The following is a 54739-nucleotide window of genomic DNA, read 5'->3' on the forward strand; positions in this document are numbered from 1 at the left end:
CTCAACATAACCACCATTCCAGTATTCCCACTGATCATCCCATCCGGCACACGTTACAATGTCCCTGGAGGTATCCAGTATGCACGTGCCCCTTATGGAATTTGGGGACACAATCGATCCAGAAGTTTTGGAATTTCTTTCTCCTGGTGAAGGTACCTGAATCCCTTTTTTCTTGAGATTTTCTAAGTCTTTAGTAGCTTTGTTTTTAAGATATTCTGAAATATCCTTCAAAATTTTATTTCTTATTTTGCTGTTTTCGTCAATTTTTACAACATATTTGCCCGGACCGACTTTTTTGATGTACTCTTTCCCTGTTCCATTGTATTTCGATATCAGAGAGTCAAGATCCCCAGCACTGGTCATTTCTGCAGCCATCACTGGACTTATTATGCTTCCCACAATCACCAATACCAGCAATACTGCAAATGCCCTTTTCATCGCATCACCTCATACCTACATAGCAGTATTACATCATACTGACATATAACAATTCTGACCATATTTTCAGAATTATTTTTACAATTTTATTTTCTCAAAACATGGTCAGAAAGTTTATTTAGAATACCAGACAAGTAATGTAGACTTCATTTTCTAATAGATCCACCACCCCCGTAAATGATTGCGATCTCAGCTCATGCCCCAGCAACGTTCTAATTCCGGAAACAGGATTTATAAACTACAGAGCCAATATTATCAATATGAAACTCAGTGTAATTGTCTGGAGAGAAGAGGAGTGGTACATCATCACAGAAGTCTTCACAGGCGTTACGACGCAGGGCAAGACGATAGAGGAGGCAGTTGAAAACATAAAGGAGGCTGTGGAGCTATATCTGGAGGAAATGCCGGAAATCAGGGAGGAGCTTGAAAGAAGGGATGTCGTAGGTGTGCTGAATGTCGAAATTGCCGAGATTGTCGGGTGAAGATGTCATTAAAGTTCTCACCAGAAAATTTGGCTTCAGAGTCAGCAGGCAGAGAGGTAGCCATGTATCCTTAGTTAAGTACGCCGGTGGAAGGAAGATTACCACTGTTGTCCCACTGCATGATGAGCTCAGGCCCGGAACGCTCCTGGGAATCCTGAAGCTGGCAGAAATCGAGAAAGAGGAGTTCATCAGAAGTTTAAAGTAGAAATTTACATTCATCGCTCATTTAACATCTGCGTGCAGCCCACACTCATGCAGGAAATACACCCTATCGGCATACTCCTTTACACGCTCATCGTGTGTTGCCACCACCACCGCAGCGTCATTACTCTTTCTGAATTCGTCAAGCAATTCCAGAACTACTCTGCCATTTGAATCATCTAAATTTGCTGTCGGCTCGTCAATGATTGCAAGCTTGGGCTTTTTGCACAGAGCCATTGCTATGACTGCCCTCTTCCGCTCGCCAAAACTGAGCTGAAAGGGATACTTTCCAAGTCTGTTTGTCAGAGCAAGCCTCTCGGCAATTTCCTTCGCTATTCTGATACCCTCACTTTTAGGAGTACCTTTGATTGATAGGGGTAGCGTGAGATTGTCGGCCAGAGTTAGCGAGTTTACCATCTTGCAGGACTGATAGGCGTATCCTATGTAATCCCTCCTCAGGATATTCAGTTCGTTTTCTGATATTTTCAGGACACTTTTACCGTTTATCCTCACGTCTCCCTTATCCGGTTTGAGAACTGTTGCAAAGATGTTGAGGAGCGTTGTTTTACCCGATCCCGATGGAGCAAAAATTGCTGCAAATTCTCCGGGAGCAACTCTGAAGTCAATGCCTTTCAGGACTTCATGATTTCCAAAGCTTTTGCAGACTCCTGTGGTCACAAGCATCATCTCACCTCCGAAAGAGTTCTGGCAAGATCAAAATTTCTGAAAAGCCAGTAGGATGCAAGATAGGATACAATGACAGAGAATACCGCGAGCAGGGAAACCGAAATGATGAAGCTGGCATCCAGTGGCATGAAGAGTCCCACAAAGTTTTCGACGTATGCCTTAGCCACAACGTACGAAACCGGCAGCACAATCAGCAGCCATCTTAAAACGGTCAGCGCCGTAAAAAGAAGAGACACAAAATTCCTGGATGCGCCCATCATGATCAGAACTGCAAAGTCCCCGGACCTCAGGTTAAATGTGGACTGAACATCCCGCAAAAGAATGGCGAGAATTACCAGAAATCCACCATAACGCATGGTTCTCATAATCGTGGCATTTTCCAGATTGTCAAGTTCTGCTTTCTTTTTATCCAAAATTTCAGTCCTTTTTGCAACGAAATACGATTCGTCAGCGATGAGTGCCACATCACCCATATCACTTTTGTTAGACAGCTTAACCCATAAAGAGGAATATCCCCTGAACATATCTGCGATGTTCTTAACAGCCCTTTCATCCACCACTATTCTGTTTCGGGATGCAGAAGTTGGGTACAGTATACCGGTTATTTCTACATTTTCTGTCACATTTTTCACCTGTATGGTCACATAACTGCCCAGTTCGACATTCAGCTTTTTTGCAGTAGCCACATCTATGATGGCACCACCATTTCCGATACTTTCTTTGAGATATGCTGAATTTATTTCCGTCAATTCAAGCGCTTTCGTCAGATTGTCCACAATAAACAGGTCCAGCTTTCTACAGTTGCCCGATTGGCCACACACTTCAACTCCTCCAATTATCTTGCCTTTGACTACCAGATTCCCACTATTTTCCAGCTTTTTTGCAAATTCTTCACTTATGGGGCCGGTTACAAACAAGTCGAATTGGGCAACCTGATACGGGCCAACCTCACTAAACGCAGTTATGGAGGGTATGGAAACCACAAAAAACCAGAAGGACAAGACAATGATTGACAGAAACAAATACTTCAATTCCGATTTAATGTCTGTCTTGATGCTCTTTAAAAAAAATTTTAATAATAAAGACACTGTTTCACCTCCATCAAATGTCAATTCACATAGAGATATGTCGTATACGGGTATGCGTACGGAATGTATCCCGGACCACCACCCATTAACGCCCTGTATGTACCAGTGCTTCCAGCTTTTGTCTTAACATTCAGGTACATGTGGGTACTGTCAATAACCCAGAAACTACTGCGATAATGCCATGCTGGACCGCCCAAATCGTTATTGAATTGCTGATATTCTAAGGCCAGATTGGGAAGATTTACATGTGACCACGCATCAAATCCAGAATCGCCACTCGATACCATGTAGCCCTGTAACAGCCTTTTGCGTGAATTTTTAAGCTGAAAAGAATAATAGTCTCCGGCTGTTAAGTAGACAGAAACTGAAGCACTTTCATTATTTGGGCCTTGTGTTGGTGAATATCCTGTAAGACTGGTCACATCTTTTTCAGACGCAACATTCATAGACCTTTTCATTATATCGTCCCCTCTCATCTGCTTATCCAATATTACATAATTAATAAAAAATATTTTTAATTCTATATTTTAAACTCCACATATCCTTCATCAGTATATGTCCAGAAGAATACGTTGAATTTACCGTATTTTACACCATAATGCTCCCTCCACTCCATTGGATTACCATCTGGAACTCTGATAGTGGCTCCTGGTTCAATTTGATAGGTATTTGACCTTACGGCCTTTCCTTCATCAACGTTATGCCACCATTTTGCCAGTTCCTGAGAATAGTCGCTCTGGTCGTAAACCACAACATCAGGGATTGTGTAACTCCAAGACTGCGATGCTGACACCTGTGCACCATCGGTTCCAGCTGTGACACCAACTGAAACGGTAACCGTCGAGGCACCCGATGTCGTGGTTGGAGAGTAGTCTGAAAGGAAGTAACCGCTCCGATAGTAATTGGCATCAACCCATGTGTACATGTCCGCAGTTTTCCATCCGGAGTTCCACAGCAATTCACCTGGCACAGACTGTTGTCTGACATGTACATTATACCAGTCATAAGTCCCAGAACCATCATTGTACAGTTTGTAATACAGGGTTCTCACATTTAGTCTCCCGTAAGGTTGCCAGTCATTTCCTGTTGTGTAATTAAGCTGATATATTTGATTCCAGTAGGGTGACGTCTGAATCGTAAAATCGCCTGCATATGGGTGTATGTTCTCCTCAGCCCAAGAGTAAGCCTCCTTTACAATGGCGGAACTTGGATCAGTCGAAACAAATACTTTGCTAAACAAAGTCCTATTGATCTGATAGATTATAAATCCGTACACTTTCTCTTCTCCAATTTTTTTACCATCAGGCCTCCTGCCATCAACAATCTGGGGGCTGAACTGACCCTCAAACAGATTTTTTGCTATTTCGGTACTTCCATTCACGACGATTACAGGTATTCCTGACAGAATTTCTTCACGCAGAAAATCTCTTATTCCGGGCAAGTTTCTTGCTTTCCATCCATCAACAACAAGAATGTGCTTTCCTGCAATTTTTCTAAAGTCTTTCATCTCAGTTGATGAACTGAAGTATTTTCCGACATCTTTACCTATGTAGTATACTGGAAGGCGGTTATTCACTTTCTCAAGTTCATCAGATTTTGTCCCCTTTAAGGGTCCGCCGTTTGACGCTACCATTGCGGCACTTCCGACAAATACAACACTCAGGAGGCATAAAACCACCAGTTCTCTCAAACCCCTCATGCCGCACCACCTCTTGGTTTTGTCATCTAATATTATAACCCTATAGAAATAAAAACTTTCTGACCATATTTTGAGAATATATTTTTGTTTTTATTTTCTAAAAACATGCTATTCCATTGCAATATTTGTTAACCACTTTTCCTGTAATCGAACCTCAATATTTCGTTGAGATACATTCTGCTACTCCACCCTCCCACGACGTACACGTATCTGCCATCCCAAACCGCGACAGCTCCACCCCTGGGAGTGGGAAGTCTGGACTTCATCACGTTTGCATCTCCAGTTTCCGGATCAAATCTGATGATTTCGTCAGTAAAGTTTGTGAAGCCATTGCTTCCCCCAATAACGTAAATCCCATCATCCATAGCTACCGCTGCTCTTGTCCAAGCGTCAGGTTGCTTTGTTGGAAGCTTTGTTTCAAGCCACACAAACGAGCCCTCCGATGGATTGAAGCGGGCAATCCTGTCTTTGTAAAATAGAAATATGCTACCATCAAACCAGACTGCTGAATGAACTGTGAAGCCGGGATTGTCGAAACCTTCTGGATAATCAACATTAAGCTTCTCCATTAAGCTGTTATTCGGGTCGAACCTCCAGACTTCTGGAGTATCTGAGTTTTCGCTTTTCATGAAGAGATACGCGTATTCTCCAGTCCACACTGCCGAAATGTCTGCTGTCGGATATGGAAGTGTAACATTCAGCACCTTTAGCTCGTATGTCTCAGGATTAAAGCTCACAATCTGCTCTGTCGGAACATATCTGCCAGCGCTGTCTGTAACAATACCGCCAAAAATTAGAATCTCTTTCCCTGTCCAAACTGCAGCTTTGCGGTCACTCAGCCCATCAAGCTCCAAAATTTTTTCAGTGCTGTTCTGCTGTGGGTCAAACTTCAGAAACTTCATAGACATGTTTTCATTCCGGATTGTGAAAACATCTGTGAGGATTATATCTTTACCAGTCCAGATGGCGTTTCCCACTGTTACGTGTGCGGCATCTGCTATTTTACCTACGTATACAATGTCCTGATTCCCGCTTTTAGCTTTGATATCTCTTGTGGGCTCTAAAAAAATGAAGAACAAAATGGCTGAGAAAATTAGAGCAGTAAGTAGCAGTAACTTCTTCATGGAGATCCTCCATAGAACGTTAGCACCTTCTTTTCACCATTTCTGTAGTATACTGTTAGTGTACCATTATAAACATCCGCTCTAACAGGCAGTGCTTTAGAGATTACCTCTTTGCTCTCAGGACCCATACATCTCACCCGCTCACCCCATCACACAATCCAGAAAAGATATCCCATAATTACAGGCATAGGCAGGAAGACGAGAAAGGTTTTCGCCTTTCTGTAGAGGAGGCAGAAGGCCACAGGAATCAATACCGATTCGAGATATTTTATCAGACTGAGCAAAACGGGATTTTCCACATCCAGCTTTGGGTAATCCAACTCGTGACCAGTTGGTAAGTTGAAAAGAAGAGCTAACGCAATAGAGATGAGAACCCAGATGAAAAACGCTGCCCTTTCTGGCATGCTCGGCTTTGCAACTCTGACAAGAAATGACGTTGCAACAAAGGCGGAAATTAAAAATGATGCGACCATTAGTGTTGAATAAAATCGATATGGCACCAAAGCAGAAAATGCAGATATGCCAGAGCCAATCAGGAATGCAAGCAGAATTACGTATGTATTGGACGATTTTTCAGGAAACTTCAAAATAAAGACTAAAGGGGTCGCAAAGCTAGCCACAACCAGTAAAAATCTTAACGAACCTAAATCGGTCTTATACAATCTCAATCCGAAAAAGATGATGCCAACAGCAATAAAAAAGATTAACAGATTCGAATATTTCCTGACGTCCATTTTATCTCCTCACGTATTTTACTAAGCCAAGAGTGTACTTTGCTGTTTCGAGCAAGCTGTTTTTTGTGGTTCCTTCTATCCTAAATGCTTTGTTACAGGTTACGTAACCACAACACACAAACTTCACCACATCATACCCCCTGTAACATATGATAAAACAGAGTGGGTTAAAATCAGCGAAAAGGGTATGGAAAGAATTAGCAACGCTCTCAGAAACTGATTCTGGGTTTTTGAATGAATGTAGCAGAATAAGAGCGGAATGAATGTGGCGATGAGGTAGCTCAGCAAGTCTGAGAACACTAAAAAGCTGGCAGTTATGCTAATTTTTATCCACGGTTCTCTTGGGGGTTGGAAGGGGTGAGGCAAACGGAAGGCCATTGCCACAATCTCAGAAAGCATGATGAAGACGAAATAGTCTGTTATCGACACCCTTCTCCTGTCAAGAACCGAGATCGAGATCAGCGAGGGGATGACGATGTACGTGACGAGAATTCCAGTAATGCTAACATACCATATTCTCGGGTAAAAGAGGCTTCCGGAAGCTAATGGAGCGATCATAAGGCCCCCAAAGAAAAGAACTAGAACAGTCTTGGAATTTAGAATCGTATTTGCATTCTTGGATAGAATGAAAATAACAGAAATAGCGAGAGAGGTAGAAGTCAAGAGATCTACTAAAAAAATTGTCAATGACATAGATATTCATCCCGTCACGTACTTGACAAGTCCAAGGACGTATTTGGCTGTTTCAAGAAGACTGTCCTCAGTTATGCTCCTTACCAGTGTGCTACTCTGCCAAGTATCTGGATTATTGTAAATCGTAAGGTAGAGTGTGTCAAAGTAATAGTGAGAATAGCTTGCTAAATTCTCAGTTGCGTCCCATGGATCGTTGATTGCATAGTAGTACCGGTTGTCTTCAATTACCGATTTAAAATTGTAACCACTTTCCCAGTTATTTGAAACATAGTCTTCATATGCTGTATGTACCCATTTATGGAGGGCCTGATCTGCCTCTCTTCCAGTATGTAAAGGATTTCCTACATCAGTCAGAAAGTGACTTGCCCAACCTAAACCCTGAAAAGCATTGTACATATCTCCGTTTCTGTAATAAGATCTCGCACCATATGCATAATACCAGCAGTAATATGGTGCTGACCCCACTCCAGTGTCTGGATTGTAGTAATGGTCGGATGGTAAATGGGGCCAGTAGTCTGGATCATCAGCATGATCCATCGTGATGTTGCAGTAGTCTCTATAAATCCCCCACTTTATACATGAGATGTAGATTATGCTCTGATGAGTATCCACATTCCAGAGTATCCCCACATCTCCACCATACTTTGTACTGAAGTACTCGTTCACAGCCTGAGCAACCTTTTCCAGCATAGCCTTCTCCTCTTGTGTAAGGTTTAGCCCTGCTTTTGAGTTCAGAGTAATCAGAGTTACGTTACCATCTTTAATGCTCCTTACGCGGTACTTCCTCCAAAGTTCTTTCACGAACTTCTTCAGTTCGATTTTCTCTTCTTTCGTCAGATTTGTACTGCTATCGATGTACTTGAAGGTTGCTGCTCTGCCTTTTTCTATGATGCCAGCTGCGATGATTATCCAGTAAGGTGTTGCGTTTTCGAGAACTGGATCGACTTTTATGATGTTTATGTTCTTGTGTAATTCTGTCCTTTCTGTTGCCATTATTGGCTTCATTTCTGCAGTGTTTGCTGCCATTGTCGGACTCACTACACTGCTCAACATTACGAAAACCAACAGCACTGCCAATGCTCTTCTCATCGCACCACCTCTTGGTTTTGCCATCTAATATTATAACCTTACAGACATAAATATTTTCTGACCATATCTTGAGAATTATTTTTCTAATTTAATATTCTCAAAACATGGTCAGAAAGTTTATATTCCTTTAAAATCAACAACAATTATGAAATCAAATCTAATTGCAGCGATGGTGGCGGCGGTTCTTATTATCTCTTCCCCGGTCTACGCAAAATCCGGAGAAGCTGGGATAGATACTGTGTATGACTCTATCAAGCAGGGGGAAACCGACTGGTTCAGCAGGTACATCTCTTCACCCACATTCGACGTTTATCTTGTATGGATCAACCCGTCCAGCAGCCTCACTCTAACGCTATATTCTCCAAATGGAGATGTGTATGGCCCCTTTAGAGATTCGAGTGATGGTGCGGTTGATGGTAAAATAGCATTAACCGTCGAGAATGCCGAACAGGGAGTGTGGTACTTCAAGGTGTATGGCGAGAGGGTGAGCGGGTTTCAGCATTATTCTTTAGCAGTGTTATGAGGACTAAAATCCCAATTTTGCTCCTGTTAACGTTTTTACTGGTTTTTCAGACTTTATCTCCCACTTCCGAGGCTGCCACGGTAAAACCGGCAAACATAAGCGATGAAGAGTTAATGAAGAGGGTTAAAAACGACCCTGCAGATGAGGTCAAGGTTTCCTTCTGGGATCTGCCTCTGTGGATAAAGGTGCACCACATAGCCACTCTCGCTGTAAGTGCTCTTGCCATCTGGAAGCTCCTTCCGTTCTTCGCCGGGAAAATTAAGGTCAGGCTGGAGAACAGAAACAGAAAAAGGATTCTTGAGTTCGTCATCAAAAATCCGGGAGTCAGCCTGAGAGATCTCGAAAGGCACCTCAAAATGAACAGAAGCACGCTCAGGCACCACATCGAGGCTCTCGAAAGGGAAGGGACGGTAATAACCATAAAGGCGGGAAAGGAAAGGCTCGCATTTCCACTTGAGTACCTCATCTTCAACGGTAGAAATCTTGACAGGAAAATTGTTCTCAGATCTGATGCGAGAAAAAAGATTCTTGATGTGCTGAGCAGAAATGGAGGGATGAGGATGAGCGAGCTGGCAAATGCTCTCGAAATGAGCTACAAGACCCTGCACTACCATGTGGCTGTTCTGCAGAGAGCGGGCCTTGTCGAGTTTGATGGTCAGACCGTGAAAGTGAGAGTTTGAGGATTGTTTGATTTTCAGGTGACGGCAAGCATTATTTCGAACTCCTGTCCCCGGTAGCTGACGCACTTTCCGAAGTATTTCCCGAGCTCCTTCGAGTCTTCATTCGGGATTTCAACGATAGCGCTCCCTGAATTCATGGCCGACTCAATTGCCTTTTTCAGTGTTGGATACCGGTTCAGCTCCTCCTCAGAAACGGGGATGCAGGCGTTGTCAACCTCTACCTTCCTGACGTGCAGCCACATTCCCTGCTCGGATTTAAGTGCAAAACCAAGAACGAGGGTAAACGCTGCGAGAGATATCACAAGCACGGCAAATGCCGAGAAAAAGAGAAGTCTCCTGTCTCCAAGTTTTCCGATGGCAGCGAGGTACAACGCGGTGAGAGCGCAGCTAATGGCTATGGAGGTTGCTAAAAAAGCTTGAAACCCCCTGATTTTCTCGAAGGTACTCATAGCTCCAAACACAATCAGGCCAGAGACGATTCCCAAGACCACCACGGCGATCGAGTGCCTCAGATTCATGGCATCTCACCTCAAAAAAATGGGAAGAATATGGAGCCGCTCAATTATCCAAACCTGAACTCCGCAACCCTCTCCCAGGTGTTCTCGTCGTAAACTGCTATAGAGTCTCCGAGGACGTAGAGGTAGTCGTCTATGTAAATTGCCCTCACTGCAGGCACGTCTATCGCCTTCACAAGCTTCAGGCCATCCCCGTAGCTGAACACGTATCCGTGGTTTCCTGCAGGCAGGAAGAACACCCCGTGCTTGCTGTCCATCAGGAAGGCGTGGTGGTTGTAAAGCACCTCGCTCCACGACTCCTTGAGAGTGTACTTGCTTATCTCTTTCGGATTCTTCGCGTCGCTGACGTCGAACAGGGAAAGCTTCACGTAACTTCCCTCTCTCCCGACTCCGAGGATTAAGTGCCCGGAGACCGGGTGGAGGTATGAGGAGAAGCCGGGTATTTTCAGCTCGCCCTTTATCTCCGGCTTTCTCGGGTCGCTCAGATCAATGACGAAGAACGGGTCTGTCTCCCTGAACGTGACTATGTAGCCCCTGTCTCCGATGAACCTGACCGCGTAAATTCTCTCGTCCTCGCCAAAGCCGGCAATCTTTCCAGCAACCCTCAGCTTTTCGTCAAGCACGTAAAGGTCGTTCTCATCGCCAAGGGTGGTTGCAACCCTCAGGTAGCCCCCGTATTCGTCCATCGAGAACTGGTTGAGCAGCCTTCCCGGAATTTCTCCGTCCGCGAGAGACTCAAGGTTCAGGCCAACCTTGACGATGTACGTCCTCTGAATTTCTCTCTTGTGCTCCTTCCGGAAGTCCTGCATCCTGTTCCAGAAGTCGTTCTCGAACTTCAGCCTCTCCTCCTTGTCGAGGGTGAGCAGGTACTTTGAGATTGCACTCTGAATCTCGATGAACTTGGCCTGATTGCCTATGTCGTAGCTCATCACCTTCTCTATCCTGCTAAGCACATCATCTGGCAGCAGATCCCTGTTCTCCTGCAGGAATTTGAAGTAAATTTCGTCCTCCCCCATCCTCTTGCTGTAGGCTATGTAAAGCGCATTCTCGGACATGTAAACGGTGGAGCCGTAGCTTCCCATGAAGCTGAACGTCTTCTCAATTTCCCCGTTTTCGGGATTGACCTTCATCACGGTGTACAGCACTTCCGAGCTAATACCCCTCGGGAAGTAGATGTCCGTGCACCTGATCTCTAAAGCCTCTCCGTTAACCCTCACAGGCTCTACCGGGCAGGGGTCGTAGTAGTCGAGGTAGTTCCTTGTGATGACGAAGATGTAGTCTCCATAAAGCCTCGCCGTTACAATGCTGCCGTCGACATCAATCCTCCACACGTTTTTCCCGTTCTCCTTGTCGTAGCCGGATATTTCGTTGTACCTCAGCACAATCAGCCTGTCCTTGTGGAGGAGCAGGTTTCCGTCCTTCGGTATCTCGAAGCTGACGCTCATGTTGTCTGGAGGGAAGGCAATGACGGACAGAATCTTCCCGTAGTATTCCGGCATTATAATTTGCGGCATGTAGATTCTGGCCATGCCGATGGAGTAGTAGATGTTCTTCCCATCCGTCTTGACTATGTCCGGCTCGTCTATGCCCTTAACCTGAACGTTGGTCTCGGAGTACCTCTCCGCAGCCCTTTCCTCGATCATTGGAGTCGGGACGGGTGTTGCTGTGGGGACAGGCATGGGAGTTGGCGTGCCAGCTGGCATTTCCATTGGCATAGGCACACCCTTCTGCACGGCAACGCCGAACATCGGGTAGCCGTAGTAAACCTCTTTCAGAGCAAGGTACTCTTTAAGCTCATCTTCCGATTTGAAGCGGGCAAGATTGCCAAGTCCGGAAACATTCTCTCCCACAACTTCCGGAGTCTTTTCAGGATACGGTGTTGCTGATGGCGTGGGTGTTGGAGTTGGTTTCACCTGATTCTCGGTGCCTGTACATCCCGCCGCCACCATGACTGCTATCAAACTTAGAATCAGTACAATTTTTTTCATATTCTAACCTGTTTATTTATTTACTAATAGGTTTTTGTTTTGTTAGCTTTTATAAAATTTCTTATGATTTAAATGTAGGCGATTCTCAGGACGGATGGTTTCAGACCCATAGCGGTTCAATCAGTATGCAGAGCATCTTAAGGGGGATTTAAAAATAGGGATGTGGACCAGAAGTAGATGGTCCCGCCTCCCGGATTTGAACCGGGGACCACGGGATCACTGCCCCCCTGCAGGGGCAGGGCAGACTACAGTCCCGCGCTCTACCTCTGAGCTAAGGCGGGATTCAATAGCGCTGTGATGCGAGTCTGTTTAAAAATCTTGTGGACTCTTTCAAACAGCTTGGAGGGAAGGAATTTAAATTCTGACAGCAAAATTTCAGGAAATGACCGAGAGGAGGTGTTTCTCTGCCCCACGATGGAGATCACGTTGAAAGAGTAAAAAAACTCGCACTGTTCATAGCGGAGCGCGAGGGAGGGGACAGAGACGTTATACGGATTGCAGCAGAACTTCACGACATAGCGAGGAATGAGGAAAACCATGCGATCAGAGGGGCAGAAATTGCCCGGAACATTCTGGTGGAAAAGGGTTACAGCGAGGATTTCGTGGAGAGAGTTTGCCACTGCATTGAGGCTCACTCTTTTTCGGGAGGAATCAGACCAAAGACACTTGAGGCCAAAATTCTGAGTGATGCAGACAAACTCGACGCAATGGGGCTGATAGGAGTTGCGAGAGCGTTCATGTATTCCGGGGAGAGGGGCAGAGACATAAAAAGCACGCTGAAGCACTTCGAGGAAAAGCTGCTGAATCTCAGAGATCTGATGTACACGAACACTGCAAGAAAAATAGCCGAGATGAGGCACAAAAAGCTGGAAAGTTTTTACCTCGAAATCCTTTCCGAGCTTGACATGGGGGACGTCGATGACTCCTGATTTGGTTAATTATTTAAATACCTTCCATACATTCTGATGCTAAATGTCAGAAAACATTGATGAACTGCTGGGTGGGCTGGAGTTCAGAACTACTGAAGAAATAGAGGTCCCCAAGAGCCTTATTGATCAGGTCATCGGTCAGGATCATGCGGTGGAGGCAATAAGAAAGGCAGCAGTCCAGAAAAGACATGTGATGCTCATAGGTTCTCCCGGAACAGGGAAATCGATGCTTGCAAAGGCTATGGCGGAACTGCTGCCAAAAGAAGAGCTTGAGGACATTCTGGTATATCCCAATCCTGAGGATCCTAACCAGCCCAGAATAAGGACGGTACCTGCCGGAAAGGGTAAGGAGATCGTCGAGGCGTACAAACAGGAAGCGATGAAAAAGGAACAGGCAAAGAACATGTTCCTTTTCACACTCGTGTTCTTTGTCATAGCCTATTCTGCCCTCATCGGCGAATTTCTCTGGGGCATCATTGCGGCAGTTATGATATTCATGCTCGCGAGATACATGATGCCGAGGGAGGAAAAGAATGTTCCAAAACTCCTTGTCAACAACTCGGGCAGGGAAACTGCACCTTTTGAAGACGCAACCGGAGCGCATGCCGGAGCCCTTTTTGGAGATGTCAGACACGATCCGTTCCAGAGCGGCGGGCTCGAAACTCCTGCACATGAGAGAGTTGAGTCGGGAGCAATCCACAGGGCGCACAGGGGTGTGCTTTACATTGATGAAATCAACACGCTGACAATCGAATCTCAGCAGAAGCTGCTGACAGCCCTCCAGGAAAAGAAGTTTCCGATCACCGGCCAGAGTGAGAGGAGCAGCGGAGCCATGGTCAGGACTGAGCCAGTTCCGTGTGACTTTGTCCTTGTTGCCGCCGGAAACCTTGATGCACTTTACGGGATGCATCCTGCCCTGAGAAGCAGAATAAGGGGTTATGGGTATGAGATATACATGAACGATACAATGGAGGACACTGAGGAAAACAGAAGAAAGCTCGTCAGATTTGTTGCTCAGGAGATTGTGAGGGACGGAAAAATTCCTCATTTCACGAGAGAGGCTGTTGCTGAAATTATACGGGAGGCAAAGAGGAGAGCAGGGAGAAGAGGACACCTGACCCTGAGGTTGAGAGAGCTTGGAGGCATAGTAAGAACCGCTGGAGATATAGCGAGGTCTGAGGGAGCGGAATACGTAACCGTGGAGCATGTACTCAAGGCCAAGAGGATTTCCAAGAGCATAGAGGAACAGCTCGCGGACAAATACATTGAAAGAAGGAAGGACTACAGGCTTTTCATAACTGAAGGAGAGATGGTGGGCAGAGTTAACGGTCTGGCAGTCATCGGAGAATCAGCCGGAATTGTTCTGCCAATAATAGCGGAGGTAACACCTGCACTGAGCAAGGAAGAAGGAAAGATCATAGCAACCGGAAGGTTGCAGGAGATTGCGAGAGAAGCAGTGATGAACGTTTCGGCGATAATCAAGAAGATCATCGGTAAGGACATGTCAAACTACGACGTGCACATTCAGTTCGTCGGAACTTACGAGGGTGTGGAGGGAGATTCTGCAAGCATCAGCATAGCAACCGCTGTTGTCTCTGCTTTAGAGGGTGTTGAGGTGGATCAAAGCGTTGCCATGACCGGAAGCCTCTCTGTTAAGGGAGATGTTCTGCCCGTTGGGGGGGTTACGCAGAAAATCGAGGCAGCAATTCAGGCGGGCTTGAAGAAGGTAATAATTCCAAAGGACAACATTGATGATGTTTTGCTTGATGCGGAGCACGAGGGCAGAATTGAGATTGTTGCTGTCTCAAGAATTGACGAGGTGCTTGAACACAGCCTTGTGGATTCAGAAAGGAAAGAGAAGCTGCTGGAAAAGCTGAAATCATTCAACGCTTCTTAAAAATTCCATTACTATTTTGTTGAACTCTGACGGTTTTTCCACCATCGGCATGTGTCCTGATCCGTGAATCACTGCGAGCTTTGAAGTTCGTATGTGGTCTCTGAGAAATTCAGAAAAGGCCAGGGGTGTCATCACATCTGCGTTTCCGCAAACTATGAGAACCGGGATTTTGAGGTCAATATCTCCTGAAATATACCTGTCTTCGAGATTGAATGTGTTGCAGAGCATAAAATCCTCCAGGACGGCGTCTCTGTTCTGAAAGAGAATGCTTTTTATTTTCTGCTTTAACCTGAGTCCTTCAAAATCCTCAGCGAAAATCCATTTTCCAAGTTTCTCCACCATGTCTTCAAAGTTATTCTTCAAACCATCGATGAGTTTTGGATTTACGGGAAGTTTTGCCCCTGTTGAGATCAGAATGAGACCTCTGGCTTTTCCAGCCCTCAAAATGTATTCCTGAGCGATGGCACCACCCATTGAATGACCTGCAATCACTGGCTTCAACCCGAGTTCGGAAACAAGTTCGATCAGAAATTCAGCATAGTCTCCAAGGGATTTAACATCAAGCTTTCCACTTCTTCCGTGGTTTGGGAGATCGATGGCCACACCAATGTTTTTTTGCCGTTCAAAGACGTCTGAACTCATTCCTGCTCCATGAATGAAGAGAAGGTCTCCGCTACCATCAGCATAAATTTCGACACCATTCACATCAATAATCATAAACGGGACTGAGTTTGAAACTATTTTAATCTTCACCCAGGACTATGTGCTGTATGTGCTCAGGGATGTCCTCGTCACCCTCATAACCAAGTGCTCTGTTCACGGCATGCCTTACAGAGTAGCCTGCGATGTGCAGTATGGTTTCGTTGTACTCGTTGTCCCTCTCCATGCTGCCCGTGCACGGGAAGCTGTGGTGCGCCTCAGCAACAACATTCCATAGCTCCCTCATGTCCTCGAACTCAAGTTCCCTCAGCTTTATTGCAACATACCATGCCGCCCCACACGGTTCGCTTTTCAGAATTCTGACAGAAGTTATCTTCTTTTTCCCGTTAACCTCATCCACTTCGATCTCGAATTCCGGATATCCCATCCCCATTTCCCTGATGAAGCGATTTATCGTGGGGTGTTCGGGACTCTCTCTGAGAATGCAGAAGGGCTTGGGTGCCGCAAACTCTAAGCCAAGCTCGTCGCACTTCTCCTTTATCTGCTTTGCCAGCCCAGCGCTGCACCATCTTGAATCCTCAACAGGGACGATGTATGCCCTGTATCCCAGCTCTGCCAATTTTTCTGGCAGAGCAATCAGAATATCGGGGTGCAGGTTTATGGCGATGGCTATATCCGCCCTGGGGATCTCCTTTGGCAGAAATTCGTCTGCATCCTCAATAAAATCTGGCATGTTCATGGGATCAATCATGCCGAAAGTTGCCACTATGTTTTTGGAGAAGCTGTAAATGTTCTCCTTGCACTGGACACATCCGTCGATGCTGCATGCGCCGAATGAAGGACAGGAATTCCTGTAGTTCATGAGGTTGGCTATGAACCTCTCGCCAAACTCACCGTGATAGAATATTGTGAGCTTCAAATCAGATCTGAACTTTTTCTGCTCGGGTTCCATGAGATTATGTTTATTAAAAATATATAATTCTGTTTTCCCGAATTACTTAGGCTCGGCAATTCTTGATCTTCCGGGTGGGAGGAATTTTGCTATCTCGTCTGGAGATGCAATTGCCCTCACAACGTGCTTTTCATCGTCTTTTGCCATTTCAACGAGTTTTCTTGCAAGGAGAGTCTGCATCTCGTTAACGCTCAGATCTCCAATCTCAAGAACCACATAATAGTCGCAGTTTTGCATAACTCCGTCAACTGGGCCGCCAAAAAGCCTGAGATTGCTCAAATCCACTCCTACTGCCATTTTAAGTTCTACGGTCGTGTAATTCCGCTTACCCTCTATGAAAAAGCTACCTTTTGGTAAATACTCTCCGGGTCTTGCCGCCTTTTTAACCTGTTCCGGGCGAACATAGTATACCTCTCCGGCGTGCTTGCCCTCCTTCCAGAGAGCAGAGTAAATCGCTGCAAATTCTGCTGCCTCTTCTATGCTCTTTTCTCCAGCATCTTGGCCTTTCTTCAGTATCGTTGCAGCTCCTCCGGGCATTTCAGTGTGGAAGAAGAGGTCTCTGCTTTCAAGATGCTTAGAGACAATTTCCTCGTTCATATCGGCACTTCTTCCGCCTATGACCAGAAAACCCTCAGAGGTTATGTACCATCTGTACTTTTCGTACCATTCTCTTTTTCTTGCAATTCTTATTGACGAAAGGATTCTCTTCTCTTCAAGGTTTTCAGCCTTTTTCATTTCATCTTCGGTTTTTTTCAGAGCTTTGGTAACTCCTTCAAGTTTTTCCCTGAATTTCTTCGCTCTGCTGTAATACTCATCCGCAATCTCGTGGATCGACTTCCTCAACCACAGTCTTATGGTGTGCCCTTCCAGCTCAACGTCAACCGCATTTTCTTCAGGTATGAGGGCAACGATCTCTTTCAGCTTTCCATTCTTTTTCTGCTCTTCAACTATTTTCATAACTTCTTTCCAGCCCCTGCTCTCCACCGCTTTCCTGAATGAGGAATGTATGGCTTCCATTTTCTGATAATTCTCGTATATGAGGTCTCCAATTCTCCTGAACTTTTCCATCTCCCTTTCAAATCTTTCTTTTGCTTCTTTCTGCTCTCTATATCTCCTTTCGAGTTTTTCAAGAACTTCGTTTCTTTTTTCCTGCTGTTCAACACTTTCAACGGTCTTGGATGAAAAGAAGTCATCTATGGCCTTCCAGTACTCCTCGAAGTATTTTTTATCGTATTTATCGTAAGCGAGAAGCTCCACGGGCTGGTAATCCAGATATTTTCCCTCGTCAAGAACTATGTGCGGCTTTATTTTCCCGGGCATGTAAATCTCATGCATCGCCCTGATTATCCTTCTGATTTCGTCATCCTCAAGCTCGTCGCTCTTCTTGGTTTTATCAACCCCCGCTCTCCTCAGAATCTCTTCGGCGTACAGCCCCCCAGTCCCGAGCCTCCGAGCAATCGTCCTAACGACCTCCCTCCCATCTATTATTTTCCTGAAATCCTCGACCTCCCTCACCTCCCTTGGACTCGGCCTGGGCTCTGGAAACGAGTATGTCGAGCCAATCTTTATCTCATGCTTTAAGGGCATTATAACTCTGAAATTCTCGTCTGCGAGAATAACGTTCCCCTTGCTGAAAAGCTCTGCAATGATGTGCTTTCTTTCCTCTCTCTGAAATGTCAGAACGACGACCCTGTCAAAATCGTGCTGTTTTATGTCCACAACTCTCGCATTGTCGAGGTGCTTTCTTAGGAGCATGGCAAAGGATGAAGGAAAGCGGGGACTCTCCTTTGGGAAAAGGGTTGGATGCACTCTGATTCCTGCCTGAATCGTGAGGTCCACTCTCTGTTTTCCCCTCAGCTTTATTCTGATTTCGTCAGGGGGGTAATGGTATATCTTGTCCACTCTTGCCCCGATCAGCATTTCTCTGATCTCCTCAATCACGATTGAAATGTCAAGAGATGACATTGAGCGCATGGGTGATGTTTCTGGCAACAGGATTTTAACGTTTCCAACAGGTGTTGCATTGCAGAATGTGGGGTGTGTATGAAAAATGCTGGTGATGAAGATTCGACCTTAAGCCACACGGTATCCACTTCATGCTCAGAGGAAGAGTCAAAATCCGGTACTCTCCATTTGTAATGGGGTGATTACCACCCCTGGCCTTCGCTGCACCGTTTCATCCCGACCTGCTGACCTCAACAACCCGCATCGTCTTTCCCTTAGGACATTCAAACGCCTCCCCCACTCCAATAATCTCAAGACTCTCGTCTTTTCCGATATTTGACGGGTTGCAGATGTTGAAGAAACTGCACTCCACATTGCTGCAGTTGCCGTTGATTCTGATTACTGCCCCTTCAACAGCCATCTTGGAATCGACTGCCAAAAGCAGGGGAAGCTCCACAACCTCCACGGCAATCACACCATCATCGTGGAGCTGGCAGGGCTGAACCTCTCCGTTTCTCACACCCACGATTTTGTACTTCGAACCTATTCTCAGCTTTAAGCAGACTTTTTTCAGTCTGCACTGCTCACACTCCTGTGATCCTCCAACAAATGTGAATTCTATACCGGTAATCGCCCAATCTTTACCGCATAGAGTTACTATTTTATTAACCTCATTTTCCATGATTTTTCACCTTTCTTAATTTCTCTCGCAAACAATATTTAAGCTTTGACTAATTAGAGATGATGTTCGAGGAAATGGTTGTTAAAATTCTAAAAGAGAGAAAATTCGACGGTGCGCTGCAAACCGAGCTTGTTGAAATCACCGGAGCGTCAAAATCCAGAATTTCTGAAATTCTGACAAAACTGGAAAAAGAGGGCAGAATAGCTCGAAAAAAAGAAACGGGTAAAAACTACCGGGTGTGGTTGAGGGAATACTCGGAAAGCAGAATAAAGGTGGGCATTTTGAGGGCTACAGAATACGTGAAGCTGATCAGCGCGGGGGATTGCGAATTCATCGTGTACAGTAACGCTCTTGAGCTAACCAGAGACCTTGCCCTCGGAAGGATAGAATTTGCTGCCTCCCCTATTGTAACCCAGGTGATGCTAGGAATCACAATGAAGAGCTTTAAGATTACGGGAATTGTTGCCGAAAATGGAAGCGGAGTTGTTTTTGGAGATAAGACCAATGGTGTTTTTGCAACGACTGAGATGTCTGCGATGGAGATGAATTTAAGGGCTATAAGGAACAGGCTGGGCGTGAGGGAGTTCAAATACTGCGATTCTGCAGAATGTCTGATCTCGAGTCTTGAGAGTGTAAACGGCTCTGCAATATGGGAACCGTATTTCACGATTGCTGAGAGAGACAAGATTCCGTTCAGTGAGATGGCAGGAGATTTTCCATGCTGTTCTCTTGCCGTAAACCTGTCTTTTCTGAAGGAAAGCGAAGATGATGTGGAGAGGTTCATCAGGAATTCCCGGAAAGCAGTTTCGGATTATGAAAAGGCCTCAAAAGTACTTGGATTTGATGAAGATGTTGTAAAAAAGACAGTTAAAAGCTACAAGTTCAATCCGGATTATTCGGTCGAGGAAATAGGCAGAATTATCGGAAAATCCGGATTTGAAATCTCGAAAAAGAGTCTTGAAAGTGTTTTCATTGAAATTTAGATTGGGACAGGATGTCCGAGAGCCTCAGCAGAGATACCGGAGTTAGGTCGCTTTCCTCCCTGTCAACAACAGCAATGACCCTCACAACTTTACCACCAGCTTTTTCTACCCTCTCCACCACGCTTTTTGCCGATTTTCCTGTTGTTATGACGTCCTCAACAACGACGATCCTGTCCCCCCTATCAATGTCCCCGATGAATTCCTCCTGGGTTCCGTACTCCTTTTTCTTTTTTCTGAAAATAACAAGGGGTTTTTTTGTTTTGAGAGACAACGCCACTGCCAGAGGCACTCCTCCAAGTTCGATACAGGCAATTCTGTCAAAATCCACAGATTTGAGTTTTTCGGCCATCATTCCGGCGACGGTCTCAAGAATCTCCGGGTTGGTAACTGCCAGCTTTATGTCTATGTAAACGCTGCTCTTCTTTCCGGAAGAGAGAACGAATTCACCATATTTTATGGCTCCGGAATCCACGAGCATGTTCAGGAGGTCCGGCATCAGGTATATGAACTGAGCTTTGTTTTTAAGCCCTTCGTAGAAGTTCAGTCTCCTGCCCGGAAATCAGCGCGTTCTTAGTTGCACAAGAACAAAAATTAAAGAGGTTGTGCTGCTGATCAATCCGGAACGTTGAGGCCTATTGTTCTTCTGTACCGCATTCCCGGAAACCTGATTTTTTCCAGTTCTCCGTAAGCTTTCCTTCTTGCCTCTTCAACGCTGTCTCCCATGGCAGTGAGTGTTAAAACCCTCCCTCCTGTAGTCTCGAATCCTCCATCTGCTTTTGCTATTCCGTTTGCATATATGTGTGCCTGGCTGACTTCTTCGATGCCGGCAATCGGCTGATTGGTGTAGTGGTCTCCAGGATAACCGGGTTTAAACCCTTCTCTGCCCACCATGGCGCCTGAGACTGCACACACAGCAACTGCATGTTTTTCGCTGAATTTCACCTCAACCTCATTCAGTCCTCCTTCGATAACTGCCCAAGAGAGTTCGAGAATGTCGCTCTCAAGCCTTGGAAGCTTCGCTTCAGCCCCGGGATCACAATCTCTTACGTTTATTTCTAAAACTTTTGGAACAGACTCTCCATCCTTTTCCACGAGCATTATAACCGGGTAGAGGACGCCCCTGAACTCCTTGCCTTCAAGCTCTCTGAACTTCTTTATTATTGGCTCGACAACTGTATCCATAATTTTGGTTTCAATCTCTTCGTTTACAGCCGGGTGTGGTGAGACGGCCCCCATTCCTCCCGTGTTGGGGTTCAGCAGTTCTCCTCTCTCAGACAATGACCTTGCATCGTCTTCGGTGATGTACTTGCCGAAGTATCCCATGTAGAACTTCCTCATTCCCTGCAAGTCTTCGGGGTCGAACGCTCTCTTGTAATCCTTGGCATGACCGAAAGGAATTGCATGCCTGCCATCACTCAAGGCCGTGAACGCAACCTCTATCCCGTAAAGTCTCTCTTCAATCTCGATTCTGTCTCCGGCTTTGCCAAATCTCTTCTTGACCATTATCTCGTCCACTGCGGTTAGGGCTTCACTTAGAGAATCACAGACAAAAACGCCCTTTCCTGCGGCAAGCCCGTCTGCTTTCACGACGAGATTTTTCTCAGGATTGTTTGCGTAATAATCGCGAACAAAACTTTTTGCCTCATCTGGGTCATCAAAATTCCAGTATTCTGGTATGGAGACACCGATCTTTTTCATGAAGTCTTTCGCCCAGCACTTGCTTGCTTCAAGAACAGTGGCCTCCTTTCTCGGACCTACTGCAGGAATGCCCTCTTCCTCGAGCCTGTCAACAAGACCGAGGCTCAGCGGCTCTTCCGGACCGATGTATGCAATATCGATTTCATTTTTCTTTGCAAACCTTACAATATCCTCTATCGCTCTGATTGAAGGTATTCTTTTCCCATCAAGCTCTGCAATGGTGCATTTTTCGAATAACAGAGAACCTCCATTTCCGGGAGCCACAAAAACCCTGCTGACATTCTTGCTTCTCGAAAAAGCGTGAGCTATCGCGTTTCCCCTTCCTCCAGCATCAACCACAAGAACCTTCATCACTGGAAGTATGGAAACAGTAAATAAATTTTTCAGGATATCTTTTTAAGCCCACTACAGAACCTGTTGGCAATGCTTTACCGGAACTCTATGAAGCACAGAGTCCAGATTGCGCTGGCATTCGCATTAACGTTCCCGTGGCTCGTGTCATTCTTCTTGAAAATTCAATATCCTCCTCACATAGAGGCGTTTCTTTCAGGTCTTGCGGTTTTGGGTTCGGCTTTCCTGCTTTCGTGGGCTGCAGAAACTGCTGAAATGGATGTTCCGAGAAGTGTCAGCCTTGCTGCAGTGGCTCTCCTTGCGGTTTTGCCAGAGTATGCGGTTGACGGCTATTTTGCCTGGATGGCTGGAAAGGTTGGAGGCGATTACATTCATTACGCCACTGCCAACATGACCGGAGCCAACAGACTGCTCATAGGTGTTGGCTGGAGTGCTGTGATGCTGCTTGCAATGCTGAAAACAAAACGGAAGGAGATTGAGCTTGACAGGGGCCTCAATCTCGAGATCTTCTTCCTGTTTCTCGCATCAATCTATGCATTCATACTGCCCCTGAAGGGCAGTATTTCTGTATTTGACAGTGTGGTCTTTGTTTCGCTGTATGCTGCTTATGCTTACTTAACTACAAAATCAGAAAGGGAAGAATTTGAACCGGAAGGCGTTCCGGAGTACCTCTGCAATTTACCCACACACAGAAGAAGGGCCAATGTCCTTTTTTATATGTTTTATTCCGGATTCATGATTTTCATAAGTGTTGAGGCGTTCAGTGAGGGTTTGCTCGGCACCGCTGAGATGTTTGGTATTGATAGCTTCCTCATGGTCCAGTGGCTTGCACCGCTGGCGAGCGAGGCGCCCGAATTCATTGTGGCCCTGTATCTCGTGAGAAAACTCAGAACCTCTGCCGGATTCAACGCCCTGATTTCATCGAAAGTGAATCAGTGGACTCTGCTGATAGGAACCATAGCGGTGATATTCAGCATCTCCTCCATGCGCCTTGCAGCACTGCCTCTTGATGCCAGACAGTCTGAAGAGGTTCTGCTTACGGCTGCACAGTCCGTGTTTGCCCTTGCTGTAATAATGGATCGGAGGGTTAACGTTTATGAGGCTGTTGCTCTGCTTGCACTCTTTCTGATACAGTTTGCACTGCCCTCTGTGCATGCAAGAATAATTCTGAGCATCGCATACATGGCTCTGGCGGTCCCATTTCTGGTACTGCACAGAAAGAGTGTTGTTGAATCTGCCAGATATGTCAGAAGTTTAGCGAAGCGTTAGCGGCTATGAACTCATTTACGAACTTGGCTGCCAGGGTCTGGGTTACCTTGTTCAGGTCCGGCACCACCTCAACGACGTCAAAGGCGATAACCCTGTCAGCAATTTCATCCAGCACCTTCACGAGGTCATACGGGTGCAGTCCGAATGGCTCCGGAGTGGAAACTCCTGGAGCAAAAGCAGGGTCAAAAGCGTCCAGGTCAACTGAGAGATATATCCTGTCCTTTGACTCTATGGAATCGAGGAGGTCGTCGAATCCGTATTCGAGCAAATCCCATGAATAATACACCTCAATGCCTGAATTTTCAGCAAATTCTCTCTCTTCTTTGGTTCCACTCCTGACTCCTGCTATTATTACTTCATCTGCAACTTCCAGTATCCGTCTGGACGTGCATGCGTGGTTGTATGGATTGCTGTCAAAACCCTCTCTCAAGTCGAAGTGGGCATCGAAAACAAGGTATGTGAAATCCTCGAGATTTCTGGCGACCATGTAACTCACTGAGTGTTCTCCACCCAGTACGACGGGAATTCCAACAACATCCTCCATGAATTTTGAAACCCTCTCGGAGACCTCTTCAAAACTCCCGTCACAGTTGATGTTTCCCCCATCTGCTATCCTTGCAAAGTCGAGATTGTAGTCAAAATAAAGAGAGTAGCTCTCAAGGTTCCAGCTTGCCTCCCTTATGGCTGTGGGAGCAAATCTCGATCCTGGCTTGAATGATTGCGTAGCATCATAGGGAATTCCAAAAATAATATAGTCTGCATCGCTAACAGAAGAATTGGAAGTGGCAAAAAAACTGTCTATGTGCATAGAATTACTTCTCCGCTATCTTCCTCTTTCCGAGAGATTCTATGTACACGATTTCGTTACCTGGCTGAACCTTATCTGCCACCTCATCTCCAAACTCAAGCTCGAAAGTCTCATACGTCTCGAGGTCCATCAGCTGAGCAATATTGCCTGAGACGCTTATTACCTGAGCCCTTTTTCTCTCCACGATCGGGATGTATGTCTTCGCTGTAACCGGCTGAACGATGCTTCTCTTCTGCCTGTCAAAAATGCCGATGGCGTCAATTCTCGCCTTCGCAGCTCCATGCTTTCCCGGTTTGCTGACCGAGATGCTGAGAATTTCACATGGTTCATCGTCGATTACGACATAACCTCCCTCTCTAAGCTGTCTGACTTCTGCCTGCTGTTTCATGAGCATTACCTCCAGAGTTTTTGAAGGTATTGAATCTGATGCAATTTAAATTTTTTCCATCAGCACACGTGTGTGAATCAGTCTGGCAGAACCCTGCAATTGTCTCTGTCTCTAACATGGGAAAAATCGAGAAAAAGCTTCGCAGTATAAAATCTTATAAAAACAGGAAAATTTTAAATATTTTTGAATCGATTATTTTGTGGATGACAGATGGAAAGCAAAAGACTGAACTGACAAGACTAAGCTCGGTGATCCTTGCTGTCGGAGTTCTGCTCATAGGCATTGCCGCAATAGGGTTCTACTTAGAGATTAAGAAGAGCATGGAAAGGGGTGGTGGGATTCAGGAACCTCTCTGGGCGAGGTGTGTTGAAAACGCCATAATAATCACCGCAAGAGAGGATCTGAGCGACGTCGTGGTGAGCGCTAAGGGAGAGGAGCTGTGCAGGTTTGACAGAATTGTTAAGGGCAGCGAGGAGGTCTGTTACCTTGACGGAACCACTCTGAATGAAACGAGGGTTTTCGTGGTTAAGGCCGGAGACGTGAAGAAGGCCGTGGTGTGCTACCAGCCCGTTAAGCCCGTTCCTGCAGGAACCCCCGTGCCGGTGGGAGGTGGTTAGATGGTATCCTTCGGAGCTAACGAGATGATAATAGTCCTGTTCGTGGTATTCATAATTGTCCTGCTGCTGTCAGTGTTGAATCCAGCGAAGAGCCTTGAAGAGGGCAGAAGAAACAGGGTAAAGGACTTAATCGTCGTTGGGCTCATCCTGTGGTTTTCTCCATCTGCAAAAATCGCAGGCATGGTGATCTTCCTCTACGGCTTCGGAATACTGCTTTACGAGAAGTACCAGGAGGGGAAGAGGGAGGTCTTAAATTCGACATAATCTTAAAAATATTTTGAGGATATTGGATTATATCTATTGAAAATCAAACAGAAAGTTTAAAATAGTAACAATAATCTAAAAAGTAGAGTATATGAAATACAAACGACGTACGAAAGAAGATCCTGAAAATTTGATTTATGATTTATCAAAATGGTTTTTTGATCACAATTGGAAAAGAAAGAATGTCATCGATGACAAAGCGGATATGATTTGTCGAACTATACTTTTAATGATGGCTGCAGACTTGGCCACATTGCCGGTTGTTTTCAACTTCTTTAATACGTATTTCCCTATTTTCTTAATTGCGATAAGTGTAAGTTTGATTTTGTTGATTTTTGGAATGTACTTTTCAATTAAAGCACTAAGAGTAAGAACGCTTGCATACTTAATTCCTGATCCTGGGAAAATTATTAAAGAAGCACACGGTATTCAGGGAGATTATTCAGAACTACCTCGCGATTTTAGAGTAAGTATCAGATATAAAGAGTTGAGAAAACACTATATTAAAAAACTACTTGACTATAGTTATTCCAACCAAAGAATTATCGAAGAAAAAGCAAATTTCGTGAAAAAAGCCCAAGATTTTGTGATCTATAATGTTGGGTATACTTTGTTTCTGGTTGTTCTCTTATTGGGATATTTATTGATTAGTGTTTTTATATACTCTTGTAACTTTTAATGAATGAATATTAATTTTTCAATTTTTATAAAAACTAACATTTCCAAATCCTTTAAATTCTTTCTCACAAAGGCATTACGGTGAGGATCAGCCTTGATCGAGAAACACTTCTCCTTCTTTCGTCGGAAACCAGGATGGAGATTCTGAAAAGTATTGCAGATCGGAGAAAAACGTTAAGCGAGCTTTCAAAGGAGATCGGTATTTCGAAATCAAGCGTGAAGGAGCATCTGGAGAAGCTTGAGAAGGCAGGGCTGATAAGAAGGGTGGACGAGGGCAGGAAGTGGATATACTACGAGATCACACCCGAAGGCCTGAGGGTCGTGATGCCGGAAAAGGCAAGAAGGCCGGCGATAGAGCTTTTCGCCTCGGTAGCTGCGTTCATTTCGGGAATTGTCATGCTGGTGCTTTCGTTCCTGAGTGGCATGAGAGCGCAGAAAGAGGCTCCAGCCTACGGGGTCACGGGAACCCCCACTCCGGAGGTTGTGGAGAAGGCTGTTCCGCAACCGGCAGCCACTCCAGCCCCTGCAGCGACGCCTACACCCACACCAGTTCCAACAGCAACGCCCACTCCCACGCCTGTGCCCACTCCAGCAGCCACACCCAGTCCGACACCAGCTTTAACCCCCATCAAAACTCCTGCACTGGAAGCTGCCAGGGCTCTGAGTGGTGCAGAAGTGATGTTTTACATAGCCACAGCGCTGATAACAGTCTCCTTCGTCCTTCTCCTGATTCACATAAAAAGAAGGAGTTAGGTTACGGTCTCGCTCAGCCTTCCTGTCTCAACTGCTTTTTTCAGCTCGATCATCGTTAAATCGAGCGGATCCTCGATTTTGACTCCGTGCTTCAGGCTCAGGTTCCTCATTTCGGGAGAGGTTGGACCTATAGCCGGATCGCCCGGCACCCTCATTGAGACATCGAAAATCACGAACTCCAGCCTCGTCTCATCTTCAGGCGAGTATGCGATGGCCCCCTGCAGCCCGAACATGCCGATTATGCCCGGAGGGTATTCCCTCATGCACGCCTCTATGAATCTCTCTCCAGCTTCGTAAACCATCTCCTGCTTGCTCTCTCTCATCGTAACTCCAAAATGCCCGATCTCCTCGTTTTTAACGGGCACGTCTATCTTGAGCTGATCCTTTGCTGGGAGATTCAGGAAGCCCTGAAGGTTCACCTGTCTTCTGTCTGAAAAGCCCACAAAATCGAAGTTACCGAAAACGTCCTTCAGAGCGTAGCTGTGAAAGTTTGCGTTAAAACGAGCTCCAAGAACGTACTCCTCGATTCTGGCTTTTTCAAGCCCCTCCTCGTCTATAACTCCTTCCTTCAGAAGCTTTTCCGCCTGCCTGTAGTAGTCTTCGGGAGAGTTTGCGTAGAAAAACGCCCTCTCGAGAGGATTCTTCGCCTGCTGAACCTTGACCACCACAAGTCTGTCTATCTCCTCGGGGCTTCTGAACTCCTTAGGATACCTGAGGCCGGCTTTCTCCAGCAGGTAGTACTGTCCTCTCTCGTAGTTTCTCTCCTCTGCCCTCAGCAGGTACCTGTTCCCGTAGATTGGCACCCTGAACTCCCTTTCTATGGCGTCATAGCCAACGTAGACCGCGAAGCTCCTGTTGGGGATGAAGACCGTGTTCATTTCAATGAGCGTCTCCTGAACCTCCCTGTTGACAAGGTCTCTGAAACTGTCGAGCAGAATTACCTCGTCAAACAGGTGGCGGTTGTACTCCGTGTAAAGCTTATCCCTCCCCTTCTGAACCACAACTGCAGTCTTCAGCCCGAAGGCCTTTGCGGCCATCCCCGTCTCCTTGGCGGAGTGGGAGCCAAAGATGCCTACGGTGATGTCCTCATAGCTCTCTGCAATCTTTCTCGCCTCGTCTATCATTTCCTCATCCTCCTGAGGATGCTCTCGGCAGCAATCAGCCCGGTTACTGCCGCACCGACTATTCCCCTGCTTATCCCGGCTCCATCTCCTATCGCATAGATGCCGGGGATGTTTGTCTCCATCTCAGGACTTATCTCAAGCTTGAGGGAATAGAACTTGATTTCCGGGGCGTAGAGCAGGGTTGAGTCGTCTGCCACGCCTGGAATAACCTTGTCGAGCTGCTCAAGGGCATCAATGATGTCGTCCACGACTCTGCCGGGATAAGCCAGGCTTATGTCTCCCGGAACTGCTGTTTTGAGCGTGGGCTTGAGCAGCCTGTTGTTTTTGATTCTCAATTCAGTGCTTCTCCTTCCAAGCCTCAGGTCCTTGAGTCTCTGAACGAGCGGGTTGCCTCCACCAAGCTTCGTTGTTATCTTCGCAAGGTCCCTCCCCCACTCGTTTGGCATGTCGAAAGGTTCTGTGAACACGTAGTGGCCGAGCAGAGCGAAATTGCTGTTGTTCGTCTTCTCCTTCGCCTTGCTGTGGCCGTTGACGAGACTGAACTCTCCGTAGTCCTCCCTGATCACCCACCCCCTCGGGCAGGTGCAGAAGGTTCTCATGTAGTCGTCATGCTTCTTCGTCGTTATCCTGAGCTTGGGATCGTAGATTATCGATGTTATCTCGTCCATTATCGTTGCAGGCACCTCAACCCTGACGCCGACGTCTATTGCCTTGGCTTCCCTGCTTATTGCAAAATCATAATCTCTGACCCACTTTTCGAGCCATTCTGCACCTCCTCTTCCAACGCCGATTATGAGGTACTCGTAAAAATACTCCTTCCCATCCTGTGTAACCACTTTCTTCTCCTTTGGGTCAATGTTGACAACCGTCGTGTTGGTGTGTATCTCAATCCCGTTTCCGGAGAGGTAGTCCTCCATGCTTCCGATAACCTTTGGCAGCTCATCGCTGCCCACATGTCTCTGTCTGAGGGGTACAAATTCTATTCCTGCGGAATTTGCCCTTCTCATCAAACTGAGCAGCTCATCCACGTTATCGCCGTACAGTTCATCAGGCGCACCATGTTCGAGGAATATTCTGTCCACCTCGTCCATCTTTTCGATGAGGTAGTTTTCATCAACGAGTCCCAGAAAGTCTCCACCAACTGTAAAGCTCTCCGGGAAATTGGGATGCACGTAATTCAGTTTACCGTCTGAAAGTCCTCCTGCACCACCCACTCCGGCAGTAACATTGCACGGGTTGCATTTGAGGCAGAAGCTTTCAGAGAGGTCACTTGGACATTTTCTTCTTTCAATGCTCCGTCCCATTTCGAAAACAGCGACCCTGGCTTTCCCAGCTAACTTGTATGCTGAAAAAAGGCCGCCCGGACCGGCTCCGACAATTATGACATCATATCTGTTCATACATTTGAAGGCTCTATCGAGGGTTAGTATTTAAGAGTTTTCTTTTACTGCTTCTGATGACAATAACCTTAAGAAATATGCGGGATGTCTGAAATGACCATGGAAGAGATGGCAAAACCTTCAGCTTCACACACCGGCCATAAAAAACGGACAAGATATGTTGAAATTGACTTTTTCAGGGGTATCGCTCTGATTATGATGCTGGTATCCAATTTTGTGACCGATTTACAGTATTTCGCAGGATATGATCAGTATCAGACTTTTTGGAGAGTGTTTGCCCTGCTGACCGCCTCAATGTTTGTGTTCATTTCGGGGGTTTCCGCATGGATGTCTCACTTTCACGCCTCAGTGTCAAAATTTTTAAAGAGGTTCTTCAGGCTTTTCGGACTCGGGCTGGCAATAACAGTATTCACAAAAATTTTTCTTGAAGAGGGGACGATTTACTTCGGAGTTCTTCACTTTCTTGCTGTTGCGGGCCTTCTCGCCATTCCTTTCCTGAAATTTGGGTCTTACAACCTTTTTCTTGCAATTCCGTTTTTTGCAGGCAAGTTTCTGGTTGAGGGGCTGCACTCGGAGAACCTTCTGCTTCTACCTCTGGGCATAACTCCCGTGCCGTTTTTCACCTTTGACTACTTCCCGGTATTCCCCTGGTTTGGTGTTTTCCTGCTGGGGGTGGGAACAGGAGCGATTTTTTATCCAGATGGCATCAGAAGATTTGACTTCATATTCCCTGAAAATCCCGTTTCCGGGATGGTATCCGCTCTTGGAAGACATACTCTGAAGATATATCTCGTACATCAGCCCGTTTTCGCCTCTCTTCTGCTGCTGTATCTTGGAAACCTTCCAGGAGTGAAAATTCTCTAAAATTTTTTATTGCAGCTCTCTGAAGATATGGTCGTGAAGTTCAAAATTTCAAAAAAAGTCTGGGATTTTTTGAGGTCTGTGGTACAAAGCGATTTCGAACGGTGCGGGCTTCTTTTTGGCAGAGGAGACGTGGTTCTGCAGGCGATTGAAATAGAGAATATCAGAAAATCTCCTGTTGAGTTTGAGCTATCTCCTTTGGAGTCTCTGAAGGCATTTGAAGAAGCTGAAGAAAAAAACCTGGAAGTTGTAGGCGTCTGGCACACACACCTGCAGAACGCCACCCCCTCAGCAAAAGACATCCAGGGGATGAAGAACTTCCCCGGCCTCTGGATAATCTCATCCAGAAAAGAAATTCGGGGCTATGTGCTGGAACGGGAAGTTTTAGAAGTTGAACTTGAGATAATTTAACCATCTTCCTCGTTCTTCTTCCTCTCCATCTTCCTGAAAAGATCTTTGATAATAACGATATCTCCAACAGCTTTAACGAACCTGTACGGAATTATGACCCCGTTTGCTCTTGTGTTTATCAGCATCCTGTTCACGTCAACAATCGCCAGTCCCTTGACCTGTCTCGCCTCGATATCTATTGAAATGTCTGCCACTCTGCCGACATACCTCCCCTCATCCGTGTAAACTCGCAGTCCAAGAACTGATGACACTTCACCGATCATTTTCACCCACCAATAATTCCCTTGAACTTTTAATATATTAAACTTTCAGTCATCATTTCTCAAACTCAATTTCGTAGATTTTTCTCAAACCCTTTAGGTTTATCACGTGTTCAACGTCTCCGCGATGAATTACCCTGAATGCATGCTCTATGATTTTTTTGTAAAACTCACAGAACGGACTCTTTTCCAGCATCGTCCCGGCTTCAGCATACACCTCTGCCGGACATGGTGCACCGCAGATGTTTCTGTAGGTGCATTCCCTGCATTCCTCGATATTTTCCACGGTCCTGTTTCTTATCTCCTGGAAATGATTTGTTGCATTTTCAAGATTTCCGAGATCTGTTCTGAACTGTTCCATTCCAATAAATTCTCCGCACGGGAAAATTCCGCCGGGAGTTATTGATATAAACCTTCTTCCTCCTCCACATGGAGATATGTCGCACTGGAGCACTCTTGAATACGGAGCAATGATCCCGAGCAGTATGTTTGCAAAATCTCCAATAACGATTCTCCTGCCGTTCTTTGTATGCCATATCGCTCTTTCAACGGCATCAATAAAGTGTTCGGCAGCCTCAAGGGGATCCGGTCTCAATGACCTGCCCCCCTCGCTCGTCCCCCTGACGGGGTTCATCAGAACAAGTCTAACCTTTCCTGCCAGAAAATCCACCATTTCAGCTAAGTGGGTATAGTTATGACGGTTTATCGTTGTAATGATGTTCAGGTTCGCGTAGCCGTTAAACATATCAAGCAGCTCAACAATTTTTCTGTGGTGTCCATTCCCCCGTAAAAAGTCGTCAGTTTCCCGTCTTGGAGAGTCGAATGATAGGCCCACATTCACATTCCTCTCAACGAGGAATTCAACATCATGACTTTCAAGCAGAAAGCCGTTTGTCTGGATGCCAAACCTGTAATCAAATTCGTCAATCGCTTTGAAGATCTTATCCTTAACAATCAGAGGTTCAGCACCGTGGAAGATTATGTTCCTGACTCCCAGCGTTTCCAGTCTTTCCAGAATATCCCTTAGAGTTTCATAGTCCATCTCTCTACCCCTGTTTCTTATTTCTGGAGGAATGTAGCAGTAGGAACAGTTTGCGTTGCACCTCTCTGTGGGGTTTATGTATGCAGTGTTGAAATCAACATCAAATCTGTATTTCTTCATCCTCTCTGTGAGCGCCTTCCTGTTTTCTTCATGGAACTTCAGTATCTCCTCGGGCAGGATTTCTTCGTAAATTGCCCAGAAGTTGGTTTCAGGATCTATGGCAACCTTAAATCCGCTGAACTCTATGGTTTCCATAAGCCCACCTCAAAAAATTAGAACGGGGACTCCTCCCCGGGCATGACGTAATGCGTAAGGCCTCCGCCAACCTCGCACTCGAACATGTAGCTGTACGCCATGACTGGAAATCTGCATGAGGAAATATAAGCTTAATTTTTGTATTACGATAGTAATACAAATTGTACTGGTTTCAGGATATGCGTAATTTTGTCCGTCCGGATTTCGGTTTCTGATTCAGTAATTTTTAAATATTATAGTTCCAATATGTCGGAACAGTGGTGGTACTGTGTCCAAAAGAAATTACGGCGTTTTGTTGAAAGGAGCTTCTATCGGCACTTTTCTGGCCATAGCTGTGGCTCTTGCTGCTGTAAGTGCTGCTGGAGCAGAGGAATCGTATGGGTATTACATTAACAACATCAATCCTGAGTGGATGATCTCTGCAGACGAGTTCTACCGATGGCATGAGATGAAAGACTCATGGGGACCAACCTTCGCAGGGAGCCCGGCATGGCAGAGCTACATGGACTTTCTGGAAGACAAGCTGAAAGAATACGGTGTTGTGGACATCGTCAAGAACAACTGGACGTACACGAGATGGTACACAACAGAATGGCCTGACGACAGCGGGTGGAGTCTCTACGTGGATGGAGAGAAGATCAGAGTGGCCAGCTATTCTGCTTATTCCGGTTCAACGGATGAAGATGGGATTACTGCCCCCCTCGTGTATTATGGCCCTGCAAATCCTCCTGAATCCATTGAAGGCAAGATCGTTGTTTTCTCCATTGCGCCTCACCCCAAGCCACCCTACAGCCCGAAGTATCTGGCACTGTTCACCTTCAATGACTACGAGTACCTTTCTGATCCAGAGACTTTTCCGCCGATCCACACTCCCGTCTCGACAAACCTGACCGTTTCACTGGATGTGTGGTATCAGCTCAATCAGGTAAGGAGCTTTGCCAAGATAATGTCAGAGGGCAAGGCTGCCGGTGGGGTGGTGATATTCAACATGAGCTATGACAGAGCAGCCGGGCTCTACACGTTTCCCGTTCCGTCATCTGTGCCAGGTGTTCCAACCCTGTTACTGGATAGAGAGGCCGGGGAGACGGTAAAGCAGGCAGCTCTCGAAGGAAAGGAGGCAACCCTGAGACTGGTTGCCAGAGAAGAACCCGCTGAGGTTTACCAGCTCATAGGATTCCTTCCGGGCAAAAACTACGGGACTCCTGATGACGAGATAATACTGCTGATTACGCACACCGACGGGCCATCAATCTCTCAGGAAAACGGTGCTCTCGGACTGCTGGGAGTTGTTGGTTACTTCTCCCATATACCGCAGGACGAAAGACCGAGAACCCTGATGATTTACCTCGATTCGAGACATTACATGCCGGGCAAAGAAGAGAAGTGGGCAGAATATGACTGGCTGGAAAACCATCCAGAGATTAAGGAAAAGATCGTTGGCCTCATTGCAATGGAGCATCTGGGCCAGGTTGAGTACCGTGAAATCGGCAATAAGTTCGAGCCAACCGGGCTCGTTGAGCCATCGTTCCTCTGGACCCAGAACAACCAGAAGCTCATAGATATGGCCATCAAGGCTGTCAAGGAAAGCGGGTGGCCGAGGGTACAGGTTCAGTGTGTTGACAGGCCCGGAGTGCATGGGGAATCACAGGGAATATGGTACGGAATGGGCAAGATAGCGAGGAAGTGGAAGATTCCGGCGTTTGCCACAATGGGCACCCAGGGGGCTTACTGGGCAACCTCAGCAGGAATTGAAAAGTTTGACAGGGATCTGTTCTACAGGCAGGTTGCAGCCATGACCCAGCTGACCGGAGAACTCATGCTGGGCAATCTGGAGGAACTGAAGCCTGTCGAGACTCCAGCCCCCGCACAATCGTCTCCAACACCCACTCCGACCCCTGAACACACCTCAACCCCGGAGCCGGTCTCAACACCTGCAGCTGAGGAAACACAAAAACAGGAGAAGGAGGTAAAAACACCGGGATTTGAGCTGATACTTGCCGCTGTTGGACTTATGGTTGGGTTATATGTCCTGAGGAGAGGCAATTGATTTTTTATTTATTTTTTGAATTCAGTACAGCCCAACAATCTCAATGGCCCCTTCAAGCATTGAATCTATCCCTTTTCTGCCCTTCATTATTCTCTTATGCCCTGGCAGAATGTACTCTGCATCAAGCTCTCTGAGTTTTTCGAGTGACTGCACGAATTCGTGCCTGTCACCTCCATACAGGTCAAACCTGCCTGGAATTCCACCTTCGAAAATCAGATCACCGGTTATTGCCACGCCATATTTCTGAATGTAGAAAGTGAGGCTCCCAGGAGAGTGTCCGGGTGTTCGGATAATCTCAACCTCTGTATTGCCCACAACAAACCTCTTTCCGAGTTTAAGGTCTGATGAAAAGCCAAACTGGGAAATGGTCCTGTCCCTCTCGTCAAAACCCAGCAATGCACCTTTCCGCATGAACATCTGGTTGCTCTCGCAGTGGTCCTTGTGGAGGTGCGTGTTGAGCACGTAATCTATGCTCCCGACCCCGTCGTTTTTCAGCAGGCCGAACAGGTTGGTGTAGCTCTTGTAGGTGCCGGGATCGATGATTGCTGTCTCACCATCTGAAATCACGTAGCTGTTGGATGAGTCGTAGAAGGCGCTTCCCCAGGTGTAGGCGTAAATATTCTCGAACAGCTTCATAGGTCGAACTCCGCTATTAAGGGCAGGTGGTCGCTCGGCCTATCCATGAGCCTCGGTTTAATATCCACATAGCAGTCCCTGCACCTCCCTGCAAGCCTTGAAGTTGTGAGTATTGCATCAACCCTCCATCCCAGGCCCTTATCTATCGCGTTCCTGACCCTGTAGTCGTAGAAAGTGTAAACCCTCTCCTCCGGGTGAAACTTTCTGAGGAGGTCAACGAAGCCCATGGACAGTATCTCCCTGTATGCGTTCCTTGCATCGATGTGGAAGCAGACATGCTTCCCGAGCCTCTGAGGGCTGTGAACGTCTATATCCTCGGGCGCAACGTTCATGTCTCCGCAGACCGCATGATAACCGCTGAAGTCCACGATCTCCCTCAAATAGTCCCTGAACCTCCTCAGAAAGTCGAGCTTGTACCTGTATTTTTCGGAATCTATGCTCTGCCCCTGGGGAACGTAAACGTTCGTGACCGCAAGGTTATCGAACTTCAGAGTGATCACCCTGTCCCTCTCTTCCCCGTTCATCCCGATGAGAACCTCTTCAGGCTCGTGGAGCGTTGCTATCGCAACGCCATTCCTGCCCTTTATGCCGGAGAAGTAGACCTGATATCCGGCTCTGGAAAACTCGCTTTCGGGAAAGTTTCTGTCATCGACCTTCGTCTCCTGCATGCAGAATATGTCCGGCCTGTTCTCTTTGAGCCAGGGAATAACGATGTGCAGCCTCGCCCTGATTGAATTGACGTTGAATGTAACGATTTTCATCTTCCAGCCCTCCTCAGGGCCGTTATCACGCCATGACATCTGCATGCAGTCGCAACGAGAACTGAATCTCTGTTTTCTGCCCACTCAATGAGCTCTCTGAGTTTTTCCCCCTTTATGGCACCCAGACCGGGCTGCAGATAATGGCTCTCGATGACAAATCCGTCGGGAATTGCGAACCTCACGAGGTCGTACATGGGTGCCGGTTTCTTTATTCCAGTAACCGGGCAGACGTCTGGAGCCCTGCACTCTGGAATACACTCCCTGTCCCTGTTGTAGCTCACCACCACACTCCCTCTGCCTGCAGATACCACGAGTTTCACCGGGAGTCCTGAAAGGACAGAATCTATGCCCTCATACCAGATTTCAAGATCGAGATGCTCCATCAGAAGTGCTCCTGCCATGTGTACCGGGGCGGTGGGAAAGACGTATTCCGGCTGGAGGTCGAAAAATACGTCAATGAGCTCTTTAATTCCGCCCTTCATAAACGAGCTTTTTCTTGTTCCCTTCCGGTACTCTGGCAGGTCAAACTTCGCCCTCACAGGACAGTTCTCGTCAACATCAATAACCACAAACTCCCTGCCTTCGGACATGAGGTATCTCGCAGCCTCAAGCCCGTATTTTCCTCCTCCAAATACGATGTCCACGACTGTGTTTTTGCCGGGGTTTTTAATAACGTTTACCATATTTACCAATATTTAAAAAAGCCATTAAGAATGAAAAACTATAAAATATTGCAAACGATACTCCGCAATGATGAAGCCGGCCCTCCTCACGTTCATCCTCCTGATTTTTCTCATTCTGCCTGTAACCGCCGTAGATGTTAAAGTAGGCGTTTATAACAACCCTCCTCTGGTGTTCTATGAGAATGGGGAGGCAAAAGGTCTGTTCATAGACCTGCTTGAATATGTGGCAAAGAAAGAGGGCTGGGAAATAGAATACGTTCACTCCACCTTTCCTGTACTGCTTGACAAGCTTCAGAAGGGCGAGATTGACCTGATGCCCGATGTCGCCTACTCGCAGGAGAGGGCGGAAGTTCTGAGCTTTGGCAATGAAACTGTAATCTCCAACTGGGGCGTGGTCTGTGCCAGGTCTGGGCTTGACTCAATCCTTGACCTTGATGGGCTGACAATTGCGGGTGTCAAGGATGACGTGTATTTTGAGAATCTGAAGGGTCTGATCAGATCCTTTGGGCTGGAATGTGATTTTGTTGATGTTGTTGGCGATTACGGGGATGTTCTTGAGGCTGTAAAGAACAAAAAGGCTGATGTTGGAGTAGTGTCGCGGCTGTTTGGGGAAATGTACTGCAAGAAGTACGGTCTGAAGATGACATCCATCGTTTTTTCACCTGTTGAGCTGAAATTTGCATCATCCAAGGGCAATGAACATCTGCTCAGGGCGATAGATTTTCACCTTGCCGAACTGAAAAACAACAGCGGTTCCGTGTACTATTCAAGTCTCGATAAATGGGTTGGCGGTTATGGGGAGGAAGAGATACCGAAGTGGGTGTACATCGGGTTCTCAATACTGGCAGTTGTTTCAATTTTTGCCCTTTACAAGGAATATTACATAAAAAAGGAGCTGAAGAAAAGGGAAAAGCAGCTCATCAGAGCCTACAGGCTTCTGAAAAGAATTAGCAGAATTAACGAGCTGATGCTCAGGGAAAAAGACCTGGATACACTTGTCCGAAAATCTGTTGATGTGCTTGGAGACTACCTTAACGTAATGGTGGCGGTTTTTTCAGACGACGGTATTGTGGCTTACGGAGGCGGGGCGAGAACCATAAAAAGCCGGGAAGACCTTACAAGGTATCTCTGCATTAAGAGCGCCCTGGAATCAATGCAAATGCGCCACTTTCCTCCTGAGAGGCATCCAAGAAAATGTCCGCATGTCGATGCGGGTGGCAGATTTCACAGTTACGTGTTTCCCATGATGTATGAAGGCAGGATCAGGGGTGTGCTGGCAATACAGAGTAAATCGAGACTTACGGGCAGAGAGGTCAGACTGCTCGAGACACTCGCCGAGGATATCGCTTTTGCCATGCACAGCATAGAGGTGGAAAGGGAGAAAGACCTCGTTCTGAAACAGCTCGACGAGAACATACGACACATGATGACACTCGTTGACCGAATAAGAAACCCGCTCACAGCAATCAGAGGTTTTTCCGAGATGTTCTGTCAGAATGTCTTCGAGAAGGTCGATGTGGAGATTGAGAGGATTCTGGACATCGTGAGAAAGGTTGAAGAGAGCTGGGAGGAGTCAGAGAGTCTGAAAGAGAGGCTGAAAAAGACCAGGTAAAACTATATATTGAGAAAACAAATTTTCTTTGTGCATGTAAAAGAAATCAGGTACTCAATGTCTGCAAAGCACAAAATCATGCTCGTTTCAGGAATCTCCTTTTTCGCATTTTCCGGGTTTCTGCTTGCATACGCCACATATCGGGCGTTTGGTATGGCGGAACTTCTTGTATCGGTGCTGATTTTCATTGCATCTCTCCTTACAGTGATTTTTGTGGTTTTCAAAGTCGAAAAAGAAAGTGTCAGGGTCGAAGATGTTTCAATTCGGCCTATTGCTGAAACACAGGTTAAACCGGGTGACGTCATCAGGACAATCATCAGACTTGAGTTTTTCTGGATAATTGCCATGGTTTATCTGGTTCCGGGCTTGCTTTTTTCATGGATTACGGAGAGATACGTCAACAGCTTGATTTTTCCGGCAGTGTATGTGGCTTTTCTTGGAGGGAGTACTGGAAGACTCTCCCAAAAAACTGTTCTGGCTGAGGAGGGTATTGTAATTGACGGAAAGCTGACGAGGTGGGACAGAATCCATGGATACAGAATTGCAGATCATTTGGTGGTTTTATATGGGAGATTCAGGGAACCAATAGCTGTAATTCCAGACATACCCAGTGTCGTGGGCTTTTTGGCAAAACTGAGAAACAATCAAAACGTTTAAATTGTGCTAATATTTGGCAATATCATGTACTGGAATTCATTTGTTGAAACGATGCCTAAGGGTGATCTTAAAGAACTCCAGGAACGGAAGCTCAGGTCTCTTGTGAGTTACGTTTATGAATACTCTCCGTTTTACAGAAAAACGTTCAAAGAGGCAGGAATACATCCGGCAGATTTTAAAGGTCTTTCAGACCTGCACAGATTGCCCTTCACGAAAAAGCAGGATTTGAGAGATAACTATCCCACCGGTATGTTTGCCGTTCCACTCTCGCATGTTGTGAGGTTCCACGCCTCAAGCGGAACCACCGGAAAACCGACAGTCGTAGGCTACACTCAGAATGATCTGAATGTCTGGGTTGAGAGTCTCGCAAGGAGCCTCGTTGCCAGTGGGGTCAGAAGGGAGGACGTGATGCAGATAGCATACGGTTATGGCCTATTCACCGGAGGGCTGGGATTTCACTATGCAGGGGAGAGGATAGGTGCTGCTGTGATTCCAATCTCAGCAGGAAATACTGCAAGGCAGATCGAGCTTATGAAGGATCTGAATACGACAGTGATAGCCTGCACACCATCCTACATGCTCTACCTTGCGGAGCAGGCCGAGAAAATGGGAGTGGATATATCGGGCGACACTAAGCTCAGAATGGGCATATTTGGTGCTGAGCCCTGGAGCGAGGAGACGAGGAAGAGGATAGAGAACAAAACCGGAATTGAGGCTTATGATGTTTACGGGACTTCTGAGCTCAGCGGGCCGCTGTTTACGGAATGTGTGGAGAAAAACGGGATACACATCTGGGGAGACCACTTTCTGATAGAGGTTATAGACCCCGAGACCGGAGAACAGGTGGGCGAAGGCGAAAAGGGCGAGCTTGTGATAACCACACTGAGCAAGGAAGCCCTGCCTCTGATAAGGTGGAAGACAGGAGATATAACCGTCCTTGAGGAGGAAAAATGTGCGTGTGGAAGAACACATCCGAGAATAATGAGAATTCTTGGAAGAGCTGACGACATGATAATTGTCCGGGGAGTCAATGTCTTTCCGAGCCAGATAGAGCATGTTCTCATGCAGGTTCCGGAGGTGGGCGAACATTACATGATAATTCTCGAGAGGGCTGAAAGTGGGCTTGACGAGATGACCATACAGGTTGAACTGAGCGAGAGAGCGAGAATTGACAGGACTTCTGACGTCCTTGAGCTTGAGAAGATGATCTCTGAAAGACTGAAAAGCGTTTTGAATGTGTGGGCCAAGGTTGAAGTTGTGAATCCCGGAACGCTTCAGAGGTTTGAGGGCAAGGCCAAGAGAGTGATTGACAGAAGAAGAATCTGACATTTCTCAGAATATTTTTTTCACATTTTTGGAAAGTCCAGTGATCCGAGGAACTGTGGATGGCCAGATATAAGCTCAATTGTCCTGCAAAATCACCGAAGACTCTAAATACAGAAGGAAAGGGTGCCGACAGTTTCCGCGCTTCCCGCCCCCTCTCGGAAGGCAGTACAACGCGGAACGGGACAGGGCTTAACTTCCGGGTTCGGAATGAGTCCGGGTGTTTCCCCCGTCCCTATGACCGTCGGCAATACATGGTAAGTCTGCGTTGGTTATTTAAGGATTTTGGTCAGAAACTGACACGAAAAATCCTTGGAAAAATTGGGCATCACTCTCCGCGAACTTTAATGGCACTTCTGAGAACTTCTTTCCAGCGGGGCTTCGTGCATGCCAGGGCATAAAACCTGAACACCTTTGCAGAGAGTTTCAGTGTTACGAGTGAGGTGGCGAGCAGCAACAGCATCCCTGCCACAACGTCAGCGATGGATGCCGAGCCTGAGATGTAGAGTGAGGGCATGAGTGCCGGAGCTGTCAGAGGGAAGAGAGCGATTGCCCGGAAGACCGGCGCATCCGGATTTAATGAGATCATCTGCCCGAGAAACAGCGCAGGAAAGATGCCGATAAACACTATGGCTGACGTGGCCTGCTGGGCTTCCTTCAGGGTGCTGGAGACCGATGCTATGGCGGAAAGGATTGATGCATAAAGGAGGTAGCCGAGGATGAAGTACACGACAGACACCAGTATTGCTGAGAGGCTGATGAGCCTCATAACTGCAAGGATCGTGGAGGCGAAGCTTGCGAGCCCAAGCCACACCGATGCCTGTATCAGCCCGGTAACGGCATTTCCGATGAACTTTCCGGCAAACACCTCTTCAGGCGAAGCTGAGGACAGCAGTATCTCCATCACTCTGTTTTCCTTCTCCTCAACTATGCCCTGCATCAGGTACCCTGAGGAGGAGAAGATTGCCACGAACAGCAGGAGGGGGAGGAACATTGACGCCAGAAAGTCCAGCTCCCTCGAACCTTTGCCCATATCCTCAAAGCTTATTCCCACGGCAAACCTGTAGGCCATCTCTCCATAATTCGTCGCGATTGCCCGCTCGAGGGCTTCGTCGGCATCGACAAGTCCACGGGTTTTCCTGAGTATCGTAAAGGTTTCCTCAAAGTTCTCTGGAATCACATAGTAGGCGTCGATCTCTCCACCCTCAAACGCCCTTTCGGCCTCTTTCTGGCTATCAAACTTCACGAAGTCAACCCTCATTTTTTTCGATGCGTTCAGGAGGGGTTTTTCCTCTTTGTCAACAAAAATTTCGCTTTGATTTAAAATCCCGGCTTTATCCACAACACCAGCTTTGAAAACTTCTGGTAGCGTTAGGTTTTCTATGAAAAGCAGTGGAATGAAAAAGGACGCCAGAATCAGGAGTGGCAGCCCCACCACTCCGAGTATAAACCCCTTCCTCCTCACGTTCACCCTGATCTCCTGCTTCGCCACGACGAGGGCTTTCTTCATATTCCAACCTCCCTGAGGAAGATTTCTTCCAGCGACAGTCTTCGCCTCCTGTACGACACGATATCATACCCCAGATCGAGCAGCTCCCTCAGGCTCCTGTCCGTGACCTCCTTCACGATTCTTCCATTCCTGACGTACTCCACCTCGCAGATTTCCTCGCCAGAAAGCTCGTCAATCCTGCCGGAGAGTATTTCCATGCCCCTGTTGATCAGCAGGACCCTGTCGCACAGTCTTTCCGCAAGGTTCAGGATGTGGGTGGAGATTACCACACACTTGCCCCTTTCCCTCATCTCCCTCACGAGTTCCATGACGAGGTTGATGTTCACGGCATCGAGTCCAGAGAAGGGCTCGTCCAGTATGACCAGATCCGGATCGTGCTGTATGGCAGCTATCAGCTGAACCTTCTGCTGCATTCCCTTTGAGAGCTCCTCTATCCTCTTGCTGGCATGGTCCGCAAGCCCAAACCTCTCAAGCCAGTAGTCCGTGTCAGCGCTAACGCCTTTAAGATCCGAAAAATATCTCAAAACCTCTCTGACCTTCCACTTTCTGTAGAGTCCTCTCTCTTCCGGCAGATATCCGATCGAATCTCTGAACTCTTCGGGGCTTTTTCCTGAGAATGAGACCTCTCCGGAATCTGGCTTCAGAATCCCGGCCACAATTCTCAGGGTTGTTGTTTTTCCAGCTCCGTTCGGCCCAAGGATGCCGAAGATTTCCCCCTTGCCTGCTGTAAAGGATATGTTCTCCAAGCGAAAACTTCCGAGTGTTTTCTGCACTTTTCTAACTTCGAGCATTCAGTGAGGGAATTACCGTGAGATAATAAATTTTTCTGATCTGTTTTATTTTTCACATGTGTGCAATTGCTAAACAGAAATGGCTGGATTTCATGCAGGTGTGTCAGGTCCGCAATGCTGTGAATTGCCCTGATTCACGGCCACCCTGGCGCAGCGTGAACTCCGTTTCCTCCATCACACCCTCGCTGGGGGAGATAGCCATACCGCAAATTTATTAAAACTAAGCCCCTACCTTCATAGCAGGCCACGGTAGCTCAGCAGGTAGAGCGCGTGCTTGGTAAGCACGAGGTCGCGGGTTCAAATCCCGCCCGTGGCTCTTTTACTTTATGTTCAAATCCTGAACTTTTGGTTGAAAAGGTTAAATCTTCTGATGCTATCGTAATGCCAGATTGAGAGTCTCTCAATCTTGCTTCATGGAGAGTGAGATATCCACGATGTTCTCCCGCCCTCTTCAGAATGGTGCATGAGTGTTGCCATGGTGCGCACCCGTGTGACCTATGCTGTGGCTTTCAGCACTTCCAGGGGGCATATCCGCAGAAGCCTCGACTTACAACAGCATAGGTGACCAGGAAGTTTATCAGAATCCAGTAGACAATTACCTTCTTTTTGTCAGCCTGCAGATACGCATAGCAAGATGTGTAGCCCATAAGAACACTTCCCGGGATGCTTGCAAGTGAGAAAAGAAGGTTGCTTACTGTTTTACCCGAAACACCCAGAACGGTAATTTTAACCATGTCGCTCATCACTCTGTAATCGCCCGTGAGTTTCCAGAGCAGGATGCTTTCAACTCTGTAGACGAATACTGCCAGTCCAAAACCAGCCAGATTCAAAAGCCATAAAATGAACAAGACCGCCAGCACTCTGTTTTTACTGGCAAACCTCGTTTTGCTGATGGAGGAATAAGCCACCAAGGCGATCCCATTAGTTACTAACGAGTAGAAAAGAGGGGAGTACTGGCTTCCAAACGCCCACGGAAGGAGAAAGTCAGCCAGCATGTTGGTAGACTTATGTGTTACAATGCTGTATCTAAATCATTTGCCATCCATTCATACCATCCCAGAAACAAAACAGTAATTTTTACTTCAAAACAAAAGAGATCAGCACAGTATTATTTCCAATCGCCAGAGGCTGTGAAATCTTTAAGTCTCCATGTTCAGACCAAATTCCGTAATGTCCAAAAACCCAACAATTTACACTTTCGGCCACTCGAACAGGAGCTTTGACGAATTCCTCAGAATCCTGAAAAGATTCAAAATAGCCGTTCTCGCCGACGTCAGGAGGTTTCCAGGGTCAAAGTTTGACCACTTCAGAAAGGAGTACCTCGAAAAAGCACTACCAGACAACGGAATCGAATACGTCTGGTTCGAAAAGCTCGGAGGCTACAGAGGAAAAGTCCTCGAAAACTCGCCAAACAGAGCAATAGAAAGCGAGGGTTTCAGAAATTACGCAGACCACATGCTCACGGAAGAGTTCAGACTTGCTGCCGAGATGCTTGCGGAAATGGCAAGAGGGAAAAGGGTTGCCATCATGTGTGCCGAGAAGCTCTACTGGAAATGCCACAGGATGTTCCTTTCTGACTATTTCGTCGCCGTGCTGGGATTTGAGGTTATTCACGTCATCGATCTGACAACTACCAGAAAACACAGGTTAAACCGGCATGCGAGGATAACGGAGGAAGGGCTGATTTACGATCTTGAAAAATGAAACATGAATTACAACTAACTTGTCACTCAAAATTCGCCTTTCATGTTCACTTTTAAACCAAATTCTCTGACCAAGAACTCTTCAAGCGTTAAAACAAATGTTTTTGCCATCTCAAAAAAACTTTCGGCATCTTTGGGAGAATACGCGCGCAACGGATCCCAAACACCACGGGAGTAGTCTATCGGATACCTGCTTTTTAGCCAGTGTTTTTCAAGCTCCACAGCGATGCCGTAAATTTCCTCAAGCTCAGGGAACAGCACAACGAATTCGTCATAAAACAACCCCGAAACTCTGTGCTCCTTAACCTCTATTCCCTTAACCGAGAGTGCCGCCTTGATAGCCTTTTCAACAGCTTGCTGGCTGTGGTATACGCTATCTGCAGGAACGACTTCTATCAGCACCTCTGCTGACTTCAAATCTGCTTTTGCTCTTTCAAGCCATATTTTTGCCTTTTCCAACATTTTCCGCTACCTCTCTCAGGAATGATAAATAAAAATGGCCGTAAAGCGGGATAGCCTCACTCAAAATCTTTTTGAAAAACGGATCGCTCCTGTGAACAAGTTCGAGCGCCCTTTTCATTGACAGGGCATGAAACTCGACATTACCCTTTCGCATTGTGTTCAGCTTCTCAGCAACCACATCGCTATCCGTCACAACAAGCACATCAATATCCGAGAACCTTCCAGCGTCCCCTCTTGCCTGTGACCCAAAAATTGCAACAAGCTTTGGTTTTGCAACTGTAACAACCTCGTCAACCAAGGTTTTGAAATCCATCAGATAGTTCATCGCCTCCAGATTATAAAAACCAATCGCACGAGAGGGTGGAAAAAATTTTTAGAATCAAAACCCATCTTTAACCATGTCTCTCGAAAGAGAGTTCGAGTCCAGATTTAAATGTCCAAAGTGCGGGAACACAAGGGCTGAGGCTAAAAAGCTCGCCATGACCGGAACGGGGTTAAGCAAGATTCTGGACATCCAGATGAACAAGTATCTCTCAGTTTCGTGCCTCTACTGTGGATACACCGAGTTTTACAGGCTGGATGTTGTGGAGGGGAAGAAAGGAGTCATTGGGGATGTGCTGGACGTGATCTTCGGGTGAACTATCTCAGAAGTTCTTCTTTGAGCTTCCTGTACTCCTCGGCATCAATCTCTCCCCTCGCAAACCTCTCGTCCAGTATTCTGAGCGCCCTGCTCTCTCCTCCTGAGTTTGAACTTCCCCTGTTCTGGCTGAGCGCATTTATTACCAGGTAGATTACCGCGACTATAACGACCAGCCAGATTATCTGCCAGATGAACCCGAGGCCGTAGTAACCCATGCCGTCGAATCCATAGCCGCCCATCATTCCACCGTAACCCATCATCTCGCATTCACCTCCGTTAAAAAATTGAGAAATACTACCACCCCATCATGGGGCAGTGAGCGTAGCCGTATCCATAGCCGTAGCCGTACTGCTGAACTCCCTGCATCCACACCGGAATGTTTGAGTTCTCGTCCCCAAGGCTCTGACCATTGGCCTCAATGTACACAGGGATTATCGAGTTCCCGTACTCGAGGCCCTTAACCCTGACGTCATCTCCCTGCTTTATCCCAAGGTTTGCGGCGAACCACCAGGGCATCGTCACGTACTTTCCACTGTCCAGCACGACTCCCATCATGTACACCGCAGACACCTTTCCCTCAACATCGACCAGATCAACCTGTCCCTGGTTTCCGTAGGCGGGCAGTGGATAGCCATCATCCGCATCGTATCCTCCCATCATGGGGTAGCCAAAGCCGTACCCCATCATGGGCCCCATCATGCCAAGCATTCCGTAGCCATAGCCGTAACCGAAACCACCCATGTGGGCCGAGGCTGTATACACCGCAAGGGCCATCAGGCCTATAACCACACCGGCTATCAAACCGCTCTTCTTCATCTCACATCACCTCTGATCACCAGTATGTGCTCAGGGGCAATAGGTCTTGGGGGTTAAAACGAGGTGTGAAATGAAGAGGAGATGTTTCAGAACGGTTTATCCTGGCAGAAGATGGTTCAAATTATCAAAGCAATCCCCTGGAGAAGTGTCTCCAGGAAAAATCCCTCACCTGTTCCGTTTTTTCACCTCTCCTTATCCAGACCCCCTTTCCCCTCACAACCTCACCAACTACCGTAAACTCGATTTCCAGACTGGAGATTTTATCCCTATCAATCGTGAAGATGAGTTCGTACTCCTCACCAGAGTTCATTGCTATGAGGTGTTCATCAAGCCCGTTAATCCTGCAGAATTCCCTGACCTCATCTGAAATCGGAAGCTCCCCTTCCCAGATCACAATTCCTGCACCGCTTGCCTCACTGATGGCCCTGAGTTCCTTCACCATCCCATCGCTTATGTCAATCGCACACCTGGAAAGGTCCGTCAGCTTCACACCCTCCTCAACCCTCGCAACCGGTCTCAGGAATTTTTCATACAGCTTTTTTCTAAGCCCCTCATCGGCCTTCATTCCCTTCAGCTCAATTAACAGCGCTGATAGAGGTTTTCCAAGCTCTCCAGTAACGCACACAAGCTCTCCGGGTCTGGCATTTTTCCTGAGCATCAGCGACTCTGCCATACCCACTGCGATACCGTCCAAGATCAGCTCATTTGACTGGTTCGTGTCGGCAGAGATTAGGCTCATCCCGTACATCTCCAGTCCCCTCTGGATTCCCCTGAACAGCTTTCTCGCAGACCGTTCATCGCTTTCCTTCAGCCCCACGGAGAACGCAAAGTAAAGCGGTCTTGCCCCCATCGCAGCAAGGTCGCTTGCATTCATTGTGACCACCCTGAAGCCAACGTCCTCCGGAGACATCGAGGCCACAACATCCGTTGACTCCACCAGCATGTCGTTTGTTATGACGAGCCATCCGTCCCCAGCCCTGAATGCCCCGGCATCATCGCCGAAGACCTCAGATTTTCTCTTTAACTCGCTGAGTCCTGCCCGTATTATGTCTTCTTCCATCCAACCACCCTCAAACAGTCTGGGGGAACGTGGTCGGCTGTGAAAACTCTGCCCTTTTTCCTTACGTCAATCCCTCTTTCAGCCATCCTTCTGGTGTCAATTTCCATGAGAACGGGAGTGTTCGAGTGCCTCATTCCCACCTCAATGGCCTCTTCAGGTGTTGCGGTCATGTGCACCTCCCTCCTCCTCATAGGGAGCAGACCGGATTTCATAATTGAAGCGAGATTTTCCGGTGAGGTTGCATGATACAGTTTTTCAGGGATGCATTTATCCTCAGTCCACCCCACATCAACATCCACGCTGTGACCGTACCTCGCCCTTATTTTCCCGTCGCTGATTTCAAACCTCCTCTTTTTATCCAGCTCGACTATTGCCCTGAGTTCCACCTCTCCGATTCCGTACCTCTCTTTCAGAATGTCAAGCACGTCTTCAAGCCTGGCATAACCTCTTCTGTCCAGTTCAATCCCGAATCTGTCAGGATAGTGTCTCAGCAGACCGCTGAGGAATTTGCTGATCCTTACCCTGTCCCTTCCCTTTATCAGAACTCTTCCCCTCCCGCAGCCACATCTGTCCTCAAAGAATCCGCAGCTCTCGCAGTACCCCGCATCCACAGAATCCAATCAACACTGAAGGATAAATACGTGACGTTACATCCTCTTTCTGTGATGGATGTAAAGGCTCTCAATGAAATCGGGAAGTTCCTCGACCGAGTGGATGTATCTGCCCGTTATTGCTGAAACTCCATCCCATATTCCGGTATCTGCATTCCGGAACAGCTCTGAAAGTCTTGTTTTGAGTTTCTTTCCCTTATTATCCCAGTCTGTGAAAATCACAACTTTCCTTTCTCCGACAGCATCAAATATGGAGTGATTGGAAGTTGTTGAAGTTTCGATGATTTCTCCCCTCACTCCAAGCTTTCGCAGAGCAATGGTGTCTTTTCTACCCTCTACAAGAATGACTGCCCCACTTTCCGATTCAATTCTCAGCTCTTCAATAAGCCTGAGCAGCTTTTCAAACTCCCTTAATCCGATCATATACATCTTTCTCTGTCAAACCGTAAACTACAGCCTGTTTATCTCTCGACCTGTGGCCTGAAACGATTTCAACTCGTGCATTGAAAAATTCTGATAGCAGCTTTTCCACTTCTCTGTTGGCCTTTCCCCCCTCAGGTGGGGAGCGAACTTTTACGAGAAGAGCCTTCTTCCATTCGTCATATCCGGAAACCTCTGCCCTCTTTGATCTGGGAGATACATGAACCCTTATTCTCACACCCTCCACACTCAGAATTACCTTAAGAGGTTTAAAATTCATCCGGTTATGCAGACACAACAACATCCATTAATCCAGAATGGTAAAATCTAACACTGCTCGAGCGGCGATCGCATAAGGCCTGCCCCCGACCCCTTTGTTTCCACTGGAATGTCTCTGCACACTCAGCAAAAACAGATGTTTATGCCCCCTACCCCATTATTTCCACTGGAGACGTCACAGGTACAGGAAGGGTACCACAACCTCCGACCCTATCATTTCCTGTGGATCTCCGACTGCCACCCCAACAGCTTTCGCAAAAAAACAGATGCACCATAGTAATCTTTCAATCCCTTCAAGGTCTGATTTTAACCATAAGTTCAATTTCCTGCAAAGCTCTTTCAAGTGGATTCTTTCAATCCCTTCAAGGTCTGATTTTAACGAGTTTTCAGCGTTGAAAAGAGCAGAGTTTGAAAAGGCCACTTTCAATCCCTTCAAGGTCTGATTTTAACGAAATGCGATAACTGCGGAAAAATCATTGAAAATGACACTTTCAATCCCTTCAAGGTCTGATTTTAACGAAGTGGCATATAGACTGTCAAATGAAGTTCTCACACTTTCAATCCCTTCAAGGTCTGATTTTAACCTCCGGTAATAATCTCTCAAATTCCTTTAAAAAGCTTTCTTCCCGCTTCTTTCGTTTAAATACTGCAGCAAACCTCCGGTGATGCGGGTTATTTATAACGTTGTGCGACTTTTATCCTGGGGTTTGTTTTTGGATTCTGGATTTTTTATGAGCTTTTTACTGAATTTTAGGAAATCTGTCAGGGAGGAGTGGGAGAATAAAAATAAACTGGCTTTATTTCTTAAAAGAAGGAAGTGAAAATTAAAAGTTTTTGCTATAAAAATAGCTGATAATATGATGTGCGACTGGATTTGCAGGCTCAGATTCTCTAATGAAATGCAATCCACAGCCAGAATCGAAAACGGAAATGTTTGAACTGGGATAGAATAGCACCGAATTTAATCTCACGGGATTTAAAAATGCTGCAGAATCATGAAAATCTTTAAATCTTACACCGGAAAGTAAAGCCCATGAGCCAGATTATGGAAATGCTGATAAGAAGAGGGTTTCTCTGGCAGTCATTTGAGATTTACGGTGGAATGGCTGGATTCATCGATTACGGTCCTCTTGGTAACGGGTTGAGAAGAAAGGTTGAAGACCTGTGGAGAAAATATTTCGTGATCAACGAGAGAAGTGTTGAGATAGACTCTCCCACAGTCGGAATTGAGGACGTCTTCATAGCTTCCGGGCATGCGGAGGGCTTTACGGATGTTGCAATCGAATGCTCTGAGTGTGGAAGAGTTTTCAGGGCTGATCACTACGTGAAGGAAAAACTGAACCTCGAAGTGGATCCCACCATAGAAGCTGTAAAATCCGTAGTCAATGAGTTTGACCTGAGATGCGAGTGTGGTGGGAAATTCAAGGAGCCTGAACACATAAATCTGATGTTCGAGACGAAAATAGGTCCGGGAAAGGGGAAGAAAGGATATCTCCGCCCTGAAACTGCCCAGGGGATTTTCATAGCATTCAAGAGACTCTCAGATTACTTCAGGCACAAGCTTCCTTTCGGTGTCGCCCAGATAGGAAGAGCCTACAGAAACGAAATCAGCCCCAGACAGGGAGTTATCAGGCTGAGAGAATTCAATCAGGCCGAACTTGAATTCTTCTGCCATCCGGGCGAAAAGAAGCATCCCGATTTTTACAAATATGCAGATGATACCGTAACTCTCGTCGATAAATTCGATAAAGAACACAGAATAAGCCTGAAAGAGGCTGTTGAAAAGGGTATTATTGCCCACGAGCTTCTGGCGTATTTTATTGGAAAAACAAGAAGATTTCTGCTTGAAGCTGGAATAGACGAGAAAAGGCTGAGATTCAGGCAGCACAAGGATGATGAGAGGGCACACTATGCCGTTGACTGCTGGGATGCTGAGGTGGAACTCAGCTACGGCTGGATTGAGATTGTGGGGATTGCTGACAGAACTGACTACGACCTTTCGAGACACAGCAAATACAGCAGGGAAGATCTGAGCGTGTTCGTACCATTTGATGAACCCGTAAAAATAAAAAGACGGAAAGTAATTCCAAACATTTCAAAACTCGGTCCCGTTTTCAGGAATAAGGCAAGGAGAATTGCCGAAGAGCTTGAAAAGCTGGAAAATGCCGATGGAGATGTTCTGGTCGTTATCGATGGAGAGGAAATAACAGTACCGGCTGAGTTCTATGAGGTCAGGGAAGTTGAGGAGGAGATTCATGGAGAGAAAGTAACACCGCATGTCATAGAGCCCTCGTTCGGTCTCGACAGAATTACCTACGCAATTCTCGAGCACTGCTACGACACTGATTACGTGGATGGAGAGGAAAGAAAGGTTCTCAGACTGAAGAGGTGGCTTGCCCCGGTGCAGGTTGCCGTTCTGCCTCTGCTATCAAGAGAGAATTTCGTTAAAGAAGCTGAAAAGATTGCAGATGTTCTCAAAGAAAACGGAGTATTCACTGAGGTTGATACAACAGGCAGCATAGGGAGGAGATACAGAAGATACGATGAAATTGGAACGCCTTTCTGCGTAACCGTTGACCATCAGACCTTTGAAGATGGTACCGTAACAATCAGGGACAGGGATTCTACAGCCCAGGTAAGAGTCGAAAAATCCCGGATCGTCAGCGTTTTGAAAGAGCTTTTGGCCACAGAAAAAGACCTGAAGGAGTTTGGAGAGGTTTTCAAGAATTAATCAATTCGAAAAAATTATAACCAAACTTTTATTAATTCAACATCCTTTTTTTCATTAATGTGTTAATTCGGGTTTTCAGGCTTATTGCGGATTTGTTTTCATTGAAATCCTGTTAAACGGAAGTTACAGAATGACTCGACGTTTTTGATGCTCCGGCATGAAAAGTACATCTAACGTAAAGTTTATAATGATAATATGTGATAAATAGCGAAACCTTTAAATATAACACTATTTTTAATTACAAATCGCATACAATTGGCCGGAAGGTGAGTATATGGTGGAAGAAGGAAAAATAAGTGAGGAGCAGTTCAGAGAGTACTGGGGCAAAATGAAGTCATTGACCATCGTAATTCTGCTGCTGTGGACCATTCCAGCGTTCTGGTTGCACCTTCCAGTAGCAACAACAAGCAAGATATACATACTGGGGGGGATTCCACTGCACTGGTTCAACGCCGCTTTCGTCTCTGTTGTTTTTGGAATTATCCTGATATTTGCGTATGCGATAGTGATGGATAAGTGGGATAGAGAGATTCTCGGAAAGGGGTGATATAGATGGGTATTTTTGATGAGCCAAAAATTGCCATTCCAGGTATATTCCTGATCTACTTTGTGGTTGTCGGAGCGCTGGCAGCAGCAGGAAATATAGGTGCAGCAAGTGCAGTTGCAGTGTTCGGGTCAGTGCTTATCTACGTTACAGTCGCCCTGATCATGAGATCGGCAACGACAGAGGCGTTCTATGTTGCAGGGAGAGATGTGGGAGCCATACCGATAGGATCATCGATAGCATCGAACTGGATGAGTGGTGCATCTTTTGTCTCGATGGCGGGAGCCATTGCAATTCTTGGTTATGATGGTTTGCCGTATATTATAGGATGGACCCTTGGTTATGTCATTGCCGCTGTGCTTATTGGACCATTTGTGAGAAGGTCAGGAACATACACCGTTCCAGAGTTCATTGAGACGAGAGCCGGTGGATGGCCTGTTGCGAGGCTCATAGCCGTTCTCATGCTGTTCATAGTCTCATTCACATACCTTGTCGCACAGCTTGTCGCAACCGGTGTTATCATCGGAAGGTTCCTTGGTATCAGTGCTATAATTGGAGCAATGCTGGGTTCACTGTTCGTCATACTCTTCGCGGGAACAGGAGGATGGAGAAGTGTTGTCTGGGTTCAGGTTACCCAGTACTGGGTTCTGATAGTGGCATACTGGATCGGATTTCTGCTTGCAGCGGCAAAGGCTGGAATCTTCAAACCCTGGCCTCACATAGGCTATGGTGCCCTTCTATCGCAGCTTGAGACAAGAGAGGTAGCATTTGGGCTTAAACCATTCACCGAGCCATTCAAGGTTGGGTTTGCTGGCGGAACCGGGCTTGTAAACTGGATATTAGGCGCTCTGGCACTGATGCTCGGAACTGTTGGACTTCCACACGTGCTGTCCCAGTTCTACTTGGTTAAGGACGTCAGGACGGCGAGGTACGGAGTTGGCTGGGGTCTGACATTCATAGCACTTCTCTACCTTACCGCTCCAGTCTATGCCATCCTTGCGAGATACGCCTTCTCGAACGTCTGGGGAATGCCGATCGATCAGGCACAGACGGTCGGGTGGATTGAAAAGTGGATGCCAACTGGACTCATCCACATTGTCGATAAAAACGCCAACGGTCTGCTTGATCCCGCAGAACTGGCGTTCCACAAGGATATCGTCGTTATAGGAATGCCGGACATGTGGGGACTTGCCTGGTGGGTTGCTGTTGTCGTTGCTGTCGGTGGTCTTGCGGCCGCGCTGAGTACCGCCAACGGTCTCCTGATGGTCATGACGGTTGGTGCCACGAGAGACATCTACAAGAGATTCATCAACCCGAATGTCTCAGAAGAGAGAGAAGTGTGGATAGGCAGAGGAATGCTGCTGCTGCTGGCTCTGATCTCAGCCGGAGCAGGTGCAAGGGCTATACAGGATCCAACGTTCAGCAAATACGTTGCACTGCTGGTTGGATGGGCTTTCGTGTTTGCGGCCAGCTCTTTCACACCAGCGGTTATACTGGGTATCTTCTGGAAAGGACTTAACAGGACGGGAATGATAGCGGGAATGTTCATCGGTATGGCCGTTGCACTGCCATACGTGCTCGGCCTTGGTCTGCTCGGATGGCAGCCAGTGGTTATCGCAGGTGCCAAGATCGGTACAATCGCATGGGGTGTCGTTGGTTTCCTGGTCAATCTGGTGGTCTCGGTGGTTGTCAGCCTTGCCACTGGAGGTGAAAAGGCAAATACACCGGAAATCATCGAGTTCGTTGACAGAATGAAAATACCAGAGTAAACTCAAAAATATTTTTATTTTAATTTTTGTTCGGGTTTTTCAGATGTCAAAATTCCGAAAGCTTTCTGATTTTATCAGGAGAGATCCTGTTGTTATTGAAGCGGACAGAAGTATAAAGGATGCCGCAAAGCTGATGGATGACGAGAAAGTCTCCAGCGTTGTTGTCATGAAAAACGGGAAACCTCTGGCTTTTTTTACTGAAAGTGACCTGAGACATGCAATTGGTAAAGACGTAAACCTCACGGCAAAAGTGGTGGATCATGCAAAAACGAGGATTGTAACCGCACATCCCTCCTCGACAATTCTCGATGGACTGTCGAAAATGGTTACAAACGGTGTCAAGCATCTGGCGGTAATCGAGAGCGGGAGGATCATAGGGGTGCTGACCCTCAGGGATCTCGCCTACGAGCTCGGTCCGAAGTACATAAAATACACCGCAAAAATCCATGAGAGCAAGAGCATAGAGGACCTGGCTGCTGTCATGAACGATTTCAAGATGGAGCTTCTGGAAGAGACGAATTACTATCTCGAGTATCCGGAGATCGTGAATCCCGCAGAGTTCTTCTCGGAAATCTCTCATGTTGTTGACACCATCATAATCAAAGCCTCGGCCATAATGAACATGCCCGCTGAGGGCTATGTTTATGCAGTAACGGGTAGTGGTGGAAGGGGAGAACAGTTTTTGCTCACAGATAGGGATACACTTGCAATTTTTTCAGATGAAAGTGTTGTTGATCTGCTCAAAAACTTCGAATCGTCGCTTGACAGAACTGGATTCCCCGGGTGTGACCACGGGTACACCTCAGATAAATTCAACCTGCACCATTCGGAAATAGAAAAAACATGTTCCGAAGTCTCAAGGAATGTGGAAAGCAACATCGTAAAGATTTCTCTGTTTTCGGATGCAAGATGTCTTTTCGGAGAGAGTAAAATGCTCATAGAGCTTAAGGAATGTTTATCCGAGAAGCTGTACAGAAACAGACATGTAATTATATCCTCCCTCCGGTACAAACCCGCTCTGACAATCTTCGGTGATGTTAAGGATGAATTCAATTACAAGGCAGGTGCAGTGGCTCCAATCGAATATCCCGTCAGAGCGCTTGCAATCACAAATGGAATTTTCGATGTTACAAACACATTTCAGAGAATCAGAGCACTTGCACAGGAAAAATTGATTCCATCGGACCTTGCGGATGACCTCGAACACGCCTATACAATTCTGATGAGGAGAAAGATATGGCTTCAGTCCCAGAATTTGAAGGTTTTGAAGACCTCACAGCTGAACCCAATGGAAAGACAGATGATAAAGGACGCTCTGAGGACGGTAAAGAAATTCCAGAATTACGCTGAGAGGAACTTTATCTGACCGTTTTCGAGAATATGATTTCTGTTGCTGCACGAATTTTCGGGGATTATATAAGCATCCTTCTACCTATTCTGACAAGATCGACGACGTTCAGGCCGTAGTCAATGAGCTGTGAGAGCTGATGCAGAAAAACAAGAGCAGTGAGATACGC

63 protein-coding genes, 2 tRNA genes, 1 rRNA gene and 1 CRISPR repeat array (2 of these 67 only partly in view) are annotated in these 54739 nt (G+C 46.7%); of the genes, 25 read left to right on the forward strand and 41 right to left on the reverse strand.

The window, feature by feature from the left end; translation table 11 throughout:
- Positions 1–438, reverse strand: partial view of a hypothetical protein gene (locus tag GACE_RS09445; protein WP_048093003.1) — the 5' portion only. Its footprint begins 351 nt before the window's first position; only the first 438 of its 789 coding nucleotides appear in the window; it begins with the start codon at positions 436–438; its stop codon lies off the left edge, out of view.
- A gap of 260 nt (positions 439–698) precedes the next feature.
- On the opposite strand from GACE_RS09445, the gene GACE_RS09450 reads away from it, so the two are divergent.
- Positions 699–920 carry a type II toxin-antitoxin system HicB family antitoxin gene (locus GACE_RS09450; RefSeq protein ID WP_048093006.1) on the forward strand — a complete coding sequence of 74 codons (222 nt, stop codon included), beginning with the start codon at positions 699–701 and terminating at the stop codon, positions 918–920.
- Positions 892–1125, forward strand: coding sequence for a type II toxin-antitoxin system HicA family toxin (locus tag GACE_RS09455; protein ID WP_048093007.1), 234 nt, complete (start codon positions 892–894; stop codon positions 1123–1125). Before GACE_RS09450 ends, GACE_RS09455 begins: the two co-directional genes overlap by 29 nt.
- Before the next feature lie 17 nt (positions 1126–1142).
- Here the strand turns inward: GACE_RS09455 and GACE_RS09460 are convergent, their stop codons facing one another.
- The 9 genes from GACE_RS09460 to GACE_RS09500 all read right to left on the reverse strand — a co-directional run bounded on the left by GACE_RS09460 (position 1143) and on the right by GACE_RS09500 (position 8259).
- Positions 1143–1808: an ATP-binding cassette domain-containing protein gene (locus tag GACE_RS09460; protein WP_048093008.1), complete on the reverse strand. Its 666-nt coding sequence runs from the start codon at positions 1806–1808 to the stop codon at positions 1143–1145.
- A complete protein-coding gene (locus tag GACE_RS09465) occupies positions 1805–2809 on the reverse strand; it encodes an ABC transporter permease family protein (RefSeq protein WP_158413831.1) in 1005 nt (334 codons plus the stop codon). The genes GACE_RS09460 and GACE_RS09465 overlap by 4 nt, the downstream gene beginning before the upstream one ends.
- A gap of 107 nt (positions 2810–2916) precedes the next feature.
- A complete protein-coding gene (locus tag GACE_RS09470) occupies positions 2917–3372 on the reverse strand; it encodes a hypothetical protein (RefSeq protein ID WP_048093011.1) in 456 nt (151 codons plus the stop codon).
- A 44-nt stretch (positions 3373–3416) separates the two neighbouring features.
- The gene (locus GACE_RS09475; RefSeq protein ID WP_048093012.1) at positions 3417–4595 is read right to left on the reverse strand and encodes a hypothetical protein; all 1179 of its coding nucleotides are present in this window, start codon (positions 4593–4595) and stop codon (positions 3417–3419) included.
- A 128-nt stretch (positions 4596–4723) separates the two neighbouring features.
- The gene (locus GACE_RS09480) at positions 4724–5719 is read right to left on the reverse strand and encodes a Kelch repeat-containing protein (protein ID WP_084063712.1); all 996 of its coding nucleotides are present in this window, start codon (positions 5717–5719) and stop codon (positions 4724–4726) included.
- The gene (locus GACE_RS11945) at positions 5716–5847 is read right to left on the reverse strand and encodes a hypothetical protein (protein ID WP_318249201.1); all 132 of its coding nucleotides are present in this window, start codon (positions 5845–5847) and stop codon (positions 5716–5718) included. The genes GACE_RS09480 and GACE_RS11945 overlap by 4 nt, the downstream gene beginning before the upstream one ends.
- A 21-nt stretch (positions 5848–5868) precedes the next feature.
- Positions 5869–6453 (reverse strand): hypothetical protein, encoded by a 585-nt coding sequence (locus GACE_RS11570; RefSeq protein WP_148305961.1) that lies wholly within the window; start codon positions 6451–6453, stop codon positions 5869–5871.
- Positions 6454–6576: 123 nt separating this feature from the next.
- Positions 6577–7011 (reverse strand): hypothetical protein, encoded by a 435-nt coding sequence (locus GACE_RS09495; protein ID WP_048093019.1) that lies wholly within the window; start codon positions 7009–7011, stop codon positions 6577–6579.
- 141 nt (positions 7012–7152) lie between these two features.
- Complete coding sequence (locus GACE_RS09500) at positions 7153–8259, reverse strand: phospholipase C/P1 nuclease family protein (RefSeq protein WP_048093020.1); 1107 nt, start codon at positions 8257–8259, stop codon at positions 7153–7155.
- Between the two features lie 121 nt (positions 8260–8380).
- Here GACE_RS09500 and GACE_RS09505 point away from each other — a divergent pair, with 121 nt between their 5' ends.
- Positions 8381–8758: a hypothetical protein gene (locus tag GACE_RS09505; protein ID WP_052400271.1), complete on the forward strand. Its 378-nt coding sequence runs from the start codon at positions 8381–8383 to the stop codon at positions 8756–8758.
- A gap of 113 nt (positions 8759–8871) precedes the next feature.
- Positions 8872–9438, forward strand: a complete 567-nt coding sequence (locus tag GACE_RS09510; RefSeq protein WP_158413832.1) for a winged helix-turn-helix transcriptional regulator — start codon at positions 8872–8874, stop codon at positions 9436–9438.
- 14 nt (positions 9439–9452) lie between these two features.
- On the opposite strand, the gene GACE_RS09515 is transcribed toward GACE_RS09510, so the two are convergent.
- From GACE_RS09515 to GACE_RS09525, 3 genes are all read right to left on the reverse strand, one after another.
- The gene (locus GACE_RS09515; protein ID WP_048093024.1) at positions 9453–9956 is read right to left on the reverse strand and encodes a DUF5336 domain-containing protein; all 504 of its coding nucleotides are present in this window, start codon (positions 9954–9956) and stop codon (positions 9453–9455) included.
- A 44-nt stretch (positions 9957–10000) separates the two neighbouring features.
- Entirely contained in the window at positions 10001–11941 is a 1941-nt protein-coding gene (locus GACE_RS09520; RefSeq protein ID WP_048093026.1) for a beta-propeller domain-containing protein, read from the reverse strand.
- A gap of 178 nt (positions 11942–12119) precedes the next feature.
- Positions 12120–12222, reverse strand: a tRNA-Tyr gene (locus GACE_RS09525).
- 123 nt (positions 12223–12345) lie between these two features.
- Here GACE_RS09525 and GACE_RS09530 point away from each other — a divergent pair.
- A complete protein-coding gene (locus GACE_RS09530) occupies positions 12346–12870 on the forward strand; it encodes an HD domain-containing protein (protein WP_048093028.1) in 525 nt (174 codons plus the stop codon).
- A gap of 43 nt (positions 12871–12913) precedes the next feature.
- Positions 12914–14767 (forward strand): ATP-dependent protease LonB, encoded by a 1854-nt coding sequence (gene lonB / locus GACE_RS09535; RefSeq protein WP_048093030.1) that lies wholly within the window; start codon positions 12914–12916, stop codon positions 14765–14767.
- On the opposite strand, the gene GACE_RS09540 is transcribed toward lonB, so the two are convergent.
- The 4 genes from GACE_RS09540 to GACE_RS09555 form a co-directional block, all read right to left on the reverse strand.
- On the reverse strand, positions 14750–15484 hold the full coding sequence (locus GACE_RS09540) for an alpha/beta fold hydrolase (RefSeq protein WP_048093032.1): 735 nt from the start codon (positions 15482–15484) through the stop codon (positions 14750–14752). The two genes, lonB and GACE_RS09540, sit on opposite strands and share 18 nt — an antisense overlap.
- Positions 15485–15509: 25 nt before the next feature.
- On the reverse strand, positions 15510–16379 hold the full coding sequence (locus GACE_RS09545; protein WP_052400272.1) for a DUF166 domain-containing protein: 870 nt from the start codon (positions 16377–16379) through the stop codon (positions 15510–15512).
- Positions 16380–16421: 42 nt separating this feature from the next.
- Positions 16422–18353: a ribosome rescue protein RqcH gene (rqcH, locus tag GACE_RS09550; protein ID WP_048093033.1), complete on the reverse strand. Its 1932-nt coding sequence runs from the start codon at positions 18351–18353 to the stop codon at positions 16422–16424.
- A 202-nt stretch (positions 18354–18555) separates the two neighbouring features.
- Positions 18556–19005, reverse strand: a complete 450-nt coding sequence (locus tag GACE_RS09555; protein WP_048093034.1) for a UPF0179 family protein — start codon at positions 19003–19005, stop codon at positions 18556–18558.
- A 59-nt stretch (positions 19006–19064) separates the two neighbouring features.
- Between GACE_RS09555 and GACE_RS09560 the strand changes: the two genes are divergently transcribed.
- Entirely contained in the window at positions 19065–19988 is a 924-nt protein-coding gene (locus GACE_RS09560; protein WP_148305962.1) for a DUF7343 domain-containing protein, read from the forward strand.
- Here GACE_RS09560 and pyrE read toward each other — a convergent pair.
- Positions 19975–20484 (reverse strand): orotate phosphoribosyltransferase, encoded by a 510-nt coding sequence (gene pyrE, locus GACE_RS09565; protein WP_048093036.1) that lies wholly within the window; start codon positions 20482–20484, stop codon positions 19975–19977. The genes GACE_RS09560 and pyrE overlap by 14 nt on opposite strands.
- A gap of 116 nt (positions 20485–20600) precedes the next feature.
- On the reverse strand, positions 20601–22037 hold the full coding sequence (gene purD, locus GACE_RS09570) for a phosphoribosylamine--glycine ligase (RefSeq protein WP_048093041.1): 1437 nt from the start codon (positions 22035–22037) through the stop codon (positions 20601–20603).
- Between the two features lie 72 nt (positions 22038–22109).
- Here purD and GACE_RS09575 point away from each other — a divergent pair, with 72 nt between their 5' ends.
- A complete protein-coding gene (locus tag GACE_RS09575; RefSeq protein WP_048093043.1) occupies positions 22110–23306 on the forward strand; it encodes a sodium:calcium symporter in 1197 nt (398 codons plus the stop codon).
- Here GACE_RS09575 and speB read toward each other — a convergent pair.
- Positions 23284–24114: an agmatinase gene (speB, locus tag GACE_RS09580; RefSeq protein WP_048093045.1), complete on the reverse strand. Its 831-nt coding sequence runs from the start codon at positions 24112–24114 to the stop codon at positions 23284–23286. The genes GACE_RS09575 and speB overlap by 23 nt on opposite strands.
- A gap of 4 nt (positions 24115–24118) precedes the next feature.
- Entirely contained in the window at positions 24119–24502 is a 384-nt protein-coding gene (gene eif5A / locus GACE_RS09585; protein ID WP_048093854.1) for a translation initiation factor IF-5A, read from the reverse strand.
- Positions 24503–24705: 203 nt separating this feature from the next.
- Between eif5A and GACE_RS09590 the strand changes: the two genes are divergently transcribed.
- From GACE_RS09590 to GACE_RS09605, 4 genes are all read left to right on the forward strand, one after another.
- Positions 24706–25119 (forward strand): hypothetical protein, encoded by a 414-nt coding sequence (locus GACE_RS09590; protein ID WP_048093046.1) that lies wholly within the window; start codon positions 24706–24708, stop codon positions 25117–25119.
- Positions 25120–25383 carry a hypothetical protein gene (locus GACE_RS09595; RefSeq protein WP_148305963.1) on the forward strand — a complete coding sequence of 88 codons (264 nt, stop codon included), beginning with the start codon at positions 25120–25122 and terminating at the stop codon, positions 25381–25383. It begins immediately after the preceding gene.
- Between the two features lie 91 nt (positions 25384–25474).
- Positions 25475–26062 (forward strand): hypothetical protein, encoded by a 588-nt coding sequence (locus GACE_RS09600; protein ID WP_048093050.1) that lies wholly within the window; start codon positions 25475–25477, stop codon positions 26060–26062.
- Positions 26063–26142: 80 nt separating this feature from the next.
- Positions 26143–26814: an ArsR family transcriptional regulator gene (locus tag GACE_RS09605; protein WP_052400274.1), complete on the forward strand. Its 672-nt coding sequence runs from the start codon at positions 26143–26145 to the stop codon at positions 26812–26814.
- Here the strand turns inward: GACE_RS09605 and GACE_RS09610 are convergent.
- Positions 26811–27938, reverse strand: a complete 1128-nt coding sequence (locus GACE_RS09610) for a formate--phosphoribosylaminoimidazolecarboxamide ligase family protein (protein WP_048093053.1) — start codon at positions 27936–27938, stop codon at positions 26811–26813. The two genes, GACE_RS09605 and GACE_RS09610, sit on opposite strands and share 4 nt — an antisense overlap.
- Entirely contained in the window at positions 27935–29338 is a 1404-nt protein-coding gene (locus GACE_RS09615) for an NAD(P)/FAD-dependent oxidoreductase (protein ID WP_048093054.1), read from the reverse strand. The genes GACE_RS09610 and GACE_RS09615 overlap by 4 nt, the downstream gene beginning before the upstream one ends.
- Positions 29339–29431: 93 nt before the next feature.
- On the opposite strand from GACE_RS09615, the gene GACE_RS09620 reads away from it, so the two are divergent.
- Both GACE_RS09620 and GACE_RS09625 read left to right on the forward strand, forming a co-directional pair.
- A complete protein-coding gene (locus GACE_RS09620; protein ID WP_318249203.1) occupies positions 29432–30202 on the forward strand; it encodes a heparan-alpha-glucosaminide N-acetyltransferase in 771 nt (256 codons plus the stop codon).
- 33 nt (positions 30203–30235) lie between these two features.
- Positions 30236–30610, forward strand: a complete 375-nt coding sequence (locus tag GACE_RS09625; protein ID WP_158413833.1) for a Mov34/MPN/PAD-1 family protein — start codon at positions 30236–30238, stop codon at positions 30608–30610.
- Here the strand turns inward: GACE_RS09625 and GACE_RS09630 are convergent.
- Positions 30607–30873 carry a PRC-barrel domain-containing protein gene (locus tag GACE_RS09630; protein WP_048093858.1) on the reverse strand — a complete coding sequence of 89 codons (267 nt, stop codon included), beginning with the start codon at positions 30871–30873 and terminating at the stop codon, positions 30607–30609. The two genes, GACE_RS09625 and GACE_RS09630, sit on opposite strands and share 4 nt — an antisense overlap.
- Positions 30874–30925: 52 nt before the next feature.
- Positions 30926–32167 carry a peptide-modifying radical SAM enzyme CbpB gene (cbpB, locus tag GACE_RS09635; RefSeq protein ID WP_048093057.1) on the reverse strand — a complete coding sequence of 414 codons (1242 nt, stop codon included), beginning with the start codon at positions 32165–32167 and terminating at the stop codon, positions 30926–30928.
- A gap of 268 nt (positions 32168–32435) precedes the next feature.
- Here cbpB and GACE_RS09640 point away from each other — a divergent pair, with 268 nt between their 5' ends.
- On the forward strand, positions 32436–34214 hold the full coding sequence (locus GACE_RS09640) for a hypothetical protein (protein WP_048093058.1): 1779 nt from the start codon (positions 32436–32438) through the stop codon (positions 34212–34214).
- Between the two features lie 21 nt (positions 34215–34235).
- On the opposite strand, the gene GACE_RS09645 is transcribed toward GACE_RS09640, so the two are convergent.
- The 3 genes from GACE_RS09645 to GACE_RS09655 are packed head-to-tail and all read right to left on the reverse strand — an operon-like array spanning position 34236 to position 36255.
- Positions 34236–34850 (reverse strand): MBL fold metallo-hydrolase, encoded by a 615-nt coding sequence (locus GACE_RS09645; RefSeq protein ID WP_048093060.1) that lies wholly within the window; start codon positions 34848–34850, stop codon positions 34236–34238.
- Positions 34847–35611: an exodeoxyribonuclease III gene (gene xth / locus GACE_RS09650; protein WP_048093062.1), complete on the reverse strand. Its 765-nt coding sequence runs from the start codon at positions 35609–35611 to the stop codon at positions 34847–34849. The genes GACE_RS09645 and xth overlap by 4 nt, the downstream gene beginning before the upstream one ends.
- On the reverse strand, positions 35608–36255 hold the full coding sequence (locus tag GACE_RS09655) for a hypothetical protein (RefSeq protein ID WP_048093860.1): 648 nt from the start codon (positions 36253–36255) through the stop codon (positions 35608–35610). The genes xth and GACE_RS09655 overlap by 4 nt, the downstream gene beginning before the upstream one ends.
- Before the next feature lie 106 nt (positions 36256–36361).
- Here GACE_RS09655 and GACE_RS11245 point away from each other — a divergent pair, with 106 nt between their 5' ends.
- Genes GACE_RS11245 through GACE_RS09670 form a run of 3 tightly spaced genes read left to right on the forward strand, consistent with a single transcriptional unit; the run spans position 36362 to position 39889 of the window.
- Positions 36362–37906, forward strand: coding sequence for a transporter substrate-binding domain-containing protein (locus GACE_RS11245; protein WP_084063713.1), 1545 nt, complete (start codon positions 36362–36364; stop codon positions 37904–37906).
- Between the two features lie 30 nt (positions 37907–37936).
- Complete coding sequence (locus tag GACE_RS09665) at positions 37937–38563, forward strand: hypothetical protein (RefSeq protein ID WP_048093064.1); 627 nt, start codon at positions 37937–37939, stop codon at positions 38561–38563.
- A gap of 24 nt (positions 38564–38587) precedes the next feature.
- Positions 38588–39889 (forward strand): phenylacetate--CoA ligase family protein, encoded by a 1302-nt coding sequence (locus GACE_RS09670; protein ID WP_048093066.1) that lies wholly within the window; start codon positions 38588–38590, stop codon positions 39887–39889.
- A 124-nt stretch (positions 39890–40013) separates the two neighbouring features.
- On the opposite strand, the gene rrf is transcribed toward GACE_RS09670, so the two are convergent.
- The 3 genes from rrf to GACE_RS09685 form a co-directional block, all read right to left on the reverse strand.
- Positions 40014–40135, reverse strand: a 5S ribosomal RNA gene (gene rrf / locus GACE_RS09675).
- A gap of 79 nt (positions 40136–40214) precedes the next feature.
- A complete protein-coding gene (locus GACE_RS09680) occupies positions 40215–41396 on the reverse strand; it encodes an ABC transporter permease (protein WP_048093068.1) in 1182 nt (393 codons plus the stop codon).
- Complete coding sequence (locus GACE_RS09685) at positions 41393–42187, reverse strand: ABC transporter ATP-binding protein (RefSeq protein ID WP_048093070.1); 795 nt, start codon at positions 42185–42187, stop codon at positions 41393–41395. The genes GACE_RS09680 and GACE_RS09685 overlap by 4 nt, the downstream gene beginning before the upstream one ends.
- Positions 42188–42430: 243 nt before the next feature.
- Here GACE_RS09685 and GACE_RS09690 point away from each other — a divergent pair.
- A tRNA-Thr gene (locus GACE_RS09690) sits at positions 42431–42503 on the forward strand.
- 193 nt (positions 42504–42696) lie between these two features.
- On the opposite strand, the gene GACE_RS09695 is transcribed toward GACE_RS09690, so the two are convergent.
- Positions 42697–43182: a hypothetical protein gene (locus GACE_RS09695; RefSeq protein WP_148305964.1), complete on the reverse strand. Its 486-nt coding sequence runs from the start codon at positions 43180–43182 to the stop codon at positions 42697–42699.
- A gap of 175 nt (positions 43183–43357) precedes the next feature.
- On the opposite strand from GACE_RS09695, the gene GACE_RS09700 reads away from it, so the two are divergent.
- A complete protein-coding gene (locus GACE_RS09700) occupies positions 43358–43891 on the forward strand; it encodes a DUF488 family protein (protein ID WP_048093075.1) in 534 nt (177 codons plus the stop codon).
- Between the two features lie 26 nt (positions 43892–43917).
- Here GACE_RS09700 and GACE_RS09705 read toward each other — a convergent pair whose 3' ends face one another.
- Positions 43918–44352 (reverse strand): HEPN domain-containing protein, encoded by a 435-nt coding sequence (locus GACE_RS09705; protein WP_048093078.1) that lies wholly within the window; start codon positions 44350–44352, stop codon positions 43918–43920.
- On the reverse strand, positions 44324–44677 hold the full coding sequence (locus GACE_RS09710; RefSeq protein ID WP_084063714.1) for a nucleotidyltransferase domain-containing protein: 354 nt from the start codon (positions 44675–44677) through the stop codon (positions 44324–44326). The genes GACE_RS09705 and GACE_RS09710 overlap by 29 nt, the downstream gene beginning before the upstream one ends.
- 73 nt (positions 44678–44750) lie before the next feature.
- Between GACE_RS09710 and GACE_RS09715 the strand changes: the two genes are divergently transcribed.
- Positions 44751–44990, forward strand: coding sequence for a zinc ribbon domain-containing protein (locus GACE_RS09715; RefSeq protein WP_048093083.1), 240 nt, complete (start codon positions 44751–44753; stop codon positions 44988–44990).
- 1 nt (position 44991) lies between these two features.
- Here GACE_RS09715 and GACE_RS09720 read toward each other — a convergent pair whose 3' ends face one another.
- The 6 genes from GACE_RS09720 to GACE_RS09745 form a co-directional block, all read right to left on the reverse strand.
- A complete protein-coding gene (locus GACE_RS09720; protein ID WP_048092903.1) occupies positions 44992–45252 on the reverse strand; it encodes an SHOCT domain-containing protein in 261 nt (86 codons plus the stop codon).
- 34 nt (positions 45253–45286) lie between these two features.
- Positions 45287–45808, reverse strand: coding sequence for a hypothetical protein (locus GACE_RS09725; RefSeq protein ID WP_048091946.1), 522 nt, complete (start codon positions 45806–45808; stop codon positions 45287–45289).
- 124 nt (positions 45809–45932) lie between these two features.
- A complete protein-coding gene (locus GACE_RS09730) occupies positions 45933–46868 on the reverse strand; it encodes a thiamine-phosphate kinase (RefSeq protein ID WP_048093085.1) in 936 nt (311 codons plus the stop codon).
- The gene (locus tag GACE_RS09735; protein ID WP_048093086.1) at positions 46853–47479 is read right to left on the reverse strand and encodes an RNA 2'-phosphotransferase; all 627 of its coding nucleotides are present in this window, start codon (positions 47477–47479) and stop codon (positions 46853–46855) included. The genes GACE_RS09730 and GACE_RS09735 overlap by 16 nt, the downstream gene beginning before the upstream one ends.
- A 36-nt stretch (positions 47480–47515) precedes the next feature.
- Positions 47516–47902, reverse strand: a complete 387-nt coding sequence (locus GACE_RS09740; protein WP_048093088.1) for a toprim domain-containing protein — start codon at positions 47900–47902, stop codon at positions 47516–47518.
- Complete coding sequence (locus GACE_RS09745) at positions 47880–48146, reverse strand: DUF167 domain-containing protein (protein WP_318249204.1); 267 nt, start codon at positions 48144–48146, stop codon at positions 47880–47882. Before GACE_RS09745 ends, GACE_RS09740 begins: the two co-directional genes overlap by 23 nt.
- A gap of 313 nt (positions 48147–48459) precedes the next feature.
- Positions 48460–48764: a CRISPR direct-repeat array (repeat unit 32 nt; unit sequence CTTTCAATCCCTTCAAGGTCTGATTTTAACGA).
- Between the two features lie 447 nt (positions 48765–49211).
- On the opposite strand from GACE_RS09745, the gene glyS reads away from it, so the two are divergent.
- From glyS to GACE_RS09765, 4 genes are all read left to right on the forward strand, one after another.
- Positions 49212–50909: a glycine--tRNA ligase gene (gene glyS, locus GACE_RS09750; RefSeq protein ID WP_048093091.1), complete on the forward strand. Its 1698-nt coding sequence runs from the start codon at positions 49212–49214 to the stop codon at positions 50907–50909.
- A gap of 274 nt (positions 50910–51183) precedes the next feature.
- The gene (locus GACE_RS09755) at positions 51184–51456 is read left to right on the forward strand and encodes a sodium/substrate symporter small subunit (RefSeq protein WP_048093093.1); all 273 of its coding nucleotides are present in this window, start codon (positions 51184–51186) and stop codon (positions 51454–51456) included.
- Positions 51457–51461: 5 nt separating this feature from the next.
- Positions 51462–53222 (forward strand): VC_2705 family sodium/solute symporter, encoded by a 1761-nt coding sequence (locus tag GACE_RS09760; protein WP_052400277.1) that lies wholly within the window; start codon positions 51462–51464, stop codon positions 53220–53222.
- Between the two features lie 43 nt (positions 53223–53265).
- Positions 53266–54588: a putative nucleotidyltransferase substrate binding domain-containing protein gene (locus GACE_RS09765; protein WP_048093095.1), complete on the forward strand. Its 1323-nt coding sequence runs from the start codon at positions 53266–53268 to the stop codon at positions 54586–54588.
- 46 nt (positions 54589–54634) lie between these two features.
- Here the strand turns inward: GACE_RS09765 and GACE_RS11250 are convergent, their stop codons facing one another.
- A protein-coding gene (locus GACE_RS11250) for a 3'-5' exonuclease (protein ID WP_052400278.1) crosses the window boundary here: on the reverse strand, positions 54635–54739 show its end. 495 nt of this gene lie beyond the right edge of the window; only the last 105 of its 600 coding nucleotides appear in the window; the start codon falls outside the window, past its right edge; the stop codon is at positions 54635–54637.

It is taken from the genome of Geoglobus acetivorans (assembly GCF_000789255.1).
GTDB classification, from domain to species: Archaea; Halobacteriota; Archaeoglobi; order Archaeoglobales; family Archaeoglobaceae; genus Geoglobus; species Geoglobus acetivorans_B.

Coding starts and splice junctions, on each gene's coding strand:
- GACE_RS09450 (WP_048093006.1), top strand. CDS start 699: ATGAAACTCAGTGTAATTGTCTGGAGAGAAGAGGAGTGGTACATCATC.
- GACE_RS09455 (WP_048093007.1), top strand. CDS start 892: ATGTCGAAATTGCCGAGATTGTCGGGTGAAGATGTCATTAAAGTTCTC.
- GACE_RS09460 (WP_048093008.1), bottom strand. CDS start 1,808: ATGATGCTTGTGACCACAGGAGTCTGCAAAAGCTTTGGAAATCATGAA.
- GACE_RS09470 (WP_048093011.1), bottom strand. CDS start 3,372: ATGAGAGGGGACGATATAATGAAAAGGTCTATGAATGTTGCGTCTGAA.
- GACE_RS09475 (WP_048093012.1), bottom strand. CDS start 4,595: ATGAGGGGTTTGAGAGAACTGGTGGTTTTATGCCTCCTGAGTGTTGTA.
- GACE_RS09480 (WP_084063712.1), bottom strand. CDS start 5,719: ATGAAGAAGTTACTGCTACTTACTGCTCTAATTTTCTCAGCCATTTTG.
- GACE_RS11945 (WP_318249201.1), bottom strand. CDS start 5,847: ATGGGTCCTGAGAGCAAAGAGGTAATCTCTAAAGCACTGCCTGTTAGA.
- GACE_RS11570 (WP_148305961.1), bottom strand. CDS start 6,453: ATGGACGTCAGGAAATATTCGAATCTGTTAATCTTTTTTATTGCTGTT.
- GACE_RS09495 (WP_048093019.1), bottom strand. CDS start 7,011: ATGATCGCTCCATTAGCTTCCGGAAGCCTCTTTTACCCGAGAATATGG.
- GACE_RS09500 (WP_048093020.1), bottom strand. CDS start 8,259: ATGGCAAAACCAAGAGGTGGTGCGATGAGAAGAGCATTGGCAGTGCTG.
- GACE_RS09505 (WP_052400271.1), top strand. CDS start 8,381: ATGAAATCAAATCTAATTGCAGCGATGGTGGCGGCGGTTCTTATTATC.
- GACE_RS09510 (WP_158413832.1), top strand. CDS start 8,872: ATGAAGAGGGTTAAAAACGACCCTGCAGATGAGGTCAAGGTTTCCTTC.
- GACE_RS09515 (WP_048093024.1), bottom strand. CDS start 9,956: ATGAATCTGAGGCACTCGATCGCCGTGGTGGTCTTGGGAATCGTCTCT.
- GACE_RS09520 (WP_048093026.1), bottom strand. CDS start 11,941: ATGAAAAAAATTGTACTGATTCTAAGTTTGATAGCAGTCATGGTGGCG.
- lonB (WP_048093030.1), top strand. CDS start 12,914: ATGTCAGAAAACATTGATGAACTGCTGGGTGGGCTGGAGTTCAGAACT.
- GACE_RS09540 (WP_048093032.1), bottom strand. CDS start 15,484: ATGATTATTGATGTGAATGGTGTCGAAATTTATGCTGATGGTAGCGGA.
- GACE_RS09545 (WP_052400272.1), bottom strand. CDS start 16,379: ATGGAACCCGAGCAGAAAAAGTTCAGATCTGATTTGAAGCTCACAATA.
- rqcH (WP_048093033.1), bottom strand. CDS start 18,353: ATGCGCTCAATGTCATCTCTTGACATTTCAATCGTGATTGAGGAGATC.
- GACE_RS09555 (WP_048093034.1), bottom strand. CDS start 19,005: ATGGAAAATGAGGTTAATAAAATAGTAACTCTATGCGGTAAAGATTGG.
- GACE_RS09560 (WP_148305962.1), top strand. CDS start 19,065: ATGATGTTCGAGGAAATGGTTGTTAAAATTCTAAAAGAGAGAAAATTC.
- pyrE (WP_048093036.1), bottom strand. CDS start 20,484: ATGCCGGACCTCCTGAACATGCTCGTGGATTCCGGAGCCATAAAATAT.
- purD (WP_048093041.1), bottom strand. CDS start 22,037: ATGAAGGTTCTTGTGGTTGATGCTGGAGGAAGGGGAAACGCGATAGCT.
- GACE_RS09575 (WP_048093043.1), top strand. CDS start 22,110: ATGCTTTACCGGAACTCTATGAAGCACAGAGTCCAGATTGCGCTGGCA.
- speB (WP_048093045.1), bottom strand. CDS start 24,114: ATGCACATAGACAGTTTTTTTGCCACTTCCAATTCTTCTGTTAGCGAT.
- eif5A (WP_048093854.1), bottom strand. CDS start 24,502: ATGAAACAGCAGGCAGAAGTCAGACAGCTTAGAGAGGGAGGTTATGTC.
- GACE_RS09590 (WP_048093046.1), top strand. CDS start 24,706: ATGACAGATGGAAAGCAAAAGACTGAACTGACAAGACTAAGCTCGGTG.
- GACE_RS09595 (WP_148305963.1), top strand. CDS start 25,120: ATGGTATCCTTCGGAGCTAACGAGATGATAATAGTCCTGTTCGTGGTA.
- GACE_RS09600 (WP_048093050.1), top strand. CDS start 25,475: ATGAAATACAAACGACGTACGAAAGAAGATCCTGAAAATTTGATTTAT.
- GACE_RS09610 (WP_048093053.1), bottom strand. CDS start 27,938: ATGATAGACGAGGCGAGAAAGATTGCAGAGAGCTATGAGGACATCACC.
- GACE_RS09615 (WP_048093054.1), bottom strand. CDS start 29,338: ATGAACAGATATGATGTCATAATTGTCGGAGCCGGTCCGGGCGGCCTT.
- GACE_RS09620 (WP_318249203.1), top strand. CDS start 29,432: ATGACCATGGAAGAGATGGCAAAACCTTCAGCTTCACACACCGGCCAT.
- GACE_RS09630 (WP_048093858.1), bottom strand. CDS start 30,873: ATGATCGGTGAAGTGTCATCAGTTCTTGGACTGCGAGTTTACACGGAT.
- cbpB (WP_048093057.1), bottom strand. CDS start 32,167: ATGGAAACCATAGAGTTCAGCGGATTTAAGGTTGCCATAGATCCTGAA.
- GACE_RS09645 (WP_048093060.1), bottom strand. CDS start 34,850: ATGAAGCTGTTCGAGAATATTTACGCCTACACCTGGGGAAGCGCCTTC.
- xth (WP_048093062.1), bottom strand. CDS start 35,611: ATGAAAATCGTTACATTCAACGTCAATTCAATCAGGGCGAGGCTGCAC.
- GACE_RS11245 (WP_084063713.1), top strand. CDS start 36,362: ATGATGAAGCCGGCCCTCCTCACGTTCATCCTCCTGATTTTTCTCATT.
- GACE_RS09670 (WP_048093066.1), top strand. CDS start 38,588: ATGTACTGGAATTCATTTGTTGAAACGATGCCTAAGGGTGATCTTAAA.
- GACE_RS09680 (WP_048093068.1), bottom strand. CDS start 41,396: ATGAAGAAAGCCCTCGTCGTGGCGAAGCAGGAGATCAGGGTGAACGTG.
- GACE_RS09685 (WP_048093070.1), bottom strand. CDS start 42,187: ATGCTCGAAGTTAGAAAAGTGCAGAAAACACTCGGAAGTTTTCGCTTG.
- GACE_RS09695 (WP_148305964.1), bottom strand. CDS start 43,182: ATGCTGGCTGACTTTCTCCTTCCGTGGGCGTTTGGAAGCCAGTACTCC.
- GACE_RS09700 (WP_048093075.1), top strand. CDS start 43,358: ATGTCCAAAAACCCAACAATTTACACTTTCGGCCACTCGAACAGGAGC.
- GACE_RS09705 (WP_048093078.1), bottom strand. CDS start 44,352: ATGTTGGAAAAGGCAAAAATATGGCTTGAAAGAGCAAAAGCAGATTTG.
- GACE_RS09710 (WP_084063714.1), bottom strand. CDS start 44,677: ATGAACTATCTGATGGATTTCAAAACCTTGGTTGACGAGGTTGTTACA.
- GACE_RS09715 (WP_048093083.1), top strand. CDS start 44,751: ATGTCTCTCGAAAGAGAGTTCGAGTCCAGATTTAAATGTCCAAAGTGC.
- GACE_RS09720 (WP_048092903.1), bottom strand. CDS start 45,252: ATGATGGGTTACGGTGGAATGATGGGCGGCTATGGATTCGACGGCATG.
- GACE_RS09725 (WP_048091946.1), bottom strand. CDS start 45,808: ATGAAGAAGAGCGGTTTGATAGCCGGTGTGGTTATAGGCCTGATGGCC.
- GACE_RS09730 (WP_048093085.1), bottom strand. CDS start 46,868: ATGGAAGAAGACATAATACGGGCAGGACTCAGCGAGTTAAAGAGAAAA.
- GACE_RS09740 (WP_048093088.1), bottom strand. CDS start 47,902: ATGATCGGATTAAGGGAGTTTGAAAAGCTGCTCAGGCTTATTGAAGAG.
- glyS (WP_048093091.1), top strand. CDS start 49,212: ATGAGCCAGATTATGGAAATGCTGATAAGAAGAGGGTTTCTCTGGCAG.
- GACE_RS09755 (WP_048093093.1), top strand. CDS start 51,184: ATGGTGGAAGAAGGAAAAATAAGTGAGGAGCAGTTCAGAGAGTACTGG.
- GACE_RS09760 (WP_052400277.1), top strand. CDS start 51,462: ATGGGTATTTTTGATGAGCCAAAAATTGCCATTCCAGGTATATTCCTG.
- GACE_RS09765 (WP_048093095.1), top strand. CDS start 53,266: ATGTCAAAATTCCGAAAGCTTTCTGATTTTATCAGGAGAGATCCTGTT.